Source organism: Pseudomonas sp. P110(2024), assembly GCF_057480795.1.
In genome coordinates this window covers 1-44,070 of sequence record NZ_JBLIYT010000023.1, presented here as the reverse complement: position 1 = coordinate 44,070, position 44,070 = coordinate 1, and the positions used below count along the sequence as shown (strand labels likewise).

The 44,070-nt window shown below is 67.4% G+C and carries 16 protein-coding genes and 1 pseudogene; 7 read left to right on the top strand and 10 right to left on the bottom strand.

The features are described 5' to 3' along the window. Positions 1-475 precede the first annotated feature (475 nt). Together AC25ND_RS25575 and AC25ND_RS25570 are read left to right on the top strand one after the other, a co-directional pair. On the top strand, positions 476-1,027 hold the full coding sequence (locus AC25ND_RS25575) for an isochorismatase family protein (RefSeq protein ID WP_084943688.1): 552 nt from the start codon (positions 476-478) through the stop codon (positions 1,025-1,027). Continuing rightward, the gene (locus AC25ND_RS25570; protein WP_486976664.1) at positions 1,024-2,106 is read left to right on the top strand and encodes a DUF1615 domain-containing protein; all 1,083 of its coding nucleotides are present in this window, start codon (positions 1,024-1,026) and stop codon (positions 2,104-2,106) included. Before AC25ND_RS25575 ends, AC25ND_RS25570 begins: the two co-directional genes overlap by 4 nt. 186 nt (positions 2,107-2,292) lie before the next feature. On the opposite strand, the gene AC25ND_RS25565 is transcribed toward AC25ND_RS25570, so the two are convergent. The 9 genes from AC25ND_RS25565 to AC25ND_RS25525 form a co-directional block, all read right to left on the bottom strand. Continuing rightward, complete coding sequence (locus AC25ND_RS25565; RefSeq protein WP_062363887.1) at positions 2,293-3,162, bottom strand: metal ABC transporter solute-binding protein, Zn/Mn family; 870 nt, start codon at positions 3,160-3,162, stop codon at positions 2,293-2,295. Beyond that, complete coding sequence (locus AC25ND_RS25560) at positions 3,159-4,058, bottom strand: metal ABC transporter permease (RefSeq protein WP_028692191.1); 900 nt, start codon at positions 4,056-4,058, stop codon at positions 3,159-3,161. The genes AC25ND_RS25565 and AC25ND_RS25560 overlap by 4 nt, the downstream gene beginning before the upstream one ends. Further along, complete coding sequence (locus AC25ND_RS25555) at positions 4,058-4,804, bottom strand: metal ABC transporter ATP-binding protein (RefSeq protein ID WP_463402496.1); 747 nt, start codon at positions 4,802-4,804, stop codon at positions 4,058-4,060. Before AC25ND_RS25555 ends, AC25ND_RS25560 begins: the two co-directional genes overlap by 1 nt. Then, positions 4,801-5,712 carry a metal ABC transporter substrate-binding protein gene (locus tag AC25ND_RS25550; protein ID WP_028692193.1) on the bottom strand — a complete coding sequence of 304 codons (912 nt, stop codon included), beginning with the start codon at positions 5,710-5,712 and terminating at the stop codon, positions 4,801-4,803. The genes AC25ND_RS25555 and AC25ND_RS25550 overlap by 4 nt, the downstream gene beginning before the upstream one ends. A 10-nt stretch (positions 5,713-5,722) precedes the next feature. Next, a complete protein-coding gene (locus AC25ND_RS25545) occupies positions 5,723-6,292 on the bottom strand; it encodes a DUF6162 family protein (protein ID WP_028692194.1) in 570 nt (189 codons plus the stop codon). Beyond that, positions 6,289-6,606, bottom strand: coding sequence for a hypothetical protein (locus AC25ND_RS25540; protein ID WP_028692195.1), 318 nt, complete (start codon positions 6,604-6,606; stop codon positions 6,289-6,291). Before AC25ND_RS25540 ends, AC25ND_RS25545 begins: the two co-directional genes overlap by 4 nt. Beyond that, positions 6,603-7,139, bottom strand: a complete 537-nt coding sequence (locus tag AC25ND_RS25535; RefSeq protein ID WP_028692196.1) for a hypothetical protein — start codon at positions 7,137-7,139, stop codon at positions 6,603-6,605. Before AC25ND_RS25535 ends, AC25ND_RS25540 begins: the two co-directional genes overlap by 4 nt. Further along, positions 7,136-8,335, bottom strand: a complete 1,200-nt coding sequence (locus AC25ND_RS25530) for a PepSY-associated TM helix domain-containing protein (protein WP_486976663.1) — start codon at positions 8,333-8,335, stop codon at positions 7,136-7,138. Before AC25ND_RS25530 ends, AC25ND_RS25535 begins: the two co-directional genes overlap by 4 nt. A 114-nt stretch (positions 8,336-8,449) precedes the next feature. After that, positions 8,450-9,643, bottom strand: a complete 1,194-nt coding sequence (locus AC25ND_RS25525) for a PepSY-associated TM helix domain-containing protein (RefSeq protein ID WP_062363881.1) — start codon at positions 9,641-9,643, stop codon at positions 8,450-8,452. A 238-nt stretch (positions 9,644-9,881) separates the two neighbouring features. Between AC25ND_RS25525 and AC25ND_RS25520 the strand changes: the two genes are divergently transcribed. The 5 genes and pseudogenes from AC25ND_RS25520 to AC25ND_RS25500 all read left to right on the top strand — a co-directional run bounded on the left by AC25ND_RS25520 (position 9,882) and on the right by AC25ND_RS25500 (position 43,791). Further along, entirely contained in the window at positions 9,882-10,865 is a 984-nt protein-coding gene (locus AC25ND_RS25520; protein ID WP_486976662.1) for a TauD/TfdA family dioxygenase, read from the top strand. Positions 10,866-11,079: 214 nt separating this feature from the next. Beyond that, positions 11,080-14,484, top strand: a complete 3,405-nt coding sequence (locus tag AC25ND_RS25515; protein ID WP_307941827.1) for an amino acid adenylation domain-containing protein — start codon at positions 11,080-11,082, stop codon at positions 14,482-14,484. Continuing rightward, on the top strand, positions 14,481-25,433 hold the full coding sequence (locus AC25ND_RS25510; protein WP_486976661.1) for an amino acid adenylation domain-containing protein: 10,953 nt from the start codon (positions 14,481-14,483) through the stop codon (positions 25,431-25,433). The genes AC25ND_RS25515 and AC25ND_RS25510 overlap by 4 nt, the downstream gene beginning before the upstream one ends. Positions 25,434-25,586: 153 nt before the next feature. Next, positions 25,587-35,147 (top strand): annotated as a pseudogene (locus AC25ND_RS25505) (amino acid adenylation domain-containing protein); the annotation flags it as partial. Position 35,148: 1 nt separating this feature from the next. After that, positions 35,149-43,791: an amino acid adenylation domain-containing protein gene (locus AC25ND_RS25500; protein ID WP_486976660.1), complete on the top strand. Its 8,643-nt coding sequence runs from the start codon at positions 35,149-35,151 to the stop codon at positions 43,789-43,791. A gap of 49 nt (positions 43,792-43,840) precedes the next feature. On the opposite strand, the gene AC25ND_RS25495 is transcribed toward AC25ND_RS25500, so the two are convergent. After that, on the bottom strand, positions 43,841-44,070 hold a 230-nt coding region (locus AC25ND_RS25495), incomplete at its 5' end, for a hypothetical protein (RefSeq protein ID WP_486976659.1).

The following is a 44,070-nucleotide window of genomic DNA, read 5'->3' as shown; positions in this document are numbered from 1 at the left end:
ATCCATGCCCGTCACCTCCCTCCGCAAGTCCTGCGTTCGGCCTCCTGAAGTCGCGAAGTTACGGGCGGCGCCTGAACTGGCGCAGCTGTCGCTAGTTGGTTTTTAGTTAAACTCTCGATTGTTTCGCGGGGCAAGCCCGCTCCCACGCAGATGATTCAGCTTGGGGCGGGAATAGCGTGGGAGCGAGGGAACCCCGGAGCGAAGCGCAGGGGCCGGATGAATGGAGCCAGCGGTTTTTGCCTACTTTTGCCCAAGAAAGAGCAAAAGTAGGTCGCCGTAAAGGCGAAAAGGTGACGATGCGTCACCATCGCCAATGAATGCGTATACAACTATAAAAACAAACTTTAAAACTACAGGCGCACTAAATTCAGATGTCAGCAGTTACTGGTTCCGCCTTCAAAACCAGCAGCCTCTGATTGACGCCACTCCCCGCCTGGGTAAGGCTACCCCTTCCTCCCAAGCCATGAGTCCGCCAATGCTGATCGATCCCCGCAAGGCCACGCTGCTGGTCATCGACATCCAGGAAAAACTGATAGGCGCCATGAGCGACCCCGAGGGCACCGCGGCCCGCGCCCGCTGGCTGCTCGCGGCCACCGCCGAACTAAAACTCCCCACGGTGATCTCCGAGCAATACCCCAAGGGCCTGGGCCACACCCTGGCCGCCCTCAAAGCCGCAGCGCCAGCCGCCGAGATCGTCGAGAAACTGCACTTCTCCTGCGTCGCCGCCGAATGCCTGCCCCCCAGCCTGCTCGACCGCGAACAGGTAATCGTCTGCGGCATGGAGACCCACGTCTGCGTGCTGCAGACCGTGCTCGGCCTGCGGGCCCTGGGCAAGCAGGTGTTCGTGGTCGAGGACGCCTGCGACAGCCGTACCCCGGCCAGCAAGGCAGCGGGCCTGGCGCGCATGCGCGATGCCGGGGCGCAGGTGGTCACCCGCGAGATGGTGCTGTTCGAGTTGCTGGGCAGCTCCAGCCACCCGCTGTTCCGCCAGATCAGCAAGACCTACCTGGTCGGTGAACAGCCCTGAACGCCCGCCTGCTGACCGCCGCGCTGCTGGCCCTGGGCCTGCTGCAGGGCTGCGCCGGACAACGCGAGGAGGCCGGCGAGGCCGACCCGGCCAAGGTTCGCGCCCAGCTCCTGCACCTGCTGCCGGCCCAGGTCAAGGACCGCCACGGCTGGGCCGAGGATATCCAGGTAGCGTTCCAGGCCCAGGGCCTCAGCCCGAGCAAGAGCAACCTGTGCGCGGTGCTGGCGGTGACCGAGCAGGAGTCGACCTTCAACGCCGACCCGCAGGTACCGAACCTGGGGCGCATCGCCCGCGAGGAGATCGACCGACGGGCGGCGCGCCTGCACGTGCCCCGGCTGTTGGTCGATGGCGCCCTGAGCACGCCCTCGGCCAACGGCAAGACCTACCAGCAACGGCTGCTCGCCGTGCGCAGCGAGAAGCAGCTCAGCGCCCTCTACGATGAGGTGATCGGCGGCCTGCCGCTGGGGCGCTCGCTGCTCGGCGGGCTGAACCCGGTGCGCACCGGCGGGCCGATGCAGGTCAGCGTGGATTTCGCCGAGCGGCACGCCAAGGGCTATCCCTACGAGCACACGGGCAGCATCCGTCAGGAGGTGTTCAGCCGTCGCGGCGGGATGTACTTCGGCATCGCCCACCTGCTTGGCTATCCCACCCACTATGAGCGTCAGCTGTACCGCTTCGCCGATTTCAATGCCGGTTGGTACGCCAGCCGCAACGCGGCGTTCCAGGCGGCATTGAGCCGGGCGAGCGGGGTGTCGCTGGCGCTCGACGGCGACCTGATCGCCCCCGGCGCCATCCTGCCCGGCACCACCGAGCAGGCGGCGCGCAAGCTGGGAGCGAAGCTTGGGCTGCGCAATCCACAGATCAGGGCTCAGCTGGAGAAGGAAAATGGCCTGGCGCTGGAGGACACCGCGTTGTATCGCGGGGTGTTCGCCCTGGCTGAGGCGAAGGCAGGCAAGGCGTTGCCACGGGCGGTGCTGCCGGGGATCGAGCTGAAGAGCCCGAAAATTACCCGCAAGCTGACCACGGCGTGGTTTGCCGGCAGGGTGGATGAGCGTTATCAGCGCTGCATGAAGCGTTGAGGCGGTCCCTGTAGGCGATAGCCCAGCCCTTAGGGGCTGCGCAGTTGCGCAGGGAACGGTTCCCCTGTGGGAGCGGCCTTGCGTCGCGAAAGGGGCGCGCAGCGGCCCCAGGTTCTAAGCCACCATCAACATTGCTGGGGCTGCTGCGCAGCCCTTTCGCGACGCAAGGCCGCTCCACAGAGGCGTTCAACTGTCGCCCAGCGCCTTGACCACCTGCTCGACGCTGGCCTTGAGCCCCGCCACGGTGTCGTCCGGATCGCTGTCCACCACCAGCAACTTCGCCCCGGAAGCGGCGATCGCCTCGGCCACCTTTGCGTCTGGCTGGCGATGGTGCAGCACCAGGGCCACATCCTGCGCCTTGAGGTTTTCCCCCAGTGCCTTGAGCGCGGCTTCGTCCCACTTGCCGTCGGCTGGCAGCGGCTGTTCGACCATATCCAGGTTCAACCCGCTGGCCAGGTAGCCCAGGCGCTCGGACAGGCTGACCACGGTCAGGTTGTCGACCTCGGCCAGGCGTGTCTGGCTGTTGGCGGTCAGCTCCAGCATCTGCCGTTTGAGGCCGGCGAGGTTGCCCTGGATCTTGGCCTTGTCTGTTGGCGAGAGGCGCTCCAGGTCGTTGGCGACGACATCGGCCATGCGCCCCAGGTTGGTCGGGTTCAGCCAGGGATAGGCAGTGAAGGCCTCGTCGCCCTTGACCGCGATGCCGGGCAGGGCACCGTCCACCGGGCGCGCGGCGTCGATCTCGACGATGCGGATGTTGCTGCGTCGGGCCATGGGGTAGAGCGGATCGTCACGCCAGATCGAGCGCACGCCGATCACCGCGTCGGCTTTCAGCGCCACCTTCTGCAGGCTGGCGCCGCCACGGCCACTGAAGTACGAGGGCTGGCGGCTGGCTGGCAGGTTGGCCGGGGCGGCGCGCTTGAGCTGCACCGAGGTGCCGTCGAGCAATACACTGGCCAGGCTGTGGGTCACCGGCAGGGTGGTCAGCACTTCGGTGGCACTGGCCAGCAGTGGCAGGCCACTCAGGACCAGGACCAGGGGCAGTTTGTTCAGGGTCATGCCGGGTTTCCTTGCAGGCGGGGGACGAGGGCGCGGGCCAGGGCCGCGAGGGCGAAGCAGATCCCGGCGACCAGGATGATCGCCGCGCCCGAGGGCACTGGCAGGTCAAAGACGATCGGCAGCAGGATGCCGAGCAGGGTGCTCAGGGTGGCGATGATCACCGAGACGAAGAAGAAGCCCTTGAGCGACTGGCTGACCAGCCGCGCCGCCGCCGCCGGGATCACCAGCAGGGCACCGACCAGGATCGCGCCGATCACCTTCACCGAGGCCACGGTGACCAGGGTCACCAGCACCACGAACAGGTAGTCGAGGGTCTTCACCGCCACCCCGCGCACCGCCGCCAGCTGCGGGTTGAAACTGGCCAGCATGATGCGGTTGTACAGCGGCAGGGCCAAGGCCAGCACCAGCACGGCGACGATGCCCAGCACCAGCAGGTCATGGGCGCTGACGGTGAGCACCGAGCCAAACAGTACGTTCTCGAGGATGTGCACGTTGATCTTGCCGGCCAGCATCAGCAGCAAACTCGCGCCCAGGGCCAGCGACACCGAGAGGAACACGCCGATCAGCGTGTCCGGGGACAATCCGGTGCGGTTGCGCAGGAAATTGAGCAGGATGCCGAACAGCAGGCAGTAGCCGAACAGGCTGCCGTACGGGCCGGTGTAGGGCTCGCCGAGCAGGATGCCGATGGCCACGCCGGTCAGCGCGGCATGGCCGACCGCCTCGGAGAAGAAGGCGAAGCGCTTGACCACCACCAGGGTGCCCAGCCCGCCCAGCACCGGGCCGATCATCAGGCCCGCCAGCAGGGCGTTGACCACGAAACCGTAGGCCAGGGCTTCCGGTAGGTAACCAGCGGTGGCCCAGTCCTGGACCAGTTGGCGGAACGATTCGAAACTCATCAGGCAAGGCTCTCGCTGCGCGGGTGGACGGAGAACAGCCCGAGCAGGCGCTCGGGGGTCAGGGCCTGGGCCGGCGGGGCGTCGAACAGCACCTGGCGGCTCAGCCCGGTGACCCGGTCGGCCAGGCGCAGCACCGCTTCCAGGTCGTGCTCGATCCACAGCACGGTGGTGCCGGCCTGGCGCCAGCCGTGCAACAGTTGCTCGAACACCTGGATGCCAGCCTCGTCGAGGGCCGACATCGGCTCGTCCAGCACCAGCAGCTGTGGCTCGGGGATCAGCCCCTGGGCCAGCAGCACGCGCTGGCGCTCGCCGCCGGACAGCGCGCCCATGCGCCGCTTGCGCTTGTCGAGCATGCCCACCCGCGCCAGCGCCGCGTCGATCGCCGGGCGTACGCGCCGTGACAGGCCGAGGAACGCCGGGCGGCGCTGGCACATGGCGGCCATGAAGTCGTCCACGGTCATCGGCAGGCCGCGGTCGAACTCCAGGGCCTGGGGCACGTAGCCGATCACTTCAAGCTCACCGGGCCAGTGAAGGGTCAGCTGGCCCTGGTGCGGCATCTGCCCGAGCAGGGTCTTGATCAGCGAACTCTTGCCGCCGCCGTTGGGGCCGACGATGGCGTGCACGCTGCCGGGGGCGACGCTGAAGCGCACGTTCTCGAGAATGCGCGTGCGGCCCAGGGTGAGGTCGATGCCGTCGAACTCGATGCGTGGCCCGCTGGCGGTTGTGAGGTTGGCGGCGGCGGTCACGTGCGGTTCTCCTGGATGGCCTGGACCACCGTGTCGAGGTTGCGCTTCATCTCCACCTCGTACTTTTCCTGGGTGTAGTCGCCGTAGGAGATGTGCGTGAGCGGGTAGATGCGCACGCCGGACTCGCGATGGATGGTGTCGACGTACGCTGACGGGAAGTCCATCTCCGAGAAGATCACCTTCACATCCAGGGCCTTGAGCTGGTCGATGGTCTTCTTCAGCTGTGCCGGGCTCGGTTCGATGCCGTGGGCCGGTTCCACCACCGCGGTGACCTCGAGGCCGAAGTCGCGCACCAGGTAGTCGTAGGCGGCGTGGATGGTGGCCACGCGGAAGGTCGCGTCCGGCGCCTGGGTGACCTTGGCCAGGGCCTCGGCGCGCAGGGCACGCAGACGCTTGGCGTAGGCCCGGGCGTTCTGCGTGTAGAACTTGGCGTTGTCCGGGTCGAGCTTGCCCAGCTCGCGGGCGATGTTGTTGACCTGGGCGATGGTGGCGCTGATCGACAGGAAGGTATGCGGGTTGACCACCTTGCCGGCGCCGCGGGCGGCGATGCCGGTGGCCGCCAGCAGCGGCACGTTGGCATTGGACTCGATGGTCTTGATATCGGGTTTTTCGCTGGCGGCGATCATGCGGTCGGCGAAGTCGTCGTGGCCGACACCGTTGAGCACGATCACATCGAGGCTGCCGATGCGCTTGATGTCCTCGGCGCGGGGCTCGTAGGCATGGGGGTTGAAGCCGGCCGGGATCAGCGGCACCACCTCGGCCTTGTCCCCGACGATGTTGCTCACGTAGCTGTAGTAGGGGTGCAGGGTGATGCCGATGCGCAGCGGCTTGCCATTGTCGGCGAGGGCCACGGCGGGCAGGGCGCAGGCCAGGAGCAGCGCCAGGGTGCGGCGGGCGAAGCGGAGCATGGGCAGGTCCTTAGTGACGGTGTTGACGGGTGACCCCGGCGTCGTAGTGGGTGACGATCTGCTGCCAGCCGGCGGCGATCAGTGCGTCGCTGTCCAGCGCGTCGGGGGGCAGGGCGGTGCTGTCGCGGCGCAACCAGACATCCGGCTGGGCATCGCTGGCGGCGGGCAGGATTACCAGGAAACTGCCGGCCACCTGGGCGTCCTGGCTGCGGCCCAGGTAGGCGCCGTTGGCCAGCAGCGACCACTGGTGGCTGCCGCGGCTCTGACTGCTGGCGTCGCTGACGAACGGCGGCAGTCCCTCGTCGGCCAGGGCCTGGGCATCCGGGGCGGTGCCGTTGTCCTCGCGTAGGGCACGGATCTCCTCGACGGCCACCCACAGGTCGGTGTGGATGCCCTGTTCGGCGGCATTGAGGTCGCGACGGGCGTCGAGCTGGTGGGCGGCGATGGCCTGTTCATCCTCGCGCTCGCCGCGCGCGGCCACCACGCTGGCGGCCAGCACCACGATCAGCAGCGCGGCCAACAGCACGTAGAGGGTCTCGTGCCCGGCGCCGGCCGGGCGCACCACCTGGGCGCGGCTCATGGCGCACCGATGTCGGCGTGGTCGACTTCCACCACATGGCCGGGGCCAGCATCGAACAGCACGTAGAACTCACCGTCGGGGCGCTTGAAGGTCAGGGTCGAGTCGTCGCCGAGCTTGCTCGCCACCAGCACCTGCTCGTCGTAGCCGATCACGTCCAGAGTCACGCCGGGAGCGCCGCTGCCGTCGGAGAAGCCACCCTTGCAGGTGATCTGTTCGCCGTGTTCGGTGCACTCGCACATCGGGTTGTGCGCCAGCGCCGGGGTGGCGGCCAGGGCCAAGAGGGGCAGGGCGAGCCTGCGCATCAGCTGTTTCATTTGTTGCCTCCTTGTTTCTCGAGCCAGGCCGCGGTGGCGGGGGATGCCTTGGCCAGTGGCACCGAGGCCTGGTACATCTTGCCGTCCCAGCCTTCGATGGTGATCCAGATGTCGGCATCGGGGCGGGTGCGCGGCGGGATCGGCAGCGCGGTGCCCATGCGCGCCGGCGCGCCGAAGAAAATCGTGCCGGCGGCACGCAGGCTGCGCGGCTTGCCCACCCGCAGGTAGATGGCCTTGACGCCTTCGTCGCAGCTCGTGCAGGCGGCGTTGAAGGCCTTGAAGTAGCCGGCCGGGCCCTCGGCGCGCGGGGCTTCGTCACGCAGTTCGGCCAGGTCCAGGGTCCAGCGCCCGACCTTGAGATCCTTGACGATATTGGCACCCAGGCCGCTGTCGCCGCGGAACAGGCTGGCGTCGGCGAAGTACTTGGGCATGAAGCCCAGGGGAATGAGGATCAGCAGGATGTTCAAATGGAAGCGCCATTTCAGCCACAGCTGCTTCGGGCCGCTTGGCGGCAGGGTGTCGGTCTGGCTCAAGGTTGGGCCTCCAGGGTGGTTGGGCTGGCCGTGGCGCGTGAGCGCGGACGCTCGCCGCGCTTGAGGGCGGCGAGGGTGGCCTGGGTGGTGCGTTTGGTCCAGATCAGCAGGCCGCTGAACACCATCAGGGTCAGGACCAGGCCGAAGAAGAACCAGATCAGCTTGATCGCCAGGCCACCGAAGTCGCCGGTATGCAGCGGGCGCATGGATTCGGTGACGAACTCCAGGGTGGAGCGGTCGCGGAGCAGGAACTGGCTGTCGACGTTGGACGTGTAGGGGTTGACCTCGGCGGTCTGGAACATCAGCGGGTACCAGCCGCGCCCGCCCATGCTGTAGTGACTGTAGGCGGTGGCCGGCAGCGAGATGAAGCTGATGTCCAGGCCGGGGATCTTCTTGTTGGCGATGCGTGCCGCCTGGTCCAGGTCGATACGCGGCGCGGGGCCGCCGTCGGCGGTCTGTGGCACCTGTTCGCGGGCGATCACCGGCACGATCGGCTCGCTGGAAATCGTCACGTGGTTGTCGGCGAGGATCGCCTGGATCAGGAACCAGGTACCGGTGATGGCAATTACCGCAATGAACCAGATCGACCACACGCCGGCCAGTCGATGCACGTCGCCCCAGAAGATCCGAGGGCCGTGGCCGGTGCGCAGGGGCTTGAAGAAACCACGCCAGAACTTCTTGTACACCACCAGCCCGGTGACCAGCGAGGCGAGCATCGGCAGCCCGAGCAGCGACACCAGGTACCAGCCCCAGCTGTAGCCGTTGGTGAAGGGCACCAGCCACCAGCCGTGCAGGGCGCGGGTGAACGCTTCGAAGTCGAAGTCCGGGCGCTGGCCCTGGATAGCCCCGGAGTAGGGGTTGACGTAGAGCAGTGCGTTGGTGCCGTCGGCGCGGGTCACCGAGGCCTGCAGGGCGAAGTGCGAACCGTCCGGCTGGCTGAAAAAGCGCACCGCCAGGTCCGGTTCGGCCTTGTGCATGGCGTCGAGCACCTGCTGGTAGCTCAGGCGCTGGCTGTCGTCGTCGGGCTTGCTGGCGCGCACATCGGCGTTGGCCAGCCAGACGATCTCCTGGCTGACCACCGCGAGCATGCCGGTGAAGCAGACGATCAGGACGAAGAACCAGATCGGCAGGGCAAGCCAGCTGTGGACCAAAAACCACAGCTTGGAATTGGATTTCTTTCTCGATTGTCGGGCCATCGCTCGGTCTTCTGCATATAAAAATACGGTCGAGTCTGTGCTCAACCTGGAAGGCTGCATCAGTAAGGACGAATGAGAATCAGAAAGCTGCCAAGGCAAATGAAAGAAAATGTTTCAAGGGCTGGACGTGACCTCCGTTGAAACCGGCGCCTTGGCCACCCGCGCCTGCTTCTGGCTGCGCTTGAGTGCGTTGGCGGTGGCCAGGGCGGTGCGTTTGCTCCAGATCAGCAGGCCGCTGAGCACCATCATGCTCAGCAACAGGCCGAAGAAGAACCAGATCAGCTTGACCGGCAGGCCGCCGAAGTCGCCGGTATGCAGCGGGCGCATGGACTCGGTGACGAACTCCAGGGGCTTGCGGTCGGCGAGCAGGCGCGTGGCGTCCACCTCGCCGGTGTAGGGGTTGATCTCGGCCTTCTGGTACATCAGCGGGTACCAGCTGATGCCGCCGATGCTCAGGTGGGCGTAGGCATTGCTGGGGAAACCGACATAGTCGACGTCGAAGCCGGGGATCTCGCGCTGGGTGATGCGCACGGCCTCGTCCGGGCTGATCATCGGCGTCGGGCTGCCGTCGGCGGTCAGTGGCACCTTTTCCCGGGCGATCACCGGCACGATCGGCTCGCTGGAGATGGAGATGTGGTTGTCGGCGAGCAAGGCCTTGATCAGGAACCAGACGCCGGTGATGGAGATCACCGCGATGAACCAGATCGACCAGATACCGCTCAGGCGGTGGAAATCGCCCCAGAAGATCCGCGCGCCCTGGTTGAAGCGCAGGGTCGGCTTGAAGAAACCTTTCCAGAACCGCTTGTAGATCACCAGCCCGGTGACCAGCGAGGCCAGCATCGGCAGGCCGAGCAGCGACACCAGGTACCAGCCCCAGCTGTAGCCGTTGGTGTGCGGCACCAGCCACCAGCCGTGCAGGGCGCGGGTGAACTCCTCGAAGTTGAACGACGGGGTGACGCCCTGGATATGCCCGGTGTAGGGGTTGACGTAGACCCGGACCGTGCGGCCGTCGGGGTAGGTGACATCCGACAGCATGGCGAAGTGCGCTTCGCTCAGGGTCATCAGGCTGGCCACGGCGATACCGGGCTGATCGCGCTGCATGGCCACCAGCAGTTCGTCGTAGTTAAGCCGCCGGGCCTCGTCCGAAGGCGGGTTGGCGCGGGTTTCCGGGTTGGCCAGCCAGACGATCTCGCGGCTGATCACCGCCAGGGTGCCGGTGACGCAGACGATCAGCACGAAGAACCAGATGGGCAGGGCCAGCCAGCTGTGCACGAGGAACCAGATTTTCGAGCGTGACTTTTTCGACATGGGGTACGCAGTGTCAATGGCGAAGTTCAGGGGCAAAAGCCCGGCCGTATCAGAAAGAGACGCATGAGCAGGGCAAAACCTGATGAGCCAATTGCAAGCAAGTGTTTCCAGGGGGTCCTGCGGGGTGTGGGCGCGGTCGACTAATTTGCCCGCGCTTCGAAACGTCCTCCTATCACCGGACGCGAGCGTGCCCACGGGCCGCCGGTCCCTTTCATCGAATGTGTACAGGAGGCCCGTCATGGGTGTTGCTGTGGGATTTACAGTGCGTCCGCTATTGCCGGAGCAGGGACGTTTGCCGTTGCTGGTGGAGGCGGGTGACGACGACACCCACCTGTTGGAGGTGTTCGACGAGCTCAAGGCGCTGGTGGATGAACACCTGCCGCGCGACGGTGGCATCCTGTTTCGTGGATTCCGCCTGGAGGGCGCCGAGCAGTTCCGTCAGTTCGCCGCCAGCTTCGGTCATCCGTTGCTCAACTACGAGTTCGGCTCGACACCGCGTACCAACGTTACCCAGGGGGTCTACACCTCCACCGAGTACCCGGCGCACCAGCATATTCCGCTGCACAACGAGCAGGCCTACTCCCGCGACTGGCCGATGAAGATCTGGTTCTACAGCATGATTGCCGCCCGCAGTGGTGGCGAGACGCCGATCGCCGACAGTCGCGAGGTCTATCGTCGCGTGCCGGCGCATATCCGCGAGCGCTTCGTCAGCAAGGGCCTGATGTACGTGCGCAACTTCGGCAACGGCCTGGACGTGTCCTGGGAGCAGGTGTTCAACACCGAGGACCAGGAGGAGGTCGAGGCCTACTGCAGGGCCCATGGCATCACCTGCGAGTGGAAGGATGACGGCGAGCTGCGTACCCGCCAGGTGTGCCAGGCGGTGGCCCGGCACCCGGTGACCGGCGACATGGTCTGGTTCAACCAGGCGCACCTGTTCCACATCTCCAACCTGCCGGCCGACGTGCGCGAGAGCCTGCTGGACATCGTCGACGAGGAAGATCTGCCGCGCAACGTCTACTACGGCGACGGTTCGCCCATCGAGGACGAGGTACTCGACGAGATCCGCCAGGTGCTGGAGGGCTGCAAGATCAGCTTCCCCTGGCAGGAGGGCGACGTGATGATGCTCGACAACATGCTCGCCGCCCATGCCCGCGTGCCGTTCGAAGGCCCGCGCAAGGTGATCGTGGCAATGGCCGAGGGGCATTCGCTGGACCAGGCCTGATTTGCCGATCCCCAGGGCTGCTGCGCAGCCCTTTCGTGTTCCGGCAGGCCGGCGCGAATTCTTGTGGGAGCGGCCTTGCGTCGCGAAAGGGGCGCGCAGCGCCCCCGGGGCGCCAGCGTAGAACGCCTGCCGCTAAATCATCCCTGCGCCCATTCGTTCTTGTTGATGCGCCCGGACCTTCCGGTCGCGCCGCCGACCAGCAAGGACCTCACACATGAATGCCGCAGACGCCCAGAAACTTTCCCGCCGTTTCATCGAGTTGCCCCTGGACAAGCGCCGCTTGTTCCTCGAAGGGATGCGACGCGAGGGCATTGATTTCGCGCAGCTGCCCATGTCGTCCTGTGTCGGCCTGAGCGAGCGCGACGGCCTGTCCTACGCCCAGCAGCGCATGTGGTTCCTCTGGCAGCTGGAACCCCACAGCGCCGCCTACAACCTGCCGATGGCCGTGCGCCTCGACGGCGAGCTGCAGGTCGAGGTGCTGGAGCGGGCGTTCAGCCTGCTGGTCGCCCGCCACGAATGCCTGCGCACCACCTTCGCCCAGGACGGCGAGCGGGCGTTGCAGCAGGTGGCGGAACCGGCGCCGGTGAGCATCCAGCTGTTCGACCTGGCCGACCTGCCTGAAACCACGCGCTGGGAGCGCGCGCACCAGCAGATGGCGGCCCAGGCCACCCAGGCCTTCGACCTCGAAGGCGGGCCGCTGTTCGGCATCGCCCTGTTGCGCCTGGCGCCTCAGGAGCACGTGCTGCTGCTGACCCTGCACCACATCATCGCCGACGGCTGGTCGATGAACATCCTGATCGACGAGTTCATGCGCAGCTACGACGCCCTGGTGGCGGGGCGCGAGCCGCAGCTGGCGGAGCTCAAGGTGCACTACCGCGACTATGCGCTGTGGCAGCGCAGTTGGCTGGAGGCCGGCGAGCGCGAGCGCCAGCTGGACTACTGGCGCGAGCAGCTGGGTGACGAGCACCCGTTGCTGGAGCTGCCGACCGACCGGCCTTACCCGGCCCAGCCCAGCCACCTCGGCGAGCGCCTGGAGCTGACGCTCGACGCGGGCCTGCGCGAGGACCTGAAGCAGCTGGCCCAGCAGCACGGCGTGACCCTGTCCACGGTGCTGCTGGCGGTGTTCAAGACCCTGCTGTACCGCTACAGCGGCCAGACCGACATTCGTGTCGGCGGCCTGATCGCCAACCGCAACCGCAGCGAAACCGAAGGGCTGGTCGGCTTCTTCGTCAATACCCAGGTGCTGCGCAGCCAGTTCACCGCGCAGACGCCTTTCAGCGACCTGCTGCGCAGCCTGCACCAGGCTTCGGTCGGTGCCCAGGCGCACCAGGACCTGCCGTTCGACGCGCTGATCGAGGCCCTGCAGCCCCAGCGCAGCCAGAGTCATACGCCGCTGTTCCAGGTGATGTTCAACCACCAGCCGCTGGTTACCGACCTCAATGACGTGCGCCTGGACTGCGGTCTGCGCGTGGGCTACCTGAGCGCCGAGCAGTTGGCCGGCAGCCATCGCCAGCATGCCGCCACCAGCGACCTGATGCTCGATACGCGGGAAGAGGGCGAGCAATTGTTCGCCGCCTTCACCTATGCCACCGACCTCTTCGACGAAACCACCATCGCCGCCCTGGCCGGGCACTGGCGCAACCTGCTGCGCGCGGTCTGCCAGGCGCCGCGCCAGCGCCTGGGCGAGTTGCCGCTGCTGGCCGAGGCCGAGCGCCAGGCGCTGCTGTGCCCGGTGTCCGAAGTGTCGCCGCGGGTGCCGGTGCAGCGCCTGTTCGAAGCCCAGGCCGCCCGCAGCGGCGAGGCGCTGGCGCTGATCCTGGCCGACGGCGCTGCGGCGCCGTCGATGAGTTACGCCGAACTCAACGCCCGCAGCAATCGCCTGGCCCGCCACCTGCGCCACCAGGGCGTCGGCCCCGATGTGCTGGTGGGCGTGGCCCTGGACCGCTCGCTGGACCTGGCCGTGGCCCTGCTCGCCGTGCTCAAGGCCGGTGGCGCCTATGTGCCGCTGGACCTGCAGGCTCCGGCCGAACGCCTGGGCCATGTCTTCGAGGACAGCGGCCTGCAATGGCTGCTGACCACCACCGCCCATTTGCCCGGCCTGCCGGCGCAGGATGGGCTGCGCTGCCTGTGCCTGGACCAACTGGCGCTGGACGACGTACCGGCGGACGACCTGGCGCTTACCGTCACGCACGACAACCTGGCCTATGTGATCTACACCTCCGGCTCCACCGGCCGGCCCAAGGGCGTGGCCATCAGCCACGGCGCCCTGAGCGAGTTCATCGCCCGCGCCATCGACTACAGCGACCTGCGCGAAGGCGACCGTGTCCTGCAGTTCGCCACCAGCAGCTTCGACGGCTTCGTCGAGCAGTTCTTCCCGCCGCTGTGCCACGGTGCCTGCGTGGTGCTGCGCGATACCCGCCTGTGGGACAGCGCCGCCCTGCACGAGGTGCTGGTCAGCCACGGCGTGACCCTGGCCGACCTGCCGGCCGCGTACTGGTACTGGCTGGTACAGGACTTCGCGGCGCGTCCGCCGGCCAACTACGGCGCGCTGCGCCAGATCCACGTCGGCGGCGAGGCGATGGCGGTGGACGGGTTGCGCCTGTGGCAACTGGCCGGGCTGGGCCATGTGCGCCTGCTCAACACCTATGGCCCGACCGAGGCCACGGTGGTCTCGACCATCCACGACTGCACCGGGCTCGGCCACGAGGCGGTGTCCTGGCGCGGCATCCCCATCGGCCAGGGCCTGGCGCAGCGTCGGTTGTACATCCTCGACGATGACCTCGAACTGCTGCCGCAGGGCGCCGTGGGCGAGCTGTACATCGGTGGCCCGGGCCTGGCTCGCGGCTACCATGGCCAGCCGGCGCTGAGCGCCCAGCGCTTCGTCGCCGACCCGTTCGCCCATGGCGAGCGCCTGTACCGCACCGGCGACCGCGCGCGCCTGGGCGCCGACGGCGCCATCGAGTACATCGGCCGTGTCGATCACCAGGTCAAGGTGCGGGGCTTCCGCATCGAGCTTGGCGAGATCGAGGCGCGCCTGCAGCAGTGCCCGGGCGTGCGTGAGGCGGTGGTGCTGGCCCTGCCGATGACCGGTGGCCTGCAACTGGTCGCCTATGTGGTACCCGACGCCGCCGAACAGGATGCCGCCGAGCAGGCGCGTTTCCGCCAGCAGGTGCGCAGCCTGCTCAAGGCCCGCCTGCCCGAATACATGGTGCCCGGCCACCTGCTGCTGTTGCCGCGCCTGCCCCTGACGCCCAGCGGCAAGCTGGACCGCAAGGCCCTGCCGGTACCGGACCCGAGCGCGTTGCAGGCTGAGTATCGGCCGCCGCAGAGCGCCATCGAGCAGCAACTGGCGCAGATCTGGATGCAGGTGCTGGGCGTGGCCAAGGTCGGCCTGGACGATCACTTCTTCGAGCTGGGCGGGCACTCGTTGCTGGCCGCCCAGGTGCTGGCGCGGATCAAGGACCAGCTGGGCCTGGTGCTGCCGTTGCGCAGCTTGTTCGAACACCCGGCGCTGGGCGACCTGGCCGCCGAGCTGGGCCGCCTGGAGGGTGGCGATAAGGATGACGACTGGTCGGATATGGATGCGTTCATGAGTTCGTTGGAAGGGGTTGAGGCATGAGTGGCAACATGGCGGTACGCATTGCGAAACGGTTCGTCAGCCTGTCCCTGGCGCAGCGCCGGCAGTTCCTCGCCAAGCTGCGCGAGGACGGCAAGGACTTCAGCCTGTTGCCGGTGGTCGAGTCGCGTCACGACTTCGCCAGCATCCCCCTGTCCTTCGCCCAGCAGCGCCTGCTGTTCCTCTGGCAGTTGGAACCGCACAGCGCGGCCTACAACATGGCCGCCGGCCTGCGCCTGAGCGGCCGGCTCGACGTGGCGGCCCTGCGGCGCTCGTTCGAGCACCTGGTGGCACGCCACGAGGCGCTGCGCACGGTGCTCCAGGTCGATGGCGAACAGCCGCGCCAGGTAATCCTCGAAACCCAGGTCGTGCCGCTGGAGCAGGTCGATCTCACCCAGGTCGCCAGTGAGCGGCGCGAGGCCGAGCTGGCCGCGCAGGTGCGCGAGGCCAGCCACCAGCCCTTCGACCTGCTGCACGGGCCGCTGCTGCGCGCCAGCCTGTACCGGCTGGCGGCTGAAGACTACGTGCTGCTGGTGAGCATGCATCACATCGTCTCCGACGGCTGGTCGATGGACGTGATGGTCAAGGAGTTCGTGCACAGCTACCAGGCCTTCAGCCAGGGCCAGGCGCCGCAGCTGCCGGCGCTGGAGGTGCAGTACGCCGACTATGCGATCTGGCAGCGCAGCTGGCTGAAGGCCGGGGAGGGCGAGCGCCAGCTCGACTACTGGCGCCAGCAGTTGGGCCAGGAGCAGCCGCTGCTCGAAGTGGCCGCTGATTTTGCCCGCCCGTTGACCCAGAGCTTCGACGGCCAGACCTTGAGCTTCGACTTCGGTGCCGAGCTTTCCCGACGCCTGGGCGGCTACGCCCGCGCCCAGGGCATGACCCTGTTCATGCTGGTGCTGGCGGGCTTCTCGCTGTTCCTCTCGCGCCAGGCCGGGCAGCGCGATATCCGCATCGGCGTGCCCAACGCCAACCGCGGCCGCGCCGAGGTCGAGGGGCTGATCGGCTTCTTCGTCAACACCCAGGTGCTGCGCTGCCAGGTGGACGAGCGCCTGAGCTTCGACGACCTGCTGGCCCAGGTGCGCGAAGCGGTGCTCGGTGCCCAGGCGCACCAGGAACTGCCGTTCGAGCAACTGGTGGACGCGCTGGTGCCGGAGCGCAACCTGGGCCACAACCCGCTGTTCCAGGTCAAGTTCAACCAGAACGTCGGCATGCAACGCCAGCGCTCGCTGGCCCTGCCGGGTCTGAGCGTCGCCGAGTACCCGCTGGACAAGGTCGGCACCCACTTCGACCTGGCGCTGGACATCACCGACGACGGCCAACTGATCCATGGCGAGATGACCTTCGCCAGCGACCTCTACCAGCGTTCCACGGTGGAGGCGTTCATTCCGGCGTTCATCGAGCTGCTGGGCCAGTTGCTCGACGCGCCGCAACTGCCGCTGCATCGCCTGGCCGCGCCGCTGCGTGTCGGGCAGGCGCCGGAGCGCGAGGCGCCGGCACTGGTGCTGGAGCAGTGGCAGCAGCAGGTGCAACGGCAGCCCGAGGCGCTCGCCGCCCGCAGCCTGGAGCACAGCCTGAGCTTCGATGCCCTCGATCAGGCCGCCAACCGCCTGGCCCATTACCTGCAACGCCAGGGCGTGACCCGCGGCCAGCCGGTCGCGGTGCTGATGGAGCGTTCGCTGGACTGGCTGACCGGCATGCTCGGCATTCTCAAGGCCGGCGCCGTGTACATGCCGCTGGACACCAAGGCGCCTGAGGCGCGCCTGCGGCAGATGCTCGACGCGGCGCAGGCCAAGGTACTGTTGTGCGCCGCAGGCGATGCCCGACTGACCAGCCTGGCCGCCGCCGATCGCCTGTGCTTGGCCTATGTGCCCGAACAATGGCAGCACCTGCCAGCCAGCGCGCCAGCCATCACGCTGTGGGCCGAATCGCCGGCCTATGTGATCCACACCTCCGGCTCCACCGGCCAGCCCAAGGGCGTGCTGGTCAGCCATGGCGCCCTGGCCAGCTACGTCGCCGGCCTGCTCGAACGCTTGGCGCCGGCGCCGGAGGCGAGCATGGCGCTGGTCTCGACCATCGCCGCCGACCTGGGCCACACCGTGCTGTTCGGCGCCCTGTGCGGCGGGCGCTTGCTGCACGTGCTGCCCGAGGCGCTGGGCTTCGACCCGGACGCCTTCGCTCGCTACATGGCCGAACACCGGGTCGGCGTGCTGAAAATCGTCCCCGGCCACCTGGCGGCGCTGCTGCAGGCCGGCACGCCCGCCGATGTGCTGCCCGAACAGGCGCTGATCGTCGGTGGCGAGGCCTGCACGCCCGCCCTGGTGGAGCAGGTGCGCCGGCTCAAGCCGGGCTGCCGCCTGATCAACCACTATGGCCCGAGCGAGACCACGGTCGGCGTGCTGACCCACGAGGTCTCGACCCTCGCCGCCGAGGCCCGCGCCGTGCCAGTGGGCACGGCGCTGCCGGGCGCCCATGTGCTGCTGCTCGATGATGTGCTCAACCCGGTGGCCGACCAGGTCGCGGGCGAGCTGTATATCGGCGGTGCCAGCGTGGCCCAGGGTTACCTGGGCCAGCCGGGTCTGACCGCCGAACGCTTCGTGCCGGACCCGACGCGGCCAGGTCATCGCCTGTACCGCAGCGGCGACCGCGTGCGGCGCAACCGTTCGGGCCAGGTGGAATTCATTGGCCGCGCCGACGACCAGGTCAAGGTGCGCGGTTATCGCGTTGAACCGGCCGAAGTGGCGCGGGTGCTGCTGGGGCTGGACGGGGTCGCCGAAGCGGTGGTCCTGGCCCAGCCGGTGGACGGTGACGACAGCCGCCTGCAACTGGTGGGCTGGTGCGTGGGGCAGGGGCTGCAGGGTGAAGCCTTGCGCCAGCAATTGCAGGACCGCCTGCCGGACTACATGGTGCCGGCGCAGATCCTGGTCCTGGAGCGCCTGCCGCTGACCGCCAACGGCAAGCTCGACAAGCGCGCCCTGCCGGCACCGGGTGTCGCCCGGCGCCAGTACACCGCGCCGGTCGGCGAGATCGAGCAGGCCCTGGCGGCGATCTGGGCCGAGGTGCTCAAGCTCGACCAGGTCGGCAGCACCGACAACTTCTTCGAGCTGGGCGGCGACTCGATCCTCAGCTTGCAGATCATTGCCCGGGCCAAGCGCCAGGGCATCAAGCTCAGCCCCAAGCAATTGTTCGAGAAACAGACCATCGGCCAGCTGGCGGCGGTGGCCAAGCGCATCGAGAAAAAGGCCACAGCGCTCGAGCAGGTCAGTGGCACGCTGGCGTTGCTGCCGATCCAGGCGCGTTTCTTCGAAACCGATATTCCCGAGCGCCAGCACTGGAACCAGGCGCTGCTGCTCAAGCCGACCCAGGCGCTGCGCGCCGACTGCCTGACGGGCGCGCTGCAGGCTTTGGTCGACCAGCACGACGCCCTGCGCCTGCGCTTCACCCAGCGCGATACCTGGCAGGCCGAGTTCCAGGCCGGCAAGGCCGAGGACATGCTTTGGGTTCGCGCGTTGAATGATGTGGCCGAGCTGCCGGCCCTGGCCGAGCAGGCCCAGCGCAGCCTCGACCTGGCCAAGGGGCCGCTGCTGCGGGCGTTGCTGGTCGACCTGCCCGAAGGCCAGCAGCGTTTGCTGCTGGTGATCCACCACCTGGTGGTCGACGGGGTGTCCTGGCGGGTGCTGCTGGAAGACCTGCAACTGGCCTACACCGCCCTGGCCGCGGGCAAGCCGCTGACGCTGGCGGCCAAGAGCAGTTCGCTCAAGGCCTGGGCCGAGCGCCTTGGCGCCTATGCCCGCAGCCCCGAACTGCTGGCCGAAGCCGATTACTGGCTGGACGGCCTCGCAGCCGCTGGCGATGAATTGCCCCGGGACAATCCGTCGGGCGCCCAGACCAACCGTCACGTCGCCCATGCCTCGTCGCGTCTGGACACCGCGCTGACCCGCAAACTGCTGCAGGTGGCGCCCGCTGCCTACCGCACCCAGGTCAACGATCTGCTGCTGGCGGCCCTGGCGCGTGTATTGTGCGATTGGACTCAAGAGGAGTCGATCCTGATCCAGCTCGAAGGCCATGGCCGCGAGGACCTGTTCCCGGAACTGGACCTCAGCCGTACCCTGGGCTGGTTCAGCAGCCTGTTCCCGGTACGCCTGACGCCGGCCCGGGCGCTGGGCGCGGGGCTGTGCGCGATCAAGGAGCAGTTGCGCGCGGTGCCGAACAAAGGCATCGGCTACGGCGTGCTGCGCTACCTCGGCGAGCCCGACCTGCGCGAGCGCCTGGCGGCATTGCCACAGCCACGGGTAACCTTCAACTACCTGGGCCAGTTCGACGGCAGCTTCGCCGAGGCCGAAGGCGCCCTGTTCACCCCGGCCAGCGAGGGCGGCGGCGCCACCCAGGATCTGGACAGCCCGCTGGGCAACTGGCTCGGCATCACCGGTCAGGTCTACCAGGGCGAGCTGGAACTGGACTGGAGCTTCAGCCGCGAGGTGTTCCGCCCCGAGACCATCGAGGCCCTGGCGCGTCGCTACGAGCAGGTGCTCACCGAGTTGGTCGAGCACTGCGCCCAGGCGCCACACCAGGGCGTCACGCCGTCTGACTTCCCGTTGGCCGAGCTGACCCAGGCGCAACTGGATGGCCTGCCGCTGGCGGCCGGGGACATCGAGGACCTCTACCCGCTGTCGCCGATGCAGCAGGGCATGCTGTTCCACAGCCTTTACGAGCAGGCGGCGGGCAACTACATCAACCAGCTGCGCGTGGATGTGCGCGGGCTGGACATGGCGGGTTTCCGGACGGCCTGGCAGGCGGTGGTGGACAACCACGAAGTGCTGCGCAGTTGCTTCCCGCAGGATCTGCCGGCGCCGGTGCAGGTGGTGCGCCGTCAGGTACAGGTGCCTTTCGTCGAACTCGACCCGCCCCAGGATCCGGATGCCGTGGCCCAGGCCGAGCGCCAGTCCGGTTTCGACCTGGCCAGCGGCCCGCTGCTGCGCCTGACGCTGATCCGCACGGGTGATGACAGTCATCACCTGATCTACACCAGCCATCACATTCTGATGGATGGCTGGAGCAGCTCGCGCCTGCTGGGCGAAGTGCTGCAGCGCTACAGTGGTGTGACGCCGGGCGCCAAGACCAGCCGTTACCGCGACTATATCCAGTGGCTGCAAGGCCAGGACCAGCAGGCCAGCGAAACCTTCTGGCGTGAGCAGGTGGCCGAGCTGCAAGAGCCGACCCGTCTGGTCCAGGCGTTCAAGTCCTCGGCCCAGGGGCAGGGCCATGGTGCGCTGGCGCTGCGTTTCGAGGCGCAGCAGACCCGGCAACTGGCGGACTTCGCCCGGGACCAGCGCGTCACCCTCAACACCCTGGTCCAGGCGGCCTGGCTGCTGCTGTTGCAGCGCTACACCGGCCAGGCCAGCGTAACCTTCGGTGCCACCGTATCCGGACGCCCGGCCGAGTTACCGGGTGTCGAGGAGCAACTGGGGCTGTTCATCAACACTTTGCCGGTGGTCGCCAGCCCGCGCCCGGAACAGACCGTGGGCGACTGGGTGCAGCAGGTCCAGGCGCTGAACCTGGCCTTGCGCGAACACGAACACACGCCGCTGTACGAGATCCAGCGCTGGGCTGGCTGGAGCGGCGAGGCGCTGTTTGACAATATTCTGGTCTTCGAGAACTACCCGGTCGCCGAGGCGCTGCAACAGGGCGCGCCGCGGGGGCTGCAGTTTGGCGAGGTGCTCAACCAGGAGCAGACCAACTACCCGCTGACCCTGGTGGTGCAAGTAGGTGAGCGCCTGGAGGCGAGTTTCAGTTTCGATCGCCAGTGCTTCAGCGAACAGGCCATCGACCAGTTGGCGGGGCACTTCCAGCACTTGCTTGCGCAGTTGGCGGCTGACGGTGAGCGTGCACTGGGTGGGCTTAGCCTGCCGGTGGAGGACCAGCAGGTGGTGGCCAGCTATCCGAGCACGGCGTGTGCCCATGAGCTGATCGAGGCGCAGGCAGCACGTACGCCTGAGGCGGTCGCCGTGACCTTCGCCGGGCAATCGCTGAGCTACGACCAGCTCAACCGTCGTGCCAACCGCCTGGCCCACAAGCTGCGCGAGCAGGGCGTGGGGCCGGATGTGCTGGTGGGTATTGCGGTGGAGCGCGGGTTCGAGATGATCGTCGGCCTGCTGGCGATCCTGAAGGCCGGTGGTGCTTATGTACCGCTGGATCCGGAGTACCCGCAGGATCGGCTCAGCTACATGATGGAAGACAGCGGCATTCAACTGCTGCTGACGCAAGGTCATCTGCTGGCCGATCTGCCCTTGCCGGCGCAGGTTCGCAGCCTGAAGCTGGAAGACGACCTGGCCGGTTACAGTGATCAGAACCCTGATCACCTGACCCAGCCGGACAACCTGGCCTATGTGATCTACACCTCGGGCTCGACCGGCAAGCCGAAAGGTACCTTGCTGCCGCATCACAATCTGCTGCGCCTGTTCAAGGCGACCGATGCCTGGTTCGGCTTCGGCCCACAGGATGTGTGGACGCTGTTCCACTCGTACGCGTTCGACTTCTCGGTGTGGGAGATCTTCGGTGCGCTGCTGCACGGCGGTCGCCTGGTGATCGTGCCGCGTGAAGTGACTCGTTCACCGGAAGACTTCCACCAGCTGCTGGTGGAGCAGGGCGTGACCGTACTGAACCAGACCCCATCGGCGTTCAAGCCGCTGATGCGGGTGGCTTGTGACAGCGCTGATGATCTGGCACTGCGCTACGTGATCTTCGGTGGCGAGGCCTTGGACGTTGCTGCCCTGCAACCGTGGTTCGAGCGCTTCGGCGAGGACTGCGACAACCTGATCAACATGTACGGCATCACCGAGACCACGGTCCACGTGACCTACCGGCCGATCCGCTTTGCCGATACGCAACAGCCGGGCAGCCCGATCGGTGCGGCGATCCCGGACCTGTCGATGTATGTACTGGATGCCGATTTCAATCCGGTGGCCAAGGGCTGCACGGGCGAGCTGCACGTCGGTCACGCCGGCCTGGCGCGCGGTTACCACAACCGTGCTTCGCTGACCGCCGAACGCTTTGTGCCGGATCCGTTCACCAGCGAAGGCGGGCGCCTGTACCGCACCGGCGACCTGGCGCGATATCGCGGCCAGGAGGTGATCGAGTACGTGGGCCGGATCGACCATCAGGTGAAGATCCGAGGCTTCCGTATCGAACTGGGCGAGATCGAGGCACGCCTGCAAGAGCATGCGTCGGTGCGCGAAGTGCTGGTGCTGGATATCGACGGGGCAGGGGGCAAGCAACTGGCGGCCTACCTGATCGCTCAAGATCCATCCACCGACCACGCCGCCCTGCGCGACACGCTGAAACAGCACCTGAAAGCCAACCTGCCGGACTACATGGTCCCGACCCACTTCCTGGTGCTGGAGCAGTGGCCGCTGACGGCCAACGGCAAGCTGGACCGCAAGGCCCTGCCGAAACCGGATGCCAGCCAGCTACAACAGGGCTACGTGGCCCCGCGTACGGCGCTGGAGCAACAACTGGCCGCAATCTGGAGCGAGGTGCTGAAGGTCGAGCAGGTTGGCCTGCACGACAACTTCTTCGAACTCGGCGGTCATTCGCTGCTGGCCACCCAGGTGACCTCGCGCATCCGCCAGCGCCTGGCACTGGAAGTCCCGCTGCGCAGCCTGTTCGAGTCCGCCGACCTTCTGGCCTTCGCCCAGGCCGCCGGCCAAGGCTCGGCCAGCCAGGCGCCGGCATTCACTGCCGTGGACCGCAGCCAACCGCTGCCGCTGTCCTACGCCCAGCAACGCCAATGGTTCCTCTGGCAGCTGGAGCCTGAAAGCGCCGCCTACAACATCCCTTCGGCCCTGCGCCTGAAGGGCGAGCTGAACATCGAGGCCCTGCGCAGCAGCTTCGCCGCGCTGATCGCCCGTCACGAAACCCTGCGTACTACCTTCAGGCAGCAGGGCGACAGTGCCGAACAGGTGGTGCACCCGATCCTCGATGTTCCGCTGCAGGTCGCGTCGGCTGCCTTGGATGAACCGGCGCTGCAGGCCTGGGTCGAGGCCCAGGTGCGCGAGCCGTTCAACCTCGAGCACGGCCCGCTGCTGCGCGCCCGCCTGCTGCGCCTGGCCGCCGACGAACACGTACTGGTGCTGACCCTGCACCACATCGTCGCTGACGGCTGGTCGATGCCGATCATGGTCGACGAACTGGTGCGCGGCTATGAAAGCCATCTGCAGGGTAAGGCCCCGCAGCTGCCGGCCCTGGCGTTCCAGTACGCCGACTATGCCGCCTGGCAGCGCCAGTGGATGGAGGCCGGCGAGCAACGGCGCCAGCTGGACTACTGGCAAGCGCGCCTGGGCAGTACCCAGCCGATCCTCGAACTGGCCACCGACCGCCCACGCCCGGCCGTGCAGCAATACGACGGTGCTCGCCTGCAGGTGAGCCTGGAACCGGGCCTGGTCGCCCAGCTCAAGGCACTGGCCGGGCAACAGGACGTGACCCTGTTCATGCTCCTGCTGGCTTCGTTCCAGGCCTTGCTGCATCGCCATTCCGGTCAGGCCGATATCCGCGTCGGCGTGCCGGTGGCCAACCGCACCCGGGCCGAGACCGAAGGGCTGATCGGCTTCTTCGTCAACACCCTGGTGCTGGATGCCCGCTTCCAGCCGCAACTGCGCTTCGACGAATTGTTGCAACAGGTCAAGCACACCGCCCTAGGTGCTCAGGCGCACCAGGAGCTGCCCTTCGAGCAACTGGTCGAGGCCCTGCAGCCGGAGCGCAGCCTGAGCCATAGCCCACTGTTCCAGGTAATGTTCAACCATCAGACCCAGGTGCTGGGCGAGTCCCGCGAACTGGCGGGCCTCAGCCTGCAGGGGCTGGTCTCGGACAAGCAGACCGCGCAGTTCGACCTGACCCTGGACACTGCCGAGCACGAAGGCGGCCTGAGCGCGACCCTGACCTACGCCACCAGCCTGTTCGAGGCTGCCAGCGTGGCGCGCATGGCCGAGCATTGGTGCAACCTGCTGCAGGGCATCTGCCAGGACGCCGGGCAGCGGGTTGCCGAACTGCCGTTGCTGAGCCGCGAGGAGCGCGAGCGCACCCTGCGCGCCTGGAACGACAGCGCCGCCGACTACCCTCGCGGGCAGACCGTCCAGCAGTTGATCGAGGCGCAAGCCGCGCGTACGCCGCAGGCCATCGCCGCGGTGCTGGGCGAGCAGTCGCTGAGCTACGAGCAACTGAACCGTCGCGCCAACGCCCTGGCCCATCATCTGCGCAGCCTGGGCGTCGGCCCCGATGTGCTGGTGGGGATCGCCGTGGAGCGCGGCCTGGACATGCTGGTCGGCCTGCTGGCGGTGCTCAAGGCCGGTGGCGCCTACGTGCCGCTGGACCCGCAGTTCCCCGAGGACCGCCTGGCCTACATGATGGAGGACAGCCGTATCGCGCTGCTGCTGACCCAGTCCGGCCTGCTGCAGCGCCTGCCGATTCCGCCGCAGGTGCACAGCCTGTGCCTGGACCGGCCGCTGCCGGCCGAGCACGGCGAGGACAACCCGCGCCAGCTGGCACTGCCGGACAACCTCGCCTACGTGATCTATACCTCCGGCTCCACCGGCAAGCCCAAGGGCGTGACCATCCGCCACGACGCGCTGGTCAACTTCCTGTGCAGCATGGCGCGCCAGCCGGGCATCGATGCCTCGGACAAGGTGCTGTCGCTGACCTCGCTGTCGTTCGACATTGCCGGCCTTGAGCTGTACCTGCCGTTGCTGCGCGGCGCCCGCGTGGTGCTGCTGGGCGAGCAGGTGAACAAGGACCCGCAGGCCTTGCTGGCGGTGATCCAGGCCCAGGCGGTCAGCGTCGTCCAGGCCACGCCATCGACCTGGCGCATGCTGCTGGATGCCGCGGCGCCCGGGGCCTTCGCCGGCAAGAAGGTGTTGTGTGGCGGCGAGGCGCTGAGCGCCGAGCTGGCCCAGCGCCTGATTGCCCAGGCCGGGCATGTGTGGAACGTCTACGGCCCGACCGAGACCACCATCTGGTCGGCCTGCCACTACCTGACCGCCAGCGACGACGTATGGCTGGGCCGTCCGCTGGCCAACACCCGCCTGCATGTGCTCGGCGCCGAGCTGGACGTGTTGCCGCAAGGCGCGCGCGGCGAGCTGCTGATCGGCGGCGATGGCCTGGCGCGCGGCTACCACAACCGTCCGGGGCTGACCGCCGAACGCTTCGTGCCGGATCCGTTCGCCAGCGAGCCGGGCGCGCGCCTGTACCGCACCGGCGACCTGACCCGCTACCGCGACGACGGCGTGATCGAGTATGTCGGGCGTCTGGACCATCAGGTGAAGATCCGTGGCTTCCGTATCGAGCTGGGCGAAATCGAGGAGCGCCTGCTGCTGCACCCGGCGATCCGCGAGGCCGCGGTGATCGATATCGACGGTCCGGCCGGCAAGCAATTGGCGGCCTACCTGGTGCTGCACGACGCGCAGCAAGGCGTGGAAGCGCTGCGCGGCGAGCTGCGCGCGCACCTGAAGGCCGGCCTGCCGGACTACATGGTGCCGGGCCACCTGGTGGGCCTGGCGCGCATGCCCCAGACCCCCAACGGCAAGCTGGACCGCAAGGCCCTGCCGCTGCCGGACGCCAGCCAACTGCAGCCAGCCCATGTGGCGCCGGTCACGGAGCTGGAGCGCAAGCTGGCGGTGATCTGGGCCGAGGTGCTGCACGTCGAGCGGGTGGGCCTGCAGGACAACTTCTTCGACCTCGGTGGGCACTCGCTGCTGATCGTCCAGGTGATCGGCCGGGTGCGTGAGCAACTGGGCGTCGATCTGAGCCTGAACGAGCTGTTCGAGCAGGCCACCCTGGGCGATTTCAGCCAGGTGGTCGAACGCAAGTCGGGGCAGGTCGCCAACGCCCATGACGAACTGACTAAATCCCTGGAGGCCTTGAAACGTCTTACTGCACAGGAAATAGATAATCTGATCGCTTAGCGGGAGACATTCAAAGTGCAAGAGCTGCTCGACTCCGTAAAGTCGCTGTCCACCAGGGAGCGCAAGGCATTGGCAGCCTTGCTCAAGCGCCAGGGTGTCAACCTCTACGGGGTCACCCCGATCTTCAGAAGGGAATCTGCGGACGGGGCAGCGCTTTCATACGCACAGCAGCGCCAGTGGTTCCTCTGGCAGCTCGATCCGCACAGCGCCGCCTATAACATTCCGGCGGCGCTGCGGCTCAAGGGCGCGCTGGACATCGAAGCATTGCAGCGCAGCTTCGACAGCCTGGTGGCGCGCCACGAGACCCTGCGCACGACCTTCCGCCAGGAGGGTGACGGCGCGGTGCAGATCGTCCATCCGTCGATGCCGCTGGCATTGGCGGTGGAGCCGTTGGCGGTTGCCGATCCGGCCAGCCTGGAAGCGGCCATCCGCGCGCGGGTGGAGGCCGAGGTGCAACAACCCTTCGACCTGCAACAGGGCCCGCTGCTGCGAGTCAGGCTGCTGGTGCTGGGGCCTGAAGAGCATGTGCTGATCCTCACCGTGCACCATATCGTCTCCGATGGCTGGTCCACGCCAATTTTGGTGGACGAGCTGATCCGTCTTTACCAAGGCTTGCGCCAGGGCTCGCCAGTGACCCTGGCCGAGCTGCCGATCCAGTACGCCGACTACGCGGTGTGGCAGCGTGACTGGATGGAAGCCGGCGAGCAGGAACGCCAGCTCGGCTACTGGCGCCAGCAACTGGCCGGCGAGCAACCGCTGCTGGAGCTGCCCGTCGACCGTCCGCGGCCGTCGGTGCAGAACTTCCACGGCGCGCGCCTGGCCATCGATATCGATGCCTCCCTGGCGCAGGCACTCAAGGCCTTGGCCCGCCAGCAGGGAGTGACCCTGTTCATGCTGTTGCTGGCGTCGTTCCAGACGCTGCTGCACCGCTACAGCGGGCAGGCCGATATCCGTGTCGGCGTACCGGTGGCCAACCGTGCCCGTGCCGAAACCCAGGGGCTGATCGGCTTCTTCGTCAATACCCAGGTGCTCAAGGCCGAGTTCGCGCCGCAGATCACCTTCACCGCGTTGCTGCAGCAGGTCCGCGAGGCCGCGCTGCAGGCCCAGGCGCACCAGGACCTACCGTTCGAACAGCTGGTCGAGGCGCTGCAGCCCGAGCGCAGCATGAGCCACAACCCGCTGTTCCAGGTGCTGTTCAACCACCAGGCCGAAAGCCCGGGCATGGCCCGTCAGCTGGGTGAGCTGCAGGTCGAGGGCTTGAGCTGGGAAGGGCAGACCACCCAGTTCGACCTGATCCTCAACACCGCCGAACACGACGGCGGGCTGATCGCGGCACTGACCTACGCCACCTCGCTATTCGACCCGGCCACGGTCGAGCGCATCGGCCGGCATTGGCGCAACCTGTTGCAGGGCATCTGCCAGGACCACGCGCAGCGTGTGGCGCAATTGCCGTTGCTCGACATGGCTGAGCAAGGCGAGTGGAAAGCCGAAGTGGAGCGCTACCCAAGCACGCTGTGCGCCCATGAGCTGATCGAGGCGCAGGCGGCGCGTACGCCTGAGGCGATTGCCGTGACTTTCGCCGGGCAGGCGTTGAGCTATGACCAGCTCAACCGCCGCGCCAACCGTCTGGCCCACAAGCTGCGCGAGCAGGGCGTGGGGCCGGACGTGCTGGTGGGCATCGCGGTGGAGCGGGGGTTCGAGATGATCGTCGGCCTGCTGGCGATCCTCAAGGCCGGTGGCACCTATGTGCCGCTGGATCCGGAGTACCCGCAGGATCGGCTCAGCTACATGATGGAAGACAGCGGCATTCAACTGCTGCTGGCTCAAGGGCATCTGCTGGCCGATCTGCCCGTACCGGCGCAGGTTCGCAGCCTGAAGCTGGAAGACGACCTGGCCGGTTACAGTGATCAGAACCCTGATCACCTGACCCAGCCGGACAACCTGGCCTATGTGATCTACACCTCGGGCTCGACCGGCAAGCCGAAAGGTACCTTGCTGCCGCATCACAATCTGCTGCGCCTGTTCAAGGCGACCGACGCCTGGTTCGGCTTCGGCCCGCAGGATGTGTGGACGCTGTTCCACTCGTACGCGTTCGACTTCTCGGTGTGGGAGATTTTCGGCGCGCTGCTGCACGGCGGTCGCCTGGTGATCGTGCCGCGTGAGGTGACCCGTTCGCCGGAAGACTTCCACCAACTGCTGGTGGAGCAGGGCGTGACCGTACTGAACCAGACCCCATCGGCGTTCAAGCCGCTGATGCGGGTGGCTTGTGACAGCGCTGATGATCTGGCACTGCGCTACGTGATCTTCGGTGGCGAGGCCTTGGACGTTGCGGCACTGCAACCGTGGTTCGAGCGTTTCGGCGAGGACTGCGACAACCTGATCAACATGTACGGCATCACCGAGACCACGGTCCATGTGACCTACCGGCCGATCCGCTTTGCCGATACGCAACAGCCGGGCAGCCCGATCGGTGCGGCGATCCCGGACCTGTCGATGTATGTACTGGATGCCGATTTCAACCCGGTGGCCAAGGGCTGCACGGGCGAGCTGCACGTCGGTCACGCCGGCCTGGCGCGCGGTTACCACAACCGTGCTTCGCTGACCGCCGAACGCTTTGTGCCGGATCCGTTCTCCAGCGAAGGCGGGCGCCTGTACCGCACCGGCGACCTGGCGCGTTATCGCGGCCAGGAGGTGATCGAGTACGTAGGTCGGATCGACCACCAGGTGAAGATCCGAGGCTTCCGTATCGAACTGGGTGAGATCGAGGCGCGCCTGCAAGAGCACGCTGCCGTGCGCGAAGTGCTGGTGCTGGATATCGACGGGGCAGGGGGCAAGCAACTGGCGGCCTACCTGATCGCTCAAGACCCATCCACCGACCACGCCGCCCTGCGCGACACGCTGAAACAGCACCTGAAAGCCAACCTGCCAGACTACATGGTCCCGACCCACTTCCTGGTGCTGGAGCAGTGGCCGCTGACGGCCAACGGCAAGCTGGACCGCAAGGCCCTGCCGAAGCCCGACGCCAGCCAGCTACAACAAGGCTATGTAGCGCCACGTACGCAACTGGAGCAACAACTGGCCGCGATCTGGAGCGAAGTGCTGAAAGTCGAGCAGGTTGGCTTGCACGACAACTTCTTCGAGCTCGGCGGTCATTCGCTGCTGGCCACCCAGGTGACCTCGCGCATCCGCCAGCGCCTGGACCTGGAAGTCCCGCTGCGCAGCCTGTTCGAGTCCGCCGACCTTCTGGCCTTCGCCCAGGCTGCCGGCCAAGGCTCGGCCAGCCAGGCGCCGGCATTCACTGCCGTGGACCGCAGCCAACCGCTGCCGCTGTCCTACGCCCAGCAACGCCAATGGTTCCTCTGGCAGCTGGAGCCTGAAAGCGCCGCCTACAACATCCCTTCGGCCCTGCGCCTGAAGGGCGAGCTGAACATCGAGGCCCTGCGCAGCAGCTTCGCCGCGCTGATCGCCCGTCATGAAACCCTGCGCACCACCTTCCATCAGGAAGGCGAGCAGACCTGGCAGCGCATCCACCCGGCCAGCGACTTCGACCTGGCTGTTGATGCGGTCAGCGCTGACGACTTGCAAGCGCGGGTGGCCGAAGAAGCCCGCCAGCCATTCCACCTGGAAAACGGCCCGCTGCTGCGTGCCCGCCTGCTGCGCCTGGCCGAAGACGACCATGTGCTGGTGCTGACCCTGCACCATATCGTCGCCGACGGCTGGTCGATGCCAATCATGGTCGACGAGGTGGTGCGCCTGTATGCCGGCTACTGTCAGGGCGCTGCCGCGCCACTGCCGGCCCTGGCGTTCCAGTACGCCGACTACGCCGCCTGGCAGCGCCAGTGGATGGCCGCTGGCGAGCAGACCCGCCAGCTGGACTACTGGCGCGGACAGCTGGGCGACGAGCAGCCAGTGCTGGAACTGCCGCTCGACCGTCCGCGTCCGCTGCTGCAGAGCCATGTCGGCGAGCGCCTGGACATCACCCTCGAGCGCGAGTTGGCCGAGGCCCTGAAGACTACGGCGCGCGAACAGGGCGTGACCCTGTTCATGCTGCTGCTGGCCTCGTTCCAGAGCCTGCTGCATCGCGTGTCCGGGCAAACCGATATCCGCGTCGGCGTGCCGATTGCCAACCGCACCCGCGCCGAAACCGAAGGCCTGATCGGCTTCTTCGTCAACACCCAGGTACTCAAGGCCGAGTTCGACCTGCGCACCACCTTCGGCGAGCTGCTGCAGCAGGTCAAGCACACCGCCCTGCAGGCCCAGGCCCACCAGGACCTGCCCTTCGAGCAACTGGTCGAGGCGCTGCAGCCCGAGCGCAGCCTGAGCCACAGCCCGTTGTTCCAGGTGATGTTCAACCACCAGACCTACCGCGCAGGCGATGCCCGTCAACTGCCGGGGTTGACCGTGGAAGGGCTGGCCTGGGACAACCACACCGCTCAGCTGGACCTGAGCCTGGACACCTTCGAGAGCGACGACGGCCTGGGCGCAAGCCTGACCTATGTCAGCGAGCTGTTCGAGCGCGCCACCGTCGAGCGCCTGGCCGGCTACTGGCTGGTCCTGCTGCGCGCCATCGCCCGGCAGCCGCAGCAGGCGATCAGCGACCTGGCGCTGCTGGACTTCGAGCAACAGCGGCAGCTGGCGAGCAAGTCCGAAAAACTTGCCGACTTCAGCGCCGCTCCTTGTGTGCATCAGCTGTTCGAGGCGCAGGCCGCCCAGGCCCCGCAAGCCGTGGCGCTGGTCTGCGAGGGCGAGCAACTGACCTACCAGGCGTTGAACCGCCGCGCCAACCGCATTGCCCACAAGCTGCGCGCCCTCGGTGTCGGCCCGGACGTACCGGTCGGCATCGCCATCGAGCGCGGCCTGGACATGGTGGTCAGCGTGCTGGCGGTGCTCAAGGCCGGCGGCGCCTATGTGCCGCTGGACCCCGACTACCCCCACGACCGCCTGGCCTACATGATCCAGGACAGCGGCCTGCGCCTGCTGCTGACCCAGTCGGGCGTGCTGGCGCGCCTGAACGTTGCCCCAGAGGTCCGCAACCTGTGCCTGGACCAGGGTGACGACTGGCTGCAAGGCTGCGTCGAGGACGACCTGGCCAACCTGACCCAGGCGGACAACCTGGCGTACATCATGTACACCTCCGGCTCCACTGGCCGCCCCAAGGGCGTTGGCATCAGCGCCGCGGCCCTGCGCGGGCACGTGCTGGGCTTCGTCGGCCGCTTCGGGCTGACGGCGGCGGACCGGGCGCTGCAGTTCTCCACCTTCAACTTCGACGCCTTCGTCGAGCAGCTGTACCCGGCGCTGGTCTGCGGCGCCCGCGTGGTGCTGCGCGGCCAGGCGCTGTGGGACAGCGAGACCTGGTACCGCCAGGTGCTGGAGCAGGGCGTGACCTTCAGCGATCTGCCGACCGCCTACTGGCACATGCTGGCCAAGGACTTCGCCGCCCATGGGCCGCGGGATTACGGTCAGCTGCGCCGCGTGCACATGGGCGGCGAAGCCATGGCCGCCGATGGCGTACTGGCCTGGCGCGCCGCGGGGCTGGCCGGTGTGCGGCTGGTCAACACCTACGGCCCGACCGAGGCCACGGTGTGCATCACCAGCCATGACTGCAGCGACTATGTCACTGGCCAGGCCGCCTTGCCCGGCCAGATCCCGATCGGCCAGGCCCTGCCCGGACGCAGTGTCTACCTGGTCGATGCGGCCGGCAACCTGGCCTTGCCGGGTTCGATCGGCGAGCTGCTGGTGGGCGGCGAGCTGCTGGCCCGGGGTTACCACAACCGCCCGGGCCAGAGCGCCGAGCGCTTCATTCCCGACCCGTTCGGCGCCAGTGCCGGTGGGCGCCTGTACCGCACCGGCGACCTGGCGCGCTTGCGCGCCGATGGCGTCATCGAGTTCGTCGGCCGGGTCGACCAGCAGGTGAAGATCCGCGGTTTCCGTATCGAGCTGGGCGAGATCGATGCCCGCCTGCGCGAGCACCCGGGGGTGCGCGAGGCGCTGGTGATCGACATCGACGGCGCGGGCGGCAAGCAACTGGCGGCCTACCTGGTGCCGAGCGCGCAGGCCGGTGACGATCTGCGTGCCGACCTGTTGCGTCACCTGAAGGCCGGCCTGCCGGAGTACATGGTGCCCGCGCACCTGGTGTTCCTCGAGGCGATGCCGCAGACGCCGAACGGCAAGCTCGACCGCAAGGCCTTGCCCAAGCCTGACGCCAGCCAGGCGCAAGCGGACTACGTGGCGCCGCGCAGCGAGCTGGAGCAACGCCTGGCCGCGATCTGGGCCGAGGTGCTCAAGGTCGAACAGGTCGGCCTGCACGACAACTTCTTCGAGCTCGGCGGCCACTCGCTGCTGGCGACCCAGGTGATTGCCCGGGTGCGCCAGGGGCTGGGCCTGGAGCTGGCGTTGCGCAGTCTGTTCGAGTGCCCCGACCTGCAAGGCTTCGCCGCGCTCGCCGCACAAGGCAGTACCAGCCTGGCTCCGGCGTTGCTGCCGGTGGACCGCGGCCAGCCGCTGGCGCTGTCCTATGCCCAGCAGCGCCAGTGGTTCCTCTGGCAACTGGAGCCGGGCAGCGCCGCCTATCACATCCCCGCCGCCCTGCAACTCAAAGGCCGGCTTAACCTGGAAGCGCTGCGCCAGGCGTTCGAGGCCCTGGTGGCCCGTCACGAAAGCCTGCGTACCACCTTCCACCAGGAGGGCGGACAAGCGCTGCAGCGCATTCACCCGGCGAGCACCTTCACCCTGGTCATGGAGTCGCTCCAGGACACCCGCGCCGAGGCGGTTCGCGAGCGCGTGGCCCGCGAAGTGCAGCGCCCGTTCGACCTGAGCCAGGGGCCGCTGCTGCGGGTACGCCTGCTACGCCTGGCCGAGGACGATCACGTGCTGGTGCTGACCCTGCACCACATCGTCGCCGATGGCTGGTCGATGCCGATCATGGTCGACGAAGTGGTCGACGCCTACCTGGCCTTGAGCCAGGGCCAGCAACCCGAGCTGCCTGCCCTGGCCGTGCAGTACGCCGACTACGCCGCCTGGCAGCGCCAGTGGATGGAGGCCGGCGAGCAGGCCCGCCAGCTGGACTACTGGCTGGCGCAGCTGGGTGGCGAGCACTATGTGCTGCAACTGCCCACCGATCACCCGCGTCCCACCGTGCAGAGCCATGCCGGACGCAGCCTGACCCTCGAGGTCCCGGCGGCCCTGGCCCAGGCGCTCAAGGCGCAGGCGCGCGAGCAAGGGGTGACCTTGTTCATGCTGCTGCTGGCTTCGTTCCAGAGCTTGTTGCACCGCCAGACCGGCCAGGCCGATATCCGCGTCGGCGTGCCGATCGCCAATCGCACCCGGGCCGAGACCGAAGGGCTGATCGGCTTCTTCGTCAACACCCAGGTGCTCAAGGCCGAGTTCGACCTGCAGACCACCTTCAGCGAGCTGCTGCAGCAGGTCAAGCACACCGCCCTGCAGGCCCAGGCCCACCAGGACCTGCCGTTCGAGCAACTGGTCGAGGCGCTGCAACCGGAGCGCAGCCTCAGCCACAACCCGCTGTTCCAGGTGATGTTCAACCACCAGGCCTACCGTGCGGAGAATGTCCGCGAGCTGCCGGGGCTGAGCATCGCCGGCCTGGCCTGGGACAATCCCACGGCGCATCTCGACCTGGCCCTGGACACCTTTGAGAGCGAGGACGGCCTGGGCGCGACCCTGACCTACGTCAGCGACCTGTTCGAGCACGCCAGCATCGAGCGCATGGCCGGGCACTGGCTGAACCTGTTGCAGGCGGTCAGCACCCAGCCGGCCCAGCGCATCGTCGAACTGCCGCTGCTGGATGCGGCGCAGCGCCAGACCCTCCTTGAGCAATGGAGCCGGCACGAGGCCGTCTACCCCGACCAGCGCACCGTGCAGCAGCTGATTGCCGACCAGGCCGCGCGCACGCCGCAGGCCACGGCGCTGATCTGCGAAGGGCAGCAGCTCACCTACCAGGCCCTGGACCAGCGCGCCAACCAGCTGGCCCACCGCCTGCGCCAGGAAGGCATCGGCCCGGATGTTCGCGTGGGCATCGCCCTGCCGCGCAGCCTGGACATGGTGGTCGGCCTGCTGGCGGTGCTCAAGGCCGGCGGCACTTATGTGCCACTGGACCCCGACTACCCGCACGAGCGCCTGGCCTACATGATGGAGGACAGCGGCATCGTCCTGCTGCTCGGCCACAGCGCGCAGCTGCAGGACCTGGCCGTGGCGCCGCACGTGCGCAGCCTGTGCCTGGACAGCGAGGCCCTTGACGCCTGGCCGAGCCATGCATTGCCCGAGCTGGGCGACCCCGACAACCTGGCGTACATCATGTACACCTCCGGTTCCACCGGCCGTCCCAAGGGCGTGGGCATCAGCGCTGCCGCCCTGAGCCGGCACGCCCATGTCGCCAAGGGCTTCTGCGGGCTGTCGGCGGCCGACCGGGTGCTGCAGTTCTCCACCTTTAACTTCGACGCCTTCGTCGAGCAGCTGTACCCGGCGCTGATCTGCGGCGCCAGCGTGGTGGTGCGCGGCCCGACACTGTGGGACAGCGAGACCTTCTACCGCGAAGTGCTGAGCCAAGGCATCACCTTCGCCGACCTGCCGACCGCCTACTGGTACCTGCTGGCCAAGGACTTCGCGGCCAAGGGCCCGCGCGACTATGGCGTGCTGCGCCAGGTGCACATGGGCGGCGAGGCCATGGCCGCCGACGGCGTGCTGGCCTGGCAACAGGCCGGGCTCGGCCATGTGCGCCTGCTCAACACCTACGGGCCGACCGAGGCTACCGTCAGCGTCATGAGCCATGACTGCAGTGCTTATGTCACCGGCGAGCAGCCCCTGCCGGTGCAGGTCCCGATCGGCAAGGCCCTGGCCGGGCGTTCGATCCACCTGGTGGATGCCGACGGCGACCTGGCCCTGCCAGGGGCCATCGGCGAGCTGCTGGTGGGTGGCGAGCTGCTGGCCCGCGGTTACCACAACCGCCCGGGGCTGACCGCCGAGCGTTTCATCCCCGATCCGTTCGCCACTACGCCGGGTGCCCGCCTGTACCGCACCGGCGACTTGGCGCGCTATCGCGAACAGGGGCTGGTCGAGTACGCCGGGCGCATCGATCACCAGGTGAAGATCCGCGGTTTCCGTATCGAGCTGGGCGAGATCGAGGCGCGCCTGCGCGAGCATCCGGCGGTGCGCGAGGTGCTGGTGGTCGATATCGACGGCCCGATCGGCAAGCAGCTGGCCGCTTACCTGGTGCCCAACGCGATGCCCGAGGAGGAAGGCAGCCTGCGCGCCGAACTGAAGGCGCACCTGGGCGCCAGCCTGCCGGACTACATGGTGCCGATGTACCTGGTGCTGCTCGAGCGCATGCCGCTGTTGCCCAACGGCAAGCTCGACCGCAAGGCGCTGCCGGCCCCCGATACCCGCCAGGCGCAGTCGGCCTACGTGGCCCCGGTCAGCGAGCTGGAGCAACAGCTGGCGGCGCTCTGGGCCGAGGTGCTGGAGGTCGAGCGGGTGGGCCTGAATGACGACTTCTTCGAGCTGGGCGGGCACTCGCTGCTGGCGGCCCAGCTGATTTCCAAGATCAACTCGGGCCTGGGGATCGACATCCCGCTGCGCCTGCTATTCGAGAAACCGCAATTGAATGATTTTGCCCAGGCTTGTGCCTCCACCGGCCTGTCGTTGAGCGAGGACGGCTTGTCCGATATCGAAAGAATGATGAATGAAATGGCGGGCGTCTGAGATGGACAAGAGCACAGCAGAACGTATCGCCAAGCGCTTTGTCGGCCTTGCCCTGGAGCAGCGTCGGCAGATCCTCGACAAGATGCGCGAGACCGGGCAGAGCTTCCGCCTGTTGCCGATCGCCGTCACCCGCCACGACAGCCCGCGCATCCCGCTGTCCTATGCCCAGCAGCGCATGCTGTTCCTCTGGCAGCTGGAGCCGCAGAGCAGCTTCTACAACGTGCCGATGGCGGTGCGCCTGAGCGGTTCGATGAACCAGCAGGCCCTGGCCGAGGCCCTGGACGCGCTGGTGCGGCGTCACGAAAGCCTGCGCACGCGTTTCGTCTCCGAGGAGGGTGAGTTTCACCAGCAGGTCCTTGAGCAGTCCGGCGTGAGCCTGGAAGTACGCGAGGTACAGGCCGGGCCGGGCGAGGATATCGAACAGTGCCTGCGCACCGAGGTGCGTGAGGCACTGGATGCGCCTTTCGACCTGCTCGACGGGCCGCTGCTGCGGGTCCGGTTGCTGCGCCTGGCGCCCACCGAACATGTGCTGACGGTGTGCATGCACCATATCGTCTCCGACGGCTGGTCGGGCGAGCTGATGGTGCAGGAGTTCGTGCACCTGTACGAAGCGCTGTCCCAGGGCCGCGCCGCCGACCTGCCACCGCTCGAGGTGCAGTACGCCGACTATGCGATCTGGCAGCGCGCCTGGCTCGAGGCCGGCGAGGGCGAGCGCCAGTTGCAGTACTGGAAGCAGCAACTGGGGGACGAGCACCCGGTGCTGGAACTGCCGTTGGATCATGAGCGTCCGGCGCACCCCAGCTACCGCGGCGCGACCCTGCGCAGCGATGTGCCGGCGGCGCTGTCGGCCAAGCTCAAGGCCCAGGCGCGCAGCCAGGGCCAGACCGTGTTCATGCTGACCCTCGCGGCCCTGGCCGTGACCCTGGCGCGCTACAGCGGCCAGGCCGACATCCGCATCGGCGCGCCCAATGCCGGGCGCAACCGCAAGGAAGTCGAAGGCCTGATCGGCTTCTTCATCAACACCCAGGTGCTGCGGGTGCAGGTGGACGAGCGCCAGAGCGGCGCGGCCCTGCTGGAGCAGGTGAAGCAGGTGGTCAGCGGCGCGCAGTCGCACCAGGAACTGCCGTTCGAGCACCTGGTGGATGCCCTTGCGCCGGAGCGCAACCTGGGGCACAACCCGCTGTTCCAGGTGAAGATCAACCAGAATATGGCCGACACCAAGGCAGGCGCCCAAGCCCGGCAGACACTGGGCGAGCTGAGCGTCAGCGGTTTCCCGGTCGAAGGCAACGATGCCCGTTTCGACCTGGCCTACGACTTCACCGAGACCCCCGAGGGCCTGCAAGGCTACTTCAACTACAGCACGGACCTGTTCGAGGCCGCGACCATCGAGCGCCTGGCCGCTTCGTTCCAGGCGGTGCTGCGCACGCTCGTCGAGCACCCCGAGGCGGTGCTGTGCGAACACCCCGATGCCCAGGCCGCGCAGGTCGAGGCCAGCACCCACAGCTGGCCGCAGGCGGACTTCCTCGCCCTGTGGCGCCAGGGCCTGAACACCGGTGCCGAGCAGCCGGCGCTGCGCGCGGGTGATCGTATGGTCAGCTACGCGGAGCTGGAGCAGCAAGCCAACCGCTTCGCTCACTATCTGCAGGCACAGGGTATCGCCCCGGGCATGACCGTGGCGCTGTGCCAGGAGCGCTCCATCGAATGGGTGACCAGCCTGCTGGCCGTGCTCAAACTGGGCGCGGTGTACCTGCCGCTGGACAGCCGCCAGCCCGCCGAACGCCTGCAGCAGCTGCTGCAGGCCAGCGACGCGCGCCTGCTGGTGCACGCCTTGGGCGACGCCCAGGCGGCGGGGCTGGGCGTGTGCCCGGCGCTGGCTTTTGACGCAGCGCAGCACGGCGACCGCAGCGACCAGCCACCGGCGGTACACATCGATCCGCAGCAAGCGGCCTACATCATCTACACCTCGGGTTCCACCGGGCAGCCCAAGGGCGTGGTGATCAGCCACGGCGCACTGGCCAACTACCTGCAGGGCGTGCTGCAACGCCTCGACCTGCAACCCGGCGCCAGCCTGGCGATGGTCTCCACCGTGGCCGCGGACCTGGGCCACACCGTGCTGTTCGGCGCGCTGGCCTCGGGCCGGCTGCTGCACCTGCTGGGCCACGACCAGGGCTTCGATCCGGACGGTTTTGCCAGCTACATGGCCGAGCACCGGGTCGATGTGCTGAAGATCGTGCCCAGCCATCTGCAGGGGCTGCTGCAGGCCGCGCAGCCTGAGCGGGTGTTGCCCGAGCAGCTGCTGATCCTTGGCGGCGAGGCCAGCTCCTGGGCCCTGATCGAGCAGGTCCGGCGTCTGAAGCCCGGCTGCCGGATCATCAACCACTACGGTCCGACCGAGACCACCGTGGGCATCCTCACCCACGAAGTCGGCGAACGCCTGCCCGGCTGGCGCAGCGTGCCGGTGGGCCGGCCGCTGGACAACGGTCAGGCGCGGGTGCTGGATGCCTACCTCAATCCGCTGCCCGAGCGGGTGGCAGGCGATTTGTACCTGGGTGGCCAGGGCCTGGCCCAGGGCTATGTCGGCCAGCCGGGGCTGACCGCCGAGCGTTTCGTCCCCGACCCCTTTGGCCAGAACGGCGAGCGGCTGTACCGTGCCGGTGACCGCGCGCGCCTGGACCAGGGCGTGCTGGAATACCTGGGGCGCGGCGACGACCAGGTGAAGATTCGCGGCTACCGGGTCGAGCCGGGCGAAGTTGGCCAGGTGCTGCAAGGCCTGCCTGGGGTCGGCGAAGCCGTGGTGCTGGCGCTGCCCCTGGACAGCGATCCGTCGCGTCTGCAACTGGTGGCCTGGGCCGTGCCGGCGGCGGGCGTCGAGTTGCAGGCCGAGGCGCTGCGCCAGGCCTTGCAGGCGCGCCTGCCGGAGTACCTGGTACCGGCACAGGTGCTGCTGCTCGAGCGCCTGCCTCTGACCGCCAACGGCAAGCTGGACAAAAAGGCCCTGCCCAAGCCGGGCGTGGCCAGGCAGCGCTACACCGCGCCGGTGGGCGAAATCGAGGAGAAACTTGCCGCGATCTGGTGCGAAGTGCTCAAGCGCGAGCAGGTGGGCAGCACCGACAACTTCTTCGAGCTGGGCGGCGATTCCATCCTCAGCCTGCAGATCATCGCCCGGGCCAAGCGCCAGGGCATCAAGCTGAGCCCCAAGCAGCTGTTCGAGAAGCAGACCATCGGCCAACTGGCGGCGGTGGCCAAGCTGATCGAGAAGAAGCCGGCAGCCGAAGTGGTCGAGCTGGTGAGTGGCTCGTTGGCGTTGCTGCCGATCCAGGCGCGCTTCTTCGATACTGCGATTCCCCAGCGTCACCACTGGAACCAGGCGGTGATGCTGAGCCCACGCCAGCCGTTGACCGTGGCGTTGCTGCAGGCGGCGCTCAAGCTGCTGGTGGAGCAGCACGATGCCCTGCGCCTGCGGTTCAGCGAAGAGCAGGGGCAGTGGCATGGGCAATTCGCGCCGGTCGATGCGCAGCAGTTGCTGTGGGTGCATCAGCTGGACGACGCCGCGCGCCTGCCGGAGCTGGCCGACGAGGCCCAGCGCAGCCTGGACCTGAAGCATGGCCCGTTGCTGCGGGTGGTGCTGATCGACCTGCCCGAAGGCCAGCAGCGCCTGCTGGTGGTGATCCATCACCTGGTGGTCGACGGCGTGTCCTGGCGCGTCCTGCTCGAAGACCTGCAGGCGGCCTGCCAGGCCCTGTTGGCCGGCAAGACGCCGGTGCTGCCAGCCAAGAGCAGTTCGCTCAAGGCCTGGGCCGAGCACCTGCGCGAGCATGCCCGCAGCCCCGCGCTGGCGGCCGAGCTGGCTTACTGGCAGGCGCAGTTGCAGGGTGTCAGCGACATCCTGCCCGGGGCGAACCCAGAGGGCGGTCAGCAGCGTAAACATGAGATCTCGGTGCGCACCCAGCTGAACGCCGAGCTGACCCGGCAACTGCTGCAGGAGGCGCCGGCCGCCTACCGCACCCAGGTCAACGACCTGCTGCTGACGGCGCTGGCCCGGGTCATCCGCCGCTGGACCGGCGAGGTGCACGCGCTGATTCGCCTGGAAGGCCACGGCCGCGAAGACCTGTTCGACGACCTCGACATCACCCGCACGGTCGGTTGGTTCAGCAGCCTGTATCCATTGAAACTGACCCCGGCAAGCGACCTGGGCGCATCGATCATGGCGGTCAAGGAACAGCTGCGCGCCGTGCCGGCCAAGGGCATCGGCTACGGCGTGCTGCGCTACCTGGGCGACGAGCAGGCCCGCCAGGCCCTCGGCGCCCTGGCCCAGGGCAGCATCGTATTCAACTACCTGGGGCAGTTCGATGGCAGCTTCGACAGCGAGCAGGGCCTGTTCGTCCCGGCACCGGAAGGCGCGGGACAGGGGCAGAGCCCGGAGGCGCCGCTGGGCAGCCTGCTCAGCATCGATGGCCAGGTCTACGCCGGTGAACTGGCCCTGGACTGGAGCTTCAGCAGCGCGATGTTCGAGCGTGGGCAGATCCAGCGCCTGGCCGACGAGTACGCCGAGGAACTGCGCCAGCTGATCGCCCACTGCACCACCCCGGGCGTGGCGGGCGTGACGCCGTCGGACTTCCCGCTGGCCAGCCTCGACCAGCGCCAGCTGGCGGCGTTGCCGGTGGCGGCGGGCAATATCGAGGACATCTACCCGCTGTCGCCGATGCAGCAGGGCATGCTGTTCCACAGCCTCTACGAGCAGGCGGCGGGCAACTACATCAACCAGCTGCGGGCCGAGGTGCAGGGCCTGGATGTGCCACGCTTCGTCGCGGCCTGGCAGGCCACCCTGGACAGCCACGAGGTGCTGCGCAGCAGCTTCGTCAGCGGTTACGACCAGTCGCTGCAGGTTGTCCTGCGCGAGGTGCGCCTGCCGCTGGTGGAACTGGACTGGCGCGCTCAGGCCGACCTGCCGACCGCGTTGCAGGCCTGGGCCGAGGCCGACCTGCGCGCCGGCTTCGACCTGGCCAGCGGTCCGCTGCTGCGCCTGGCGGTGATCCGTACCGGCGAGCAGCACTACCAGCTGGTATTGACCAACCACCATATCCTGCTGGATGGCTGGAGCAGCTCGCGGCTGTTCGGCGAGGTGCTGCAGCGTTACGCCGGTGTCGTGCCAACGGCCAAGACCAGCCGTTACCGCGACTATATCCAGTGGCTGCAACATCAGGACCAGCAGGCCAGTGAAACCTTCTGGCGCGAGCGCCTGGCCGGGTTGGACGAGCCTACGCGCCTGGCCCAGGCCTTGCGGTCCGACGCCCAGGGGCATGGGCAGGCCGAGCATGAGGTTACTCTCGATGCACGGCGCACCCAGCGCCTGGGCGATTTTGCCCGGGAGCAGCGGGTCACCCTCAACACCCTGGTCCAGGCGGCCTGGCTGCTGCTGTTGCAGCGCTACACCGGCCAGGCCAGCGTGACCTTCGGTGCCACCGTGGCGGGTCGCCCGACCGAGCTGCCGGGCGTCGAGGAGCAGCTGGGACTGTTCATCAACACCTTGCCGGTGGTTGCCAGCCCACGTTCCGAGCAGCGTGTTGACGAGTGGGTGCAACAGGTCCAGGCACTGAACCTGGCCTTGCGCGAGCATGAGCACACGCCGCTGTACGAGATCCAGCGCTGGGCCGGCTGGAGCGGCGAGGCGCTGTTCGACACTATCCTGGTGTTCGAGAACTACCCGGTGTCCGAGGCTTTGCAGGCCGGTGCACCCCAGGAGCTGGCGTTCGGCGAGGTGGTCAGCCAGGAACAGACCAACTATCCGCTGACGCTGGTGGCACAGGTGGGCGACAGGTTGTCGGCCAGCTTCAAGTTCGATCGCGCCCGTTACGCCGAATCGGCTGTCGGGCAGTTGGCGACGCACTTCGTCGAGCTGCTGGAAGGGCTGGCGGACGCGCCGCAACGGGCCTTGGGCGAGATTGCCCTGAGCGCCGATCCGGAGCAGGTGATTGCCAGCTATCCGAGCATGGCGTGTGCCCATGAGCTGATCGAGGCGCGGGCAGCACGTACGCCTGAGGCGGTCGCCGTGACCTTCGCCGGGCAATCGCTGAGCTACGGCCAGCTCAACCGCCGCGCCAACCGCCTGGCGCACAAGCTGCGCGAGCAGGGCGTGGGGCCGGATGTGCTGGTGGGCATCGCCGTGGAGCGCGGGTTCGAGATGATTGTCGGCCTGCTGGCGATCCTCAAGGCCGGGGGCGCCTATGTGCCGCTGGATCCGGAATATCCGCAGGACCGCCTGAGCAACATGATGGACGACAGCGGCATTCTGCTGCTGCTGACGCAAGGTCATCTGCTGGCCGATCTGCCCGTGCCGGCGCAGGTTCGCAGCTTGAAGCTGGAAGATGACCTGGCCGGTTACAGTGATGAAAACCCGGAGCACCTGACCCAGCCGGACAACCTGGCTTACGTGATCTACACCTCGGGCTCGACCGGCAAGCCGAAAGGCACGCTGCTGCCGCACCACAACCTGCTGCGTCTGTTCAAGGCCACCGATGCCTGGTTCGGCTTCGGCCCGCAGGATGTGTGGACGCTGTTCCACTCCTATGCGTTCGACTTCTCGGTGTGGGAGATTTTCGGCGCGCTGCTGCACGGTGGTCGCCTGGTGATCGTGCCGCGTGAAAACACCCGTTCGCCGGAAGACTTCCACCAGTTGCTGGTGGAGCAGGGTGTCACCGTGCTCAACCAGACCCCATCGGCGTTCAAGCCGCTGATGCGGGTGGCCTGTGACAGTGCTGATGATCTGGCACTGCGCTATGTGATCTTCGGTGGCGAAGCCCTGGATGTGGCCGCGCTGCAACCGTGGTTCGAGCGCTTCGGCGAGGACTGCGACAACCTGATCAACATGTACGGCATCACCGAGACCACGGTCCATGTGACCTACCGGCCGATCCGCTTCGCCGATACGCAACAGCCGGGCAGCCCGATCGGTGCGGCGATTCCGGACCTGTCGATGTATGTACTGGATGCCGATTTCAATCCGGTGGCCAAGGGTTGCACGGGCGAGCTGCACGTCGGTCATGCCGGGCTGGCACGCGGTTACCACAACCGCGCCTCGTTGACTGCTGAACGCTTCGTGCCGGACCCGTTCTCCAGCGAAGGTGGGCGTCTGTATCGCACCGGCGACCTGGCGCGATATCGCGGCCAGGAGGTGATCGAGTACGTGGGCCGGATCGACCATCAGGTGAAGATCCGAGGCTTCCGTATCGAACTGGGCGAGATCGAGGCGCGCCTGCAAGAGCATGCGTCGGTGCGCGAAGTGCTGGTGCTGGATATCGACGGGGCAGGGGGCAAGCAACTGGCGGCCTACCTGATCGCCCAAGACGAAAATGCAGACCACGTAGCGCTGCGCGACACGCTGAAACAGCATCTGAAAGCCAACCTACCGGACTACATGGTCCCGACCCACTTCCTGGTGCTGGAGCAGTGGCCGCTGACGGCCAACGGCAAGCTGGACCGCAAGGCCCTGCCGAAACCGGATGCCAGCCAGCTGCAACAGGGCTACGTGGCCCCGCGTACGGCGCTGGAGCAACAACTGGCCGCAATCTGGAGCGAGGTGCTGAAGGTCGAGCAGGTTGGCCTGCACGACAACTTCTTCGAGCTCGGCGGCCACTCTTTGTTGGTGATCACGCTGGTGAACAGGGTACGTGAAGCTTTCGCCATCAACATCAGCCTGCATGAGTTCATGCTGATGGCGAGCTTCGAGGAACTGGCGAATTTCATCGGCGGCGGCAAGGATCGCCTGAAAACGTCGGTGATCAACCTCAACGGTTGCCAACGCCAGCGTCCGGCGCTGTTCTGCCTGCCGCCGGGCGGCGGCGGTGCCTACGCTTACTACCCGCTGGCCAGCCGCCTGGCCGACGAGCGTCCGGTGTATGGCCTGGTCAACAAGTGCTATGCCGTGCCGGGCTGGGTGGACGAGTCCTGGGAGGCGATGGTCGGCTACTACGTCGAGCAGATCCGCCGCACCCAGGCCAGCGGCCCTTACCATCTGCTGGGCTGGTCCCTGGGCGGCGCCCTGGCGCTGGAGGTGGCTCATGCCCTGGAGCAGGCCGGTCAGGAGGTGGGCTTCGTCGGCCTGGTCGATACCCTGCTACCGAAGGACGTGTCCGGCCTCGAGGCCGAGCCCGTCGAGGTGGTGCAGGTAGCGCGGGCGGACGAGAGCCTGCTGCGTGGGCTGCTGGCGTTCGCTCCGGGTGTGGGTGAAGCCCGTATCGTCGGTTTCATCGACGAGGCCGGGCGTCTGCCGGCCGAGGTCGACCGGACCGAATGGGTCATCAAGCAGGTGGCCGCTGCCGGGGGCGTCAGTGCCGAGCGGCTGCGGGCCATTCATGAGGATGTGCATCTGCAGCGGGAGATCGTCGATGGTTTCGCTGTGCTCGATCGCAACGTCGAACTGAGCCAGGCGTTTCGCCTGCGGCCGCTGGCGGTCCGGGTGGATTGCTGGTGGGCCAGCGAGAGCCGTAGTTTGGAACGGGTGCGGATGGGGGAGGCGGGGTTGCTGGCGCAGGCTTCGGTCAACGGGCTGGCTAGCTCGACGGTGATCGCTGATGGGCATGAGGGGGTTATTAATGCCGTGGCGTTTGTCGATGGGCTGGTGGGGAGGTTGGCTGGTAAGGCTTGAGATTGATGGGTGACTTGGGGCGGGTAGGGCTTTAGGTCCTATCCGTTCTTTATTGTGAGTCTGGTGCTTCTGCCTGTGTGGGAGTGCTTGTTGTTGTTGTTGTTGTTGTTGTTGTTGTTGTTGTTGTTGTTGTTGTTGTTGTTGTTTTTGTTGTTGGGTGGTTTTGATAGTTGTATGCGCATTCGAGGGTGTCAGAAATTTTGTGTTCGGGCATAACATGAGTAAGAGGTGCATGTATGCCAACCAAAAAGAAACCCTTGCGTGACCTGCCCAAAATCC

What these genes read in the sequence shown, in the direction of transcription:
- AC25ND_RS25540 (WP_028692195.1), bottom strand. Translation starts at nt 6,606, where the DNA reads ATGAAACAGCTGATGCGCAGGCTCGCCCTGCCCCTCTTGGCCCTGGCC.
- AC25ND_RS25515 (WP_307941827.1), top strand. Translation starts at nt 11,080, where the DNA reads ATGAATGCCGCAGACGCCCAGAAACTTTCCCGCCGTTTCATCGAGTTG.
- AC25ND_RS25530 (WP_486976663.1), bottom strand. Translation starts at nt 8,335, where the DNA reads ATGGCCCGACAATCGAGAAAGAAATCCAATTCCAAGCTGTGGTTTTTG.
- AC25ND_RS25545 (WP_028692194.1), bottom strand. Translation starts at nt 6,292, where the DNA reads ATGAGCCGCGCCCAGGTGGTGCGCCCGGCCGGCGCCGGGCACGAGACC.
- AC25ND_RS25520 (WP_486976662.1), top strand. Translation starts at nt 9,882, where the DNA reads ATGGGTGTTGCTGTGGGATTTACAGTGCGTCCGCTATTGCCGGAGCAG.
- AC25ND_RS25550 (WP_028692193.1), bottom strand. Translation starts at nt 5,712, where the DNA reads ATGCTCCGCTTCGCCCGCCGCACCCTGGCGCTGCTCCTGGCCTGCGCC.
- AC25ND_RS25525 (WP_062363881.1), bottom strand. Translation starts at nt 9,643, where the DNA reads ATGTCGAAAAAGTCACGCTCGAAAATCTGGTTCCTCGTGCACAGCTGG.
- AC25ND_RS25575 (WP_084943688.1), top strand. Translation starts at nt 476, where the DNA reads ATGCTGATCGATCCCCGCAAGGCCACGCTGCTGGTCATCGACATCCAG.
- AC25ND_RS25560 (WP_028692191.1), bottom strand. Translation starts at nt 4,058, where the DNA reads ATGAGTTTCGAATCGTTCCGCCAACTGGTCCAGGACTGGGCCACCGCT.
- AC25ND_RS25565 (WP_062363887.1), bottom strand. Translation starts at nt 3,162, where the DNA reads ATGACCCTGAACAAACTGCCCCTGGTCCTGGTCCTGAGTGGCCTGCCA.
- AC25ND_RS25510 (WP_486976661.1), top strand. Translation starts at nt 14,481, where the DNA reads ATGAGTGGCAACATGGCGGTACGCATTGCGAAACGGTTCGTCAGCCTG.
- AC25ND_RS25500 (WP_486976660.1), top strand. Translation starts at nt 35,149, where the DNA reads ATGGACAAGAGCACAGCAGAACGTATCGCCAAGCGCTTTGTCGGCCTT.